Source organism: Brenneria roseae subsp. americana, from assembly GCF_003115815.1.
Classification (GTDB): Bacteria; Pseudomonadota; Gammaproteobacteria; order Enterobacterales; family Enterobacteriaceae; genus Brenneria; species Brenneria roseae.
Window position 1 is genome coordinate 1 of sequence record NZ_QDKJ01000002.1, and the last position, 57,671, is coordinate 57,671.

A 57,671-nucleotide genomic window follows, 5' to 3' on the forward strand; every position below is an offset into this window, starting at 1 on the left:
TGCCACCTGCTATGCAGGTGGTTTTTTACGCATTGAATTTGTGCGATTAATCAGCGCCAGACCATAAAATGATCGGCAGGGCACTGCCTGTCACAGCGCAGCCGCAATGGCTTTCCCTGCTGTTTCCGTATTGCCTTTACCGCCCAAATCCCGGGTAAGGGGCGCCTGTTCCGGTCCCTGCGACAGTACCGTTTCAATCGCCTGCAACACCGCCGCTCCCGCTGCGGGATATCCCAGATGTTCCAACATCATGCCGCCACACCAGATCTGCCCGATGGGGTTCGCCAGCCCTTTACCGGCAATATCGGGAGCGGAACCATGAACCGGCTCAAACAGGCTGGGGAAATTTCGTTCCGGATTAATATTGGCTGAAGGGGCGATACCGATGGTTCCCGTGCAGGCAGGACCTAAATCAGACAGAATGTCCCCGAACAAATTGCTGGCGACCACGACGTCAAACCAATCGGGGTGCAGAACAAAATTGGCTGTCAGGATATCGATGTGAAATTTATCGACTTTGATTTCCGGATACTGTTTTGCCATCTCGGCTACCCGTCCGTCCCAGTAAGGCATAGTAATCGCAATACCGTTGGATTTTGTGGCGGAAGTCAGATGTTTTTTCGGGCGTTTCATTGCCAGTTCGTAGGCGAACTTAAGGATTCGATCGACCCCGACGCGCGTCATCACCGTTTCCTGAATGACAATTTCACGGTCGGTGCCAGCGAACATGGCGCCACCGACGCTGGAGTATTCCCCCTCGGTATTTTCCCGCACCACATAGAAGTCAATGTCGCCTGGGTTGCGTCCGGCCAGTGGCGCTTTGACGCCAGGCATTAATCGACAGGGACGCAGGTTGACGTACTGATCGAATTCCCGGCGAAATTGCAGTAGCGATCCCCATAAAGAGATATGGTCTGGCACGATATCCGGCCAGCCGACCGCGCCGAAGTAGATCGCATCGTAATGGCTCAGGGTCGCAAACCAGTCATCCGGCAGCATTTTTCCATGCTTCAGGTAATAGTCGGCACTGGCGAAATCAAACCAGTCCCATTGTATGGCGATACCGAATTTTTCTGCTGCGCGCTGTATGACGCGAACGCCTTCAGGCATCACTTCTTTGCCAATGCCATCACCGGGGATCACGGCGATTCTGTGTTGTTTTCCGGACATCGGGGGATTCCTTTTTTCACTGTAGGGGGAGAATTGAGTGTATTTCCTTGGCAAATGGTGAACAATTGGCCTAAATGGCAAGGCATTGTTGAATTTAAGAGAAGAATCTATGTCGACGGTTAACGATTTATTCTTTTTCAGCCGGATTGCGGCGTCAGGTAGCCTGACCGCTGTCGCTCGTGAGCTGGGGCTCTCCCTGCCTGCGGTCAGCAAGCGGCTGACGCAATTGGAAAAACGGCTTGGCGTACAGTTGATACAGCGAACTACCCGACGTTTGGATCTCACGGCGGAAGGGATGCTTTACGCTGAAGGCGCGTTGCCGATACTGAAAGAGATTGCTGAACTGGAAAGCGCGGTGGCTAAAAATCAGCGCTCGCTCTGCGGCAAGCTCAGCGTGAATGCCTCTTTCGGGTTTGGTCGTCGGTATGTGGCGCCGCTGATTTCGTCTTTTTCACGGTTACATCCCGGCCTTGAGGTTCAGCTTCAGCTTTCCAGTCAGCCAATCAACCTGTTGGATGCCGCCATTGATATTGATATCCGCGTTGGCGAGCCGCCCGATTCGCGTCTGATTGCGCGCAAGCTGCTGGATAATCCCCGTATTTTGTGTGCGTCGCCAGCTTATATTGACCGTGTCGGTACACCGCAGACCGTCGCCGATTTGTCCGCCCATAACTGCATTGTGCTGAGGCAATATGAAAGTGACTATGCGTTATGGCGTTTTTATCGGTCGGGCAAAGAGTTTACCCATAAAGTTTATGGCAGCCTGTCGAGTAACGACGGTGAGGTAATCATGCATTACGCACTGGATGGACACGGGGTTATTCTACGCTCGTTCTGGGATGTGAGGGAGTACCTTGAACGGGGGGAACTGATTGCGCTGCTGACTGATTTTGAGATACCGGCGGCAGATATTCACGCGGTTTACCAGCAACGACGGCACGTGCCAGCCAGAATCACGGCGTTCATCGATTATTTAACTGAGCATTTGGTATGAAAAGATGAGCTTAGGACATTCACCCTGCGCCGCATCGTGTCTCCGCGACGATCCGCCATCAAGACGCTTTTGTGAAGGCTTATGATAGGATAATTTTCCCGATGACCCGTCAGGAAGCCAATGGATGATCTCAACGCAATACATCAGTCGAGTCGCACTTGCTCACGACAAGGTCGCGTCATTCGACGTTTATCCGTTTTCCATACCGGCGATCCGGTCGCTTGATACGCTGGAGTTGCACCGAAAATTACCTTTTTCATCGGCGAGAACGGTTCCGGAAAATCCACGCTGCTGGAATCGATTGCGGTGTCGATGGGGTTTAATCCTGAAGGCGGCACAAAAAACTTCAATTTTGGCACGCGCGCTTCGCATTCTAATCTGTCGCATTTTTTGCGAGTGGCGAAAGGGATAAAACCAGCCAGAAACGGCTTTTTTATGCGGGCGGAAAGTTTTTTCAATGTTGCGACAGAGATCGAACGCCTCGACAGCGAGCCCGGATCCGGCCCGCCGATTATTAACTCCTACGGCCACCGCTCGCTGCATGAACAGTCGCACGGCGAATCTTTCATGGCGCTGTTGTTAAACCGTTTTGGCGGACAGGGCATTTATTTGCTTGATGAACCGGAGGCGGCGCTTTCTCCCAGTAAACAACTGGCTGCTATCGCCCGTATCCACGATTTGGTTCGTGATGATTCACAATTCATTATCGCCACACACTCCCCAATCCTGATGGCCTACCCGGATGCCACGATCTTCCAGTTCAGCGAAGAGGGGATTCAGCAGGTGGCCTATGAGGAGACGGAGCATTATCAGATCACCCGTTTGTTCCTGAATAACCCTGAGCGAATGCTCCGGGAACTGATGGCGAAATAAAGGATGAATATAAACCGATGGATACGCCGCATTCCATCACATTGACACAACGCCTGTTTTCTTCTTTATTGTTTTGATTTTATTGCTTTGATAGGGATAAAAAATGAAATGTTTGAACTGCGATAACGATGCGCTAAAAGAATCCGGCCTGTGCCCGGAATGCGAGAAAATGGAGATGCGGAAGATAAACGGTATTTTATATCTTCCCGCATTGGGACTGATTCTGTCTTTGATCCTGGCGCCGTTTTCTCTATTTGCTATTGTCAGAGCGATGGTTATTCATTTTCAACAAACCGGGTTTATTGGCTATTTCGGTTTATTTGTCGTGTTTTGCCAGTTTGTTTCCCTTTTGATGGCGGTATTCGCCGCGCTGACTTTTTTTAGCAGGAAAAAGGGTACGCGTAATATCATGATTGCCTACTATAGCATTAATTTTGTCGTTATCTGTTGTATGACGCTACTTCCGGCACACCTGTTTAATATGGCGCTGGACAGAAATGATATTGCTGCGCTTATATCCGCGATCATCGGCGTGGTGGGTTGGATACCGTACTTTATTTTTTCGAAAAGAGTACCGGTTGTTTTCAGTAAATAAAGGATTTAACGCTTGCTCATTTATTAAATGAAATATCAGCCGATCATTGCCCGCCGGAGACGATCCGGCGGGTATGAAGTCAACGGCTTCGGGAAGGCTTTATATAAGAATATGTGCAATTACTGTGTTGTTAACGTATTTCTGACTCAATTTCAGCCAGTGAGACAATCCGGCGTTCCGATGCCGCCCGGGTTGCCGCTTCCGCCATCATTTGCGCGCGTAATCCGTCATAAACGCCGGGAACCGGTGCGGCATCAGGCTGACCATAATCACGTACAAACAGAGTAAACGCCTGAATGGCTGCCGCATAGCTTGGCGCCATACGAATCATCGGATCTTTGGGCAGCCCTTCGCTCAGGATTTTGTCGTCAAAGATTCGCATGACGCTGCCTTCGGTAATGCGCGACGATTCTGCCAATCCACCCGTACCGAATATTTCAATGCGATCGTCAAAACCATAAACGGCACGACGCGCGTTATCGATCTGACAAAGCGCGCCGCTGGCGGTGCGCAACGTCACCATTGCCGTATCCACGTCGTGGGCTTCAAGAAAAAGCGGGTCGGCAATAACGGAACCGAAAGCGGAGATATCCGTGGCCTCCTCGCCGGTTAGCCAACGGACCAGATCGAAAAAGTGGATCATTTTGTCATAAAAGAGGCCGCCGGAAACCCGCAGATATTCCAGCGACGGGATGGCATTGGGGCCGCGCGACGTGATTTGTACGGTCTGCAACCGGCCTAAACGTCCCTGCGCAATATCTGCCTGAATGGCGGCATGGTTACGATCGAAACGGCGGTTAAAGCCCACCATAACCTGCCTCTGCCGCTCTCCCAGTTCAAGTAACGTACGATGGGCTTCTGTCAGCGTCGATGCCAGCGGTTTTTCGCAATAGACCTTTTTTCCTGCCCGTACAGCGGCGAGCATCAATGGGCAATGGGTTTCCGTTGAGGAGGCGATGATGACGGCGTCAATATAATCGGCCGCAATCAGCGTTTCTGCGTCAGGCAGGACTTGCGCGTTATGTTCGGCGGCGATCTCTTCAGCACGTGCAGGCAGCGGATCGGTCACGGCAACGAGGCGGGCGAACGGGTGGTTTTTCAGATGCCGAGCATGTACCGACGCGATACGACCTGCACCAATAAGTCCGATAGAAATCAAAACGGTTCTCCAATTATTATCCGGCGATCATGCGGATTTTGGGGGTTCATCCAACGGCCATGGGCAGGTCGGCGCTGTCCGCCCATTCGGAAAGTGAGGCGTCATAAAGCGCTACGTCAGGATGGCCCAGTAGCGTCAGGGCAAAAACAATTGCGCTGGCCGCCACGCCGTGACCGCAATAGACAATGACCTTCTTTTTGTCCAGATTGAGCGGGGCGAATTTTTCACGTAGCTGATCCAGAGGGAGATAAGTGCCGCCGCCTGCGTCGAAAAGGCTGGCGGCGGGAAGATTCTGGCTGCCGGTAATACGTCCGGCGCGGCCATAGTTGTTGCCCTCTGTGCCAGCGAATTGTGCAGGCTGCCGCGCACTGAGAATGCAAATGTGTTCGTTGCCAATCGCGGCCAGAACGTCGTCACGCTGTGCGACCAGCTTCTGCCGCAGTGTGGCGTTGAACTGACCCACTGCGAACTGACGGCTTGCTCCGCTATCCAGAGGCCGGCCTTCGGCACGCCATTTTTGCAAGCCGCCATCCAGTACGGCGGCATCATCAAAGCCAAAAACGCGTAGCAACCACCAGACGCGGGTCGCCCACCAGGGATCGGCGCCGGAGTACAGTACGACGCGCGCGCCGGGACGCACGCCCAAACGCACCATCGCGGCAGCGAAAGCATCAGGCGTGGGTAGCATGTATTTATAGCGGTGGGTGTTGTCGGACAGATCGACCTGTACATCGATGAACTGCGCGCCGGAAATGTGTCCGTGTTGAAAGTCGGCGTATGCCGGTTCGGCACGATACCGCGTCTGCGCATCTGGAACCAGCCGGGTCGTACAGTCGAAAATCAATACGTTGGGATCGGTCAGACGCGCGGACAGCCATTCGGTGCTTACCAGCCATGGGGAGGGGGAAATCGTCATCTTTTTTTGTCCGCCACCATTATAATACTTTTTCCAGAAAGGTCTGCGTCCGCGGATCCTGCGGATTATCAAAGAACGCCTGAGGCGTATTGCTTTCGACAATTTTTCCCTTGTCCGTGAAATAAATCCGATCCGCGACTTCGCGGGCAAAGCGCATTTCATGAGTCACCAGAATGCAGGTCATGCCGTCACGGGCGACATCCTGAATGGTGGTTAACACCTCTTTGACCATTTCAGGGTCAAGCGCGGCGGTGACTTCATCAAACATCATGACTTCCGGGTTCATACATAGCGCGCGGGCAATCGCGACACGCTGTTGCTGTCCGCCGGAAAGTTCGCCCGGATAGGCGCTGGCTTTGTTGCTCAGATGGACTTTGGCCAGCAGTTCACGAGCGCGGGCTTCCACTTCCCGCACCGGCTGTTTCAATACCTGCGTTGGCGCCATCATGATATTTTCCAGCACGGTACGATGGGGGAACAGGTTGTAGCTTTGGAAAACCATGCCGACTTTGCGTCTGAGCGCCAGTGCATCCAGCTTCGGATCGTTGACTTCAATCCCGCCGACGTTAATCGATCCCGCGTTGACGGGCGCCAGCGCATTAATGCAGCGCAACAACGTCGATTTTCCCGAGCCCGACGGACCGATGATGCAAATAATTTCCGAACGGGCGACGGACAGCGAAATGCCGTTTAGCACCTCTACCTTGCCAAAGGATTTATGGACATCGGTCAGGATTACCTGAGCAGGCGAAGTATGCGTATCAGTCATCAGTGGATTCCAAATTGCCACGCCCGTTCCAGGCGGCGTGAAAATAGCGAGATAGGAAAAACAAAGGCAAAGAAAAGCACTAACGTAATGCCGTAGGCGGGCAGGATCAGCCCCGGACGGGTTTCCGTCGTCAGAATGGTTTGCGTCACCGTCATGACTTCCTGCACGCCGACCACATTGGCTAAGGATGTCGCCATTACAACCGAACAGTAAAGGTTCATGGTTGGGGGCACCATCTGGCGTATTGCCTGCGGCAAAATAATCTTGAGCGTGGTTCGCACGGTGCCGAATGCGAGGGCGGCGGCGGCCTCCCACTGAGTCGTCGGGATGGATTTCAGACCGCCCCGCACGATCTCCGAAGTATAGCCGCTAACCGGGATCGCCAGCGCCACTACGGCTTTCATCCAGTCGGGAAAGCTGAACCAGTTGCCGGCGATCTTGATCTCGAACGGCAGCAGGAACATCACGTAAAACATGATCACCAGCCAAGGGCTGTTACGGAAAAACAGGGTCAGAAAGCGGGCCGGCAGGCGGATCACGGTCAGGTTCGCCATTTGCGCCGCGCCCAGCAGCGTACCTGCCAGCATGCCGATAATCATGCTCAGAATGGAAATCAGCAGATTCAGACCGAACCCCTTCAGGATCAGCGGTAGCCAAGGCAGCAATATGGCCAGTGCGCTTCCCGGTGGGAAAATTGACTCTACGATATTCATCGTCCAAGCCCCGGCACTTTTAACCAATGCTCAAGCAGTTTCACCAGCAGGGTGAAAACGCCCATTAATCCCAGATAGCTCAGTAGCACCACATTCATCATTTCGACCACGTTAAAATGTTCTGTCCAGATTTCATGTGCGACATACAAAGCTTCAGGCACGGCGATCGCATAGGCGAGCGCAGTGCTTTTGACTATCTGCGCCATATTGTTGCCCAGTGCGGGCAGACTGGTGCGAAACGCCAGGGGCAAAACAATATGAATCATGGCCTTGGTGCGATCGTAGCCGAGCGATTCTGCCGCTTCGAGGGTGCTGCGCGGTACGGCTTCAATGCCGGCGCGCAGGATTTCGGTGACGAAAGCGCCATATTGCAAGGACAGCGCGATCACGACGAACTGAAACGGTGAGACCAACGGCAATTCTCCGTTCGGTCCGTAGGTAGAGAGATGAAAATAGGAACCAATGCCAAAAAACAGAAAATAGAGCTGCGCCAGCCCCGGCGTATTACGAAAGAACTCGACATACGCCGTAACCAGCCAGCGCAAGGGGCGCAGGCTGGACTGCTTGAGAAAAATGCAGATGAACCCAATGAGCATCGATCCGATTAGCGACCAGACCGCCAGTTCGGCGGCAATGGTCAGCCCGGTAAAATATTTTCTGGCTTCCCAGGCGTTGTAAAATACCGAGAAGTTCCAGCTGGTTTGCTCATGAAGGGCCTTAAACCAGTCTGCAATCAATGCCATCATCAGCGTTATGACTTGTTGGCTTCAGCATTGGCCTTTATTGCAAACGGCGCAGGCGTTAACCCCCACTTTTTCGCCAGCTCGATGATGGTGCCTTTCTTGTTCCAGTCTTTGATCACATCAGAAATGAAGTGCGTAAACTGGGGCTCATTGAAGCGAACCGCCAGACCCCAGGGCCCTTCGGTGAAGGGAGCCAGATCCTGAATAATGTAATCTTTCCAGACGCCGTCTTTATCATTCAGGAAGCGAGCCTGTAAGTAGCTGTCATCGGAAACCAGCGCGGTACAGCGGCCATCACGCAGTGATTGATCGACTTCCTGCTGAGTCTGAAACGCGACGATATTGGCCCCAAACTTCTGCTCCAACGGGACGTTCCAGCTCGATCCCTGATTGCTACAGATGGCTTTTCCTTTTACGTCTTCCCAATTGGAGAAGGTCACGCCTTTTTTGGTCAGCAGCGCCGGGCCTGCTGCGTAGTAGTAAGGTTCAACAAATTGCACCAGCTTTTTACGCTCTTCGCTGACGGTCAGTGAGGTAAACAGAATGTCGCATTTACCCTGTTGCAGGAATTGCACCCGGTTAGCCGGTAGTACGGGGATCAAATCAACTTTAATGTCTTTACCCAGTTGGGTGGACAAACGTTGGGTAAAATCGTTGAGCAGATCAATGTGCAGACCTTTTGCGGTTCCTGACGATTCAAGGAAGGCCAGCGGTGGGTTATTTACGTTGGTACAGACCGAAATAACGCCGCGATCGGCGATTTTTTCCAGTACATCAGCGTGAGCCATGTTGGGAAGAAATGACGTAGCGAGCGCAACACTACCCAAGGTCATCAGAGAATTCAGTATTGTTTTTGACATATGATCAATTTACCTTATTTAAGATAAGAGCCTCTGATATATTTCCCTGGTGAGGCAGTCCGTGAATAATGAGGAATTTAGAGGGGATTGCCGTTTCGTGTCAATAAAATCAACATTCAATTAAGTTGTATATATATCAACTTTATGCATAAGCCCATCAAATCGAGAGGATAAAAACTTGAAAACCCGTAGCGCTCAGCCGGTATCAGATGCGGTTGAGGGGAAAGCTCGTACTGAAAGCGTGAAGGGGGAACTCAAGACGCTGACTAAAGGTTTGGCGGTTCTTGATCTACTGATGAAAAACCAGATGGTGCGCACCAGCGATGTGGCGGATGTCCTCGCCATTGATAAGAGCAGTGCGTCACGGATTCTGCAAACGCTGACTCAGGCTGGTTATGCGCAGGCCGGGGAACGGCGCAGTTTTGTGCTGGGACCGAAACTGGCTGACCGCCCTAATATGGTCCGCTCGCGTAAAAGCCTGAGAGTCTGCGCCAGACCCGTACTGGAGCGTTTATTTGATCGTACCGGCGAAGCGGTGCACCTGTCGATTCTGGCGGATGAAAATGTCTTGTATCTGGATACGATCGAGTCCCGATACTCTCTGAGGGTTGATAGCCGACCCGGTACGTTGGCCCCTCTTGCTTATACTGCAATTGGCCGTGTCTTTTTGGCGCTGGCTGGGGCGCCGTTGCCCGATGAACTGCATGCGCAAACTGAACGTACCATTACCGATCCCGTACTTTTTCAGGCTGAGTTGCAGAATATCGTACAACAAGGATATGCATTGCATGATGAAGAGTTTCATCTTGGCATTCGCGGGGCGGCGGCGCCACTGCGTGACAGAAATGGTTATGTGATTGGGGCGGTTGGCGTTTCCGGACCGACAGTGCGTATTCACAGTGAGGATCTGAACGCGCTGGGTATACTGGTGCGTGACGAAGCCGCCAGGTTTGTGATGGCGTGATACGCGGGGCGAGGCGTCCCGGTGGGAACCTCATCCCCGTGCTTCCTCTAAATTTTGACTGTGTTAATAGCTTGAATATTGCTGTATATGAAAAATTAAATATAGTTGTTGATTTAGGGATGAGTTGCGGCAGACTGATACGTGGATTTGGATCAGCGGCCAGCCCGTCAACGAGAACACGACCTATCATGAAAACTGAAACGAAGGTTATCCATGCCGGACGTCATCCGGAAGATTTTCTCGGCACGGTAAATACGCCGGTTTATCGCACCTCAACGGTAATTTGCGATTCAATGGCCGAGTGGGAGAGTAAACAGCGACAGCAAACCACGTTCGACGAGCCCGAATTGTTTTATGGCCGTCATGGCACCCCGACCAGCAAGACGTTGCAGGACGCGATTGCAATACTGGAAGGCGGCTATAAATCGTTTGTGTATCCTTCTGGTGTTTCCGCCTGCGCCACCGCTATTCTGGCCTTTGCCTCCGCGGACGATCATGTGTTGGTGCCTGATAATGTCTACGGTCCGGTTCGGCAAATAGCCGGTTCTATTCTGAAAAGATTTCGTATCAACGTTGAATTTTACGATCCCGCGTTAGGTGCGGATATTGAGAAATTATTTCGGCCTGAAACCCGTGTGGTTTATACGGAGTCGCCGGGATCGATGACCTTTGAAATGCAGGATATTCCCGCCATCGCGGCCGTGGCGCATCGCCATGACGCAGTGGTGATTATGGATAATACCTGGGCCAGCCCGCTCTATTTTCAACCCTTTACGAAAGGCGTGGATATTTCTGTTCAGGCGGCGACGAAATATATTGTCGGCCATTCCGATGTCATGATGGGGATGATTACCGCAACGCAAGCCACCTATCAGCGCCTGAAAGAAACCACGCATGAGCTGGGGTTGCTCGCCAGCCCTGATGATTGTTATCTGGCCCAGCGCGGCCTGCGCACGCTGCATGTTCGGCTGGAGCGACATTGGAAAACCGGCATTCGTCTGGCTGAATTTCTCGCCCGTCAGCCGGAAGTGGCACGCGTGAGGCATCCTGCATTACCTGGCGATCCAGGACATGCGCTGTGGAAGCGTGATTTCACTGGCGCTTCGGGTCTGTTCGCTTTTGAATTTCGACCGGAGCTGAGTGCGAAGCGCACCGCGTTTGTCGAAGCGCTCACCCTGTTCTGTATTGGCGGTTCATGGGGCGGCTATGAAAGCCTGATCCTGCCGTTGAATCCGGTCCGCTCGGTTCACTCTGACGTACATTCTGGAACGCTGGTGCGTATTCACGCCGGTCTTGAAAGCGTGGACGATCTGCTGGCCGATTTGGAGCAGGCTTTTGCCCTGATCCGACAGTCTTAGTTATGTCAACCTGCGTCATCACGTCTGCCGATGAGCCTTCTTAAGAGAGATGAATACTATGCGAATTATTGCCTGCGGCGATTTACTTTTTTCCAGTCGTAATCTGGCCAAACGGTTGGACAAAAGAATCGTTGACCAACTTTCTGCTGCGGATGCGGTTTTCGCCAATGCGGAGTTTTGCTGCCCGAAGCCGACGACGCCCCCTGCCGCCGGCCGCGGCTATATCACATCGGTAAAGCCTGCGACGCTGGATGAATTTGTCGATCTCAATATCAAACTGGTTTCGTTTGCCAATAATCATACGGGTGATTTTGGCTGGGAAGGGGTGATCGATACGATCGAAGCCGCGGAAGAAAGAGGGCTGATTCATTGCGGCGTGGGGCGTAATCTTGATGATGCCAGAGCGGCCCGGTTCTTCGACACCCCTAAGGGGCGCGTCGGCGTGGTTGCTGTCAGCAGTACCCGTTCTGAAGTCTTTGCCGCCAGCGTGGCGGGGGGCAGCGCGGTCGCGCGGCCGGGGCTGAATCCGCTGCGCTGGGGGCGTTCCTATGTATTGCCTGACCAGGAATTCGCACAGTTGCAGAATATTACCGAGTTGCTTGGGGTGGCCGCCAGCAACCGTGAAGGGGCGCGCATTGAAGTCATGGCGGATCAAGGCCCTGACAGCTTCAAATTTGGTTCACTCTTTGAAAGTTCGGTGCAAATAGAACGCGGCGAACGCGCGTATGTTCGTACCTATATGAATGAAGGAGACTGTGAAGCGATTTTGAAAAGCGTGCGCGATGCGGCTTATCGTTCCGATGTCGCTATCGTCAGCCTGCACACTCATGAGGGCGAAGGCGATGGCTGGTATGCGCCGTATCCGCCCGCGTTTATCGAAGAGTTTGCCCGACGGGCAATTGATGCGGGAGCATCAGCGGTTGTTGGTCACGGCGCACACTTCCTGCGCGGGGTGGAGATTTATAAAAAGCGTCCGATTTTCTACAACCTGGGCAGTTTGCTGATGGAGTTTGAAGCCGGCGAGTCGATTATCGCTCCGGAAATGTACGCGGCTTACGGCTATGATCTGGACTCGCGTCCTGCCGATTTGCACCGGGCGCGGGCAAAAGACCTCGAAGGCAACTTCGTCGGTTTTAATGCTGAACCCCGTTTCTCCAGGAACTGTATCGCCATTCTGGATTATGAATCAGGCGCGTTGCAGTTCAGGCTGTTGCCGATCGATCTTGGTATGAATCGCGAGCGTTCGCTTGACCGCGGGTTGCCAAGGGTGGTTTCAGCAGAGGTAGGTCATGAAATTGCAGCCGACCTGACACGGATGAGTGAGCGATACGGCACGGTATTACGCTACGATGAGGCGCTGGGTACGATGTCGATTGAAGGCCATCATAGATAACTTAATTTAAAATTCGCCGTTGCGACGTAATCGCCAGCCTGAATCAGGTCGTCCCGTATTTTTTCAATACGGGCTGAAAATGGAATAGCATTATCCCCGCTTTGCAGAGCGATCACGCCGGTGCTGTCGTTTATAGCCATCAATTTATTATCATGATAAATACCGATGGCAATGCCCCTGGCGTTGGAGAGGCTGTCCAGCGCCAATCGTTTGGGTAACAGTGATTCCTCCCTGCCTAAAAAACTGACGGTGACGCTTTGGTATGTATCGAGGTTGCAATCGGTTAGATTAATCGTAAAGTCGTGCCAGCTACCGTAACTGTTGGCTTTTATGTCCTGGGTCGAGACTTCGTTCATATTGACCACAATGTCCCTGGCCTCGGTACTGACATTACAGGGCGCATCAACGACCAAAACATGGAAGGTGACATCATGATCGATGAGCGGTGTTTTGGTCTGGCTGGCGGTTGCTGCTGAAATAAAAGCCATCATGCCGGCGGTGATGGACAAAAGGGTGTTGCAAACAATTCTTCTCATTACGGTATTGTCTCTCTATCGTTTGTTGATAGACGCGGTTCGTCCTGTTTCACTTTGCCGGCATGTGGGCTAAGGGGGAGACCGTTTTTCTATCATTCGGAATCCCAGGCGGCGTAGCTAATTAATAATAATTAAATCGCAGAATGATGTTTTTTTCGGTATCACCCACTATAGCTGGACCAGATGCATATAACTGGGCGACATAGCGTCGTTCGACGATGCCGCTTGAGGTTGTTAAACCATCAACAAAATCAATAAATTGATTAAATTTCACATTATTTCCGTTGCGCGTATCTGCTATTTTCAGCATTGAACCATTACTCATGTCCATTCCATCCGTCCCGACGAGCGTGTTCCCTCGTGAAGCGGCATCGAAATTGACGGATAGGTCAAAGCCTTTGCCACAGTCTTCGCCGCCATCGGTGGAGACATCGATACGGAATTCCTGTTGTGCCAGTACACCGGCCTCCGATCCTGCCCATGCTTTAATCGTACCGAAGTCAATGTAGCCGTCGGGCGACACCACAATATTGGCCGCACACTGCATGATCTCAATGCCGTGCAGCCCCGACAGGCTCAACCCATAGTTACTGTTCGGCTTATTATTGATACCGCCCTCACCATCGATCTGGAAAACTTTCAGGGCGTTGACGCCGGCGGTGGTATCGGTGATTTCTCCCGTTTTTTCGAGGTAGAGTTGTACCGTGACGTTTAACATCGTCGGATTTTTAGGGGGGCGCGTGCCGCTGGGACCCGGATTGATCCATTGTCCGGTGGAGACCCGGGATGCCGTGGTGCCGCCATTCGTAATGATCCCTAAATCCTCTCCGTTATAGATGATGCCGATTCCAATGCCCTGGCTGATGACTTTTCCTTCAGGATTTGGATAGAAATACGATAGTTCTCCCTGTGGTCTCACGGTGTAATAAGCCCAGCAGGCGAGATTTCGGGTATAGCTTTTTGACGTCCAGAGGCGGCTACCGACGGGCAAGGTTGCCGGAATTTTTAGCGTTCCGACATCCTCGTAATCCGATACCGGCCCGGTGACGGTTCCCAGTCGGCATTCCAGCGCGCTGGCGCTGAAGGAAGTCAGCGCCAGCAGGAAGAGTATGGCGCATGGCGTGACATGATATTTTCTACTGATTAATAACCAAGACATAGCTAATTCCTGATGTTGAATCGATCGCCCTGTTTTATCCTTGATTAACAGGCTGACAATGGTTTTGCGTACAGGTGAACGGTAATTCCAGATGCCCGCCGTAGTCATTCACGTAGTACAGATAGAAAGTATTGACCGTATTGTCTGTCACGCTGATACCGCTCGTTGAGCGTGGCGCCAGCATAAAGGCCTTTCCATTTAATAAACTGGCCGGATTCGGATGCGTATTTTTTGACTGCTTTAAAATATTGCTTACGGTGATGTAATACGGCGTCGGGTTTTCTACGGTAAACGTTTTCCCCGTTTTTCTGATGATTAATTTTTTCTGCCATATATCGTTTTTATCTGGCGTAATGCCACGGGGGCGGAAAAAGACTTTAATTTCTGATTGAATGGCAATCTGTAATACGTTGGCCTTTTCCGGTTTGGGCGGAATTTCCCGCACATTCAAATAAAAGAGTGATTCACGATCTTTTGGCAATTGGGTAATCTGTGCTGTTTTTACCAAACGGATCAGGCTGTAGCCTCTGGGTTCAATACGTTGCAACGGTGGCAACACCATCAGCGGCGTTGTCATTTTATTGTGATGTTCATCCGTCAGCCAGGCCTGTGCCAGAAAGGGATTCTCTGCGTTTTGGTTCATTAATGTCACCGTGGCCGATTGTTCGTCATCATTAAAAATGACGCGGGTACGATCAAGATTAATTGCGCTATACGCTGCGGGAAGAAAAAAAACACTGCTGATAAATAACCCTATCGTTCGCATATAAAAGGACGATTTCATAAATAACTCTCCGAAATTTTTGCTGTTTAATGAGTTTGTTTGCACGGTAAAAGAAGCGACTCAAGATGATTCAGGTTTGCCGGTAAAGTAATATGGCACTGTGTTTTCCCGTCCCATATCACGCTCAGGGTTTCATTGGGCGATACGCCTGCTATATAGGCTTGCCCGTTATCGGTAATCATGGCGATATCACGACCTTTCCTGTTTTTCACCAGTGCGGCAAAAGGCGGGAATTTGCCATTATTCAATATCACGTGCCCCAATATTTTTTCCCCGCTGACAACATCAAATTTGCGGTAGCCAATGGCTCCTTCCGTCAGCGTGCCCTGAACGACGGTGGTCGTCGCTTCAATATTTTCAGGTAGTTTCTGTACATCAATACGGGTCGAAACGTCATAGTAACTGCTGGTATTAGCAATAACGGCCAGACCGTTCCGGTTGGTTTTCACCTGGCTGCCGGAAAACGGTACGTCGGCCTGTCCATCCGTATCGACCATGATGCGCGTTCCGCCATTGTTCCCTTTGGGGTGTGCGGCTACGCCGTGTCTGGTCGCGGTAACGCCACCGCGAAGCGCACCGCTCAGATAGGTGTAACTATCTTGTTGCCAGGCAATTCCCACATTGGCATCGGCCATCGGCGCGAGGTGTGTGTAGTTACCGCTCAGATACATATTTTCCTGGCTGTCGTAACGCGTACTCAGGTTCCAGGCACTCTCCGGGTTAACATTGTTGGTATAGGTGAGCGTCTGATTACTTCCGCGGTTATAGTGTCCGGTGCTGTAACTCAGGCGTTCTTTTTCCCCGAGTGGAATGGAAAAGCTCAGATACAGGCTATCGTCCTGGCGTTTATTGAATTCGGTCCGGTAAGCGGAAAAATTGATCGCAATGCCTTTGAAGGCGCCGATATCGACGTATTTGTTCAGTGAAATACCGTAACGATCCTGCTGTGTGGCATTCCAGTATGTTTGATGCGTATACGACAAATACGTGGATAACCCGCTTAGCAGCGTTTGCTTCTCCCGTGTCGCAAAGTTTTTGGAGAGCGTCAGGGTGTAGCGTTCTTTCTCATTGTGATACCTGTCGTCATGATTCAGGGTGTAAAGGTATTGCGACATACTCATGTACGTCTTTTCCGAAAAACGGTAACCGGCGAAACTGATCTGACTGTCAATGGAGTCAAAATATTTTGACCAGTTCAGGGAAAAAGAGTGGCCAGTCAGGGATGAGGATGTTGTCGGGATCGTCGCATGTGATTGCGTAATGTCGGCGGACAGCGCGCCAAGCAGATACAGGTTTCTCCCAATCCCTGCTGACCAGGACTGATAATTGTCGGACAGGATGGCGCCGCCGTACACCGACCAGGCGTTGGATAATCCCCACGATGCTTCCGCCGCAGAAAATGCCGGACCCTGTATATGATGATCCGTATCCGACGGCCTGCCTGCGGAAAGCTTATATTGCACGTGTCCCGGGCGCGTTAGATAAGGCAGGCTGGCCGCCTCGGTTTGGAACGTCGTGACCGTGCCATCCTCTTCCGTCACCCTGACATCCATTGTCCCACTGATGCCATTTTTCAGATCCTGAATGGCGAACGGGCCGGCGGGAACGGTCGTCTCATAGACCATCCGGCCGTTTTGCATGACGGTGACCGTTGCGTTGGATTTGGCGACACCTCGAATTTCAGGCGCGTAGCCCCGTTGCGAGGGCGGCAACATATTTTCGTTGTTTTCTACTGAAATACCAGTGAAGCGATAGCTGTCGAACAGATCGCTATTGAAGTACATTTCGCCAAGTTTTAAATCTGCTGATAGCGTCGGCAGAGGGCGATAGGCATAAAACTGATCCCACGAAAACCGATCGCGGGTTGAGTGGCTGGACTTATAAAGGAAATAGCGATAGTCCGCGCGGTAACGCCACGCGCCCAGATTAAAGCCAGCGGTGCCGTAGCTGCTTAAATAGCGTGAAGCGTTCCCATTATGGGTATCGTGGCGTATGTTACCGACCAGGTTGTAGTCCAGCAGCGCGCCGCCAATGCCGTGATCCCATTGTTCCGGTGGAACCCAGTTGCTGTCTTTATACATCAGCCATGCCTGGGGGATAGTAATGTTGAGGCTTCCCATACCAATCTGGTTGGAGATTTTTACACCGGGGATGGGCGTCAGATCGACACACATTCCGTCGTTCCATAACACGATTTCTTTCCGTGCTTCTTTTTTCAGCGTCAGCTTGTCTACGATATCCGGCGGGAGGCAGGCCGTTGGCTTATTGATGTGATTGCCGTTTGGCAGATAGCTCACCATCTGCTGGCGTATTTCCCGGGAGTTGACTTTAATTGATAGCAGGTATTCCCCAGGTGTAACGTATTCAGGATCGGAAAAATGGCTAAGGTCAATTTCGTTACGTTCATCGACATCCAGTACGTTAATATTAAACTCTGTTGCACCGGGGGAGGTTGTACCCAACGATAAAATAAAAATACCATAGTGAAATAACGCGCGTTTAATTTTTTCTTTGAACATAATAATTGTCATATTCATGGTCTGCGCGTGCTTTTAAAATAAAAACCTGCGAAAATTGTGTATTCAAAAAAATAGTAAAGCACCCGTCGGGCAGCGCTCTCACGGTGGCACGGTTAACTCTCGGGCATCCATTCCATATCAAATGAATTAACTCGCAAGAATAACGCACTAACATTGAGAAAAATCATCTTCATTATTTCTCTGTTCAGGTAATGGTTCTGGCATCGGCGTCCTTGCCGTTAACTCCATTATTTATTGATAAGAGACGACGAAATTAGCGGTACTGGCAAAAGTACCTGTCGTGATTGCTGCCGCCTCACCTTCCTGTGGTACCGGAAGTTTTTCAACATAAGAGGTAAATGAGAATGTGTTATCGCCATTTGCCAGCGGTGTAGCGGGAACGGCAGGAGTGATGCCATCAAATTTAATTTTGCTACCGGAATATTCAACGGCAATACCTGCACCGGATGCGCTGCCATTTAATGCCAGTAACTCGTTATTCGTGCCGGAAGCGCTCCCGCCTGAAAAAACGATTTTAGCGCTGGTTGCCGTATCAAGGCTGCAATTCTTCAGCGTAATATCAAATACTTTAATATCAGATGTACCGCCGTTTTCTAAAACGGTCTTGCTGATTTCACCAAATTCTACCGTTTGTTGCAGATCTTCCTGAGAAACCGAACATGGCGTATCAATAATTTTTCCTTTAAATGTGACTGAACCATTATGTGAGTCAGCGGCATTGGCGCCAAAAGAACAGATCATGGTGACGATGGATGTCAGGGCGATTTTTGATAATTTCATAATATATACTCTCTTTGAATCTACAATATGTTGATAAAAAACTTCATAAAATGCATTAATGAAGACGTCTATGATTATAAAAACCGCGGCAAAAATTACCTTCCTTGAAAAAGAGAGCGGCGACCCGGAGTCATCATGTCGCAACTATTCCACGAATATACACTCTGGGTATCTCTCTCCCTTTATTTAACCGGAATGAATGTAACTTTCATCGCGATCTTAGTGACCGACTTGGTAACCGATCAATTTTTCCCTGATGCCATTTCAGCACGGTCAGGATGTGTTGGCATGTTATGTATGTTCACCTTGTTGGTCAAATATATTATTTATTTTGGTTTTATTTAGATTTTATACCTAAAATTTATGTTTTTTTAGAATAAAAATCTGATTTCTATTTTTTGAAATTATATTGTGTGAATCAATAAAATCTCCAGCATGATGGGGAAATTTATTTTAATTCAACGCGTTATTCTAATTTCATGGTTTTACCAAAAGCATAGGAGGCTATTTATTTTTTGATTTTATAAAAATAATAAGATGTGTTTTTATCTATATAAAACCTAAATATAAATAAAATATCCTTTGACAATAAATAGGTAAGTTTTTATCCTTCCCGACGCTATAATCTATGTGATTTATATAAATTTTATTTTTATATAGCTAAATAATGCGATCCGCAGGAAGGCAACCAGCGGCTGGCCTTCGGTGAGATTTGAACGCGGCTTGCAGTGGCCCCCTGCGGGGCGAGGCCCACGGAGGGGGAGAGTAATCTATCAGGACAGTTTATATAACGCTTAAGTAGCGTCATACCTTAGTCGTAATGGAAGAGTCTTTATGATTTATTTGATTAATCATTTAATCCTTTTTAATGAAAAGGATGGAACGCTTGCCTGGCGCGATCGTGAGAATGAGGCTATCTCTCTTGGTTTTCCAGTTTCTCGGTTATTTCTTCTACTAATGGAGAATGCGGGGGTGACGTTAAGCCGTGAGGTCTTACTAAAAGAAGCATTGGAGAAAAATGCGCTTTCTCCTTCTATCAATAATCTTAATAATTATCTCTCATTATTAAGAAAGTCATTGCGGGAGTTTGAACTTGCAGAGGCGATAGTTACGATCCCTAAATTGGGTGTTGTTTTTAATGTTACAAGTATCGAGCGTTATCAAAATGAAGATGAGATTGGGAGTAAGGAAGAGCCAGAGGTAACGGTTCGTCGCGAAGAGAAACCAGCATTATCGATACGTTATCACGTCGTATCTGAACCGATTAATAAACGCCAATATGCAAAGTTTTTTCTTGTTTTAGGTGGGGTTTTTATACTTATTTTGGGCTTGCTAATGAATTACAACCCTTTTCCTTATCGATATCTCTCGAGTGTGGATATGCAGGGAAAGTGCGATCTGTTCTATTTGTATGACAGCGTTGATTACCCTATTCCGACAGACTATGAAAGTCTGTGTGCGGATAATGTGTTGTTTTTCTTGTCAAAGAACATACATATTTCTGGAGACCTGAATAAAAAAACTGAGATTGTGATGTCCTGTAATAAAGATGGTAAAGGATGTGTGACATATGTTAATAATTAAAGTAAGAAGGCGTATTGTTTTCATCGCTATAGTATTACTTATTGCTTTTTTATTGAGTATGTCATTTTTTCTGAAAATTAGTTCATATAAAAAAACGCTGATGTGTCAGGCTGAGGCCAAGATCAAGCTAACAGGAAACAATAATAATGACATCAGAAAAGAATATAATGTCTATTTCTATCTGAATGATAAAAATAGAGCACTGGTATTGGTTAATGGAATTTACATCGGGGAAGACGGTGTGCCGCTAACCATCCGGCGAGTCTTCAGCTTTGATGCTATCTGGAGCTCGTATCATTTGGTTGTTCGCAATATCGCGATAGATAAGAATATCAATGACAATGCGCCGGACAATGCTATTCCCATACTTGGCGAGAATGATGTGATAAAAATAGAAATGCTGACAAAATATACCTATCTGATCAGCACCGTACAGTCAAAGATGGCATGCAATATTCGTAATTAGAGGACATTCTTGTTTTGTTGCCTTGTTTTCAGTTCCCCCGAACCTTGTGACAGAAGTGATACCGGAAACTATCTGGTAAAGCGGGCCATCCGCTTTTAGATAAGGTCCTGAGTGCCTGCACGGCGTGTCATGTTTTAGCGCATTTTACTGAGAAATCCGCTTGCGGGGGGCGACTCTCCGGATAGCCGTTTCTGATGTCAATCAACCACCGGTGTCACGGCGCCGCGTTTGTGTCTCTGATGCGATCGGACAGAGGCGTCTTCGGCCCTTTTGACTTACGCAGGCCCGGCGGAATCCTTCCGTGTGCGGTTTTTCTGAATATTGATAAAACGCTATTTGATAGCTTTCACAGTTAATGCGATGTGATTTCGCTATAGTGTTAACAATGAATTGAGGCCGTTTTTAAATGTGAAGAGAGTAATTGATGAAAATACAGCTTCTATACGAATTTATCCTGTTATCGGAATTACTTAATTTTAGCAAGGCTGCACAGAAAATGAATATAACTCAGCCTGTGTTAAGTCGCCATATGAAATACCTTGAGGAACAGTTCAGTGTAGAATTATTCAGACGTGATACGCACAGCGTTGAATTGACTTCGACCGGAAAACTGTTCTCTGTAGAAGCGCGAAAAATCATCTATCAGTATGAAACATCCATATCAATCATTAATGCGTTCACCGGTAAAAGTCGCCGCCGACTGACGATCACTTTTCTGGGAGAGGCTATTCAATATATTCTGATAAAGTTCTTAACACAATTCCGACAGGAGAATGCCGATATTGTTGTTGAGTGTCGTGATAGTGAACTGGATGAAGCATTACTTTTTCTGGAGGATCATAGCTGCGATTTGGGTTTTTTGATTCGGCCTAATTTTCTGGAGAATAAAAAATTCTGTGCTCTATCGTTTCAGACCGATCCGCTGTGTGTGGCGGTGAACAAGAATCATCCATTGGCTGGGCGAGAGCGAGTGTCGTTAAGGGAAGTCAGCGAGTGGCCCATTATTCGCGTGGACCCTCGTGAGTTTTTGTTATCTGAAGAATATAGCACTCGATTTTTCGATTGTTACCACATTCCTTTTACACTGGATAAAGAATACCCCAACCTTAAAACCTGTTGTTTTAATCTTGAATTCAGGGATCGGGTGGCATTGCTTATGCCGAAGCATCGGGGGTATTTATTGGGTAGCAATAGTGTATTACTGGAAGTGATTGAAGACGACTACTGGTTTAATCTGGAACTGGTATGGGATGATAAAAATACAAACCCTTGTATTGCTATGTTTTTAAACGAATTTAAAAGTTTCCTCAATACCAGGGAATTGCAGTCATGAATGTAAATCTGTCTCCTTCCACCTTACAGATACATTGGCCTTTCTCCACACCTTTCTCAAGAATAAATAATATTATTTAAGATTTTCATGTGTTTTTTCGAAATATAGTGGGTTGTTAATCAATTTTCCCTGAGAAAAAATTCCTGAAGCAGAATCTGGCGATTGCATAACCGGGAAACAACCCGGTTTATCGCATCAACCCCTTTTTTTGCTCAGGTTAACGCGGTTGTCATCGGTAACGATATCTAATTTAATTTTTAGGTGATATGGGAAGAGCAAAGAGGAAATAATTAAATGTGATATACATCCCATTAATATCTCATCAACTACCGTTTATTTTAGATTTTAATATTATTAACTCTCGAATCATGAATGATTATCTTGTTGTTTTTAAATGAAAATATAATAATTTTATCACGATTTTATAAACGGCTATGCTAAAAATGCATAGCCGTGTTAATAAAAAGAATTTCTCCCGTTCGGGGGGCGATGATACGTTTTTATTGCCCCGGAAGTGCCGGAATAAAAATGTGAATTACATCATATAAAACGACATCTCTTCCAATAAATGCCAACGAATTCAAATAAAGAAATATAAAGGAGTAACTCATGGTGATTAAAGCCAATTATGAGTCTGATCACGACAAGCGTAAAGAAATGTCACATAAGGAATTGGGAACGATTCCCCATATGCCTTTTGAAGAATATTCAGAAAAGCTCAAACACTGCTTCACCATGAAGCGGAAGAACGGAATTCTTGAAGCCCGACTCCATACCAACGGCGATAGTTTGCAATGGGGCGCACCGGCGCATCAGGCGCTTCACTACTTCTTTGATTGGGCCGGAAGAGATCCAGACAACGAGATCATTATTCTTGGCGGCACCGGTAAGGATTTTATGAAAGGCATCGGCCGGCTGGATGAAAACGGCAACTGGCTTCCGGCCACCGAGTTCTCTTCGGCGCCGGACGAAGCGTGGAAAATGTATGAATATCAGTATTATGACGGCACCAATGACATTGAAGGCCAGGTCTTCGATGTTGAGGTTCCCACCATTGGCGTCTGGAACGGCGCGGCTTTCCATACCGACCTGGTGCTGTTCAGCGACATCACCCTGTGTACCGAAGACGCATGGACCACGGAGATGCACTTTCGCACCAACATGGTGCCCGGCGACGGTATTCAAATCGCCTGGCGCGAGCTGATGGGGCGTAAACGCTATGCCTACGCTGAACTGACCGGCGAAATCATTACCGCGCGCAAGGCGCTTTCCCTCGGCATGGTCAACGAAATTTGCCCTGATACGGATGCGGCCTATGACCGCGCCTGGGAAATTGCCGAACTGATTATGCGCACCGGCACCCGCGTTACCCGCCGCATCACCACGCAGCAACTGCGTAAAGCCTGGAAGGAAGACATCGCCAACGAACTGCGCAACGCCTTCGCCACCGAAATGTTCGTGACCGCCACCGAGCACTCTCCGCACGAAGCCAACTACTGGATGTTGGCCCATGAAGAGGCCGAACTGGTTAAAGCCGCCGAGAAGAAAGGCAAGGTTATTCGTCCAAGGATCGGCGGCGGGCAGGAAGAAGACGAAATCAAGTAAGGGCCTGCTGCTGGCTTTGACGGACCCTATACACGTGAGCGTCATCGCCATTCGGTCAACGGCGGCCGTTCATACGGTCGCCGGACTTGACGACGGCATGGCGCATCGCCCGTCGTCGGGAACCGCGCCACAATAGCAAGCGTGAATAGGTAATATATTGATTTTTATAAAATAAAAACTGTGAGCGGGGAAGATCCATGAACACAGGCAACGACGTTATTATTTCCGCCGCCCTGACCGGAGCGGTAACACCAAAAGATATCAATGAAAATATTCCTCTGACGCCAGAAGAAATCGCGGCGGATGCCTACCGTTGCTGGCAGCAGGGCGCCGCCATTGTGCACCTTCATATGCGTGACGATGAGGGCATGGGCACGATGGACCGCGAGAAGTTTGCCCAAACTATCCGGCTGCTGCGCGACTACCGTGACTGCGATGTGATTATCAACTGCACCACGTCCGGCGATCACCGGGCCAGCGACGCGCAGCGTATGGCGCACGTTTCCACGCTTGACGGGATCGAAATGGCCTCCTGGGATGCCGGGTCGTTTAACTGGATGCCCGGCGGCGTGTTTATCAATTCCCCGCAGTTCCTGGGAAAACTGGGTGAAATTCTCACGGAACGGTCGATCAAGCCGGAAGTGGAAATTTTCGACAGCGGCATGTTGGGCGTTGCCAGCTATTTTGTCGAGCAGGGCAAACTGTTGTCTCCGCTTCATTATCAATTCTGTCTCGGCGTGCCGGGGGGAATGCCCGCCACGGTAGAGAACCTTAACTATCTGGTTTCACATATTCCTGCTGATGCCACCTGGTCGGCGTTTGGCGTCGGCAAGCACCATCTTCCGATTCTGTTTGCCACTCTGGCGCTGGGCGGACACGTGCGGGTAGGGCTGGAAGACAACGTCTATTTCAGCAAAGGCGTGAAAGCCACCAATCCACAGTTGGTGGAGCGCGCGGCACAGGCCATTCGCCTGGCGGGCAAGCAGGTGGCGACGCCCGCCAGCGCCAGAAAAATATTGGGGATTCGTCCTCTGTAATTATCCCTTTAAGCGGTTACATCGGGAAAAGATTATGAAAGAAGCAGTCATTGTTTCGGCGGTTCGCACGCCGATCGGCAGGTGCCGCGGCGTATTGGCGCCGGTTCCGGCGCATAGGCTGGGGGCGCTGGCGGTGAAAGAAGCGGTACGCCGGGCCGAAATCGCCCCTGAGAGTATTGATGACGTTATCTTCGCCAATTTAATGAACAACGAAATCAACAACATGGGGCGGATGGTGGCGCTGGAAGCGGGGCTGCCCATTTCGGTGCCGGGCATCACGCTCGATCGCCAGTGCGCCGCGTCGCTTAATGCGCTGGCCTATGGCGCGATTCAGATTATGGCGGGTTTCGCCAAAACCGTGGTCGTTGGCGGCGTGGAAAGCGATTCCAGGCGCACCTGGTCACTGGAAAAAACCGAAACGGCGTATTCGGTACAGCCGCCGCGTTTTGTTGATATTCATACTTCGCCGGATCGGCTGGGCAATCCCTCCATGGGGATCACAGCCGAAAATATTGCCCGCCGCTATGAGTTGAGCCGCGGAGAACTGGATGAGTTTTCGCTGCGCAGCCACCGGCTGGCCGCGGCGGCCTGGCTGCAAGGGCGGTTTGACGAGCAGGTGGTGCCGGTTTCGTTGCCGGATAGAAAAGGAAAGGAAATCGTGGTGCGGCAGGATGAATCGGTGCGCCCCGACTGCTCGCTGGCGGCGCTCTCTGCGCTACGCCCTGCTTTTTGCAACGACGGTATCGTCACCGCCGGCAATAGCTCGCCGATGAGCGACGGCGCGGGCGCGCTGGTGGTGATGGAACGTTCGCTGGCGCAGGCGCAGGGACGGGAAATTCTGGCGGTATTCCGCGGCTATGCCGCCGCTGGCGTTGACCCCAACTATATGGGGCTGGGGCCGGTGCCTGCCACGGGCAAATTACTGCAACAGACCGGTCTGACGGTTAAAGACGTTGACCTGTGGGAACTGAATGAAGCCTTTGCCGCCCAGTCGCTGGCCTGCATCCGGGATATCGGGATGGATCCGGATCGGGTTAACCCGAACGGCGGCGCGATTGCGCTGGGACATCCGCTGGCCGGGAGCGGCGCCATTCTGGCGACCAAAGCCGTTTACGACATGCAACGCCGTCATCTGAATAATGCCGTCATTACCTTTTGTGTCGGCGGCGGTCAGGGCGTTGCGGTCCTGCTGACGAGGGAATGATGATGCTGGGAAAATTCGCTTCAACAGATGACATCACCAGCCTGTTTAAAGACGGGCAAACCTTGATGTGCGGTGGTTTTGCCAACCACGGCGTGCCTAACCGCCTTATTCAATGCGTGATTGACAGCGGCGCGCGGCACTTCACTTTGATTTCCAACGACTCCGGCGACGCGGATCTCACGATAGGCCGACTTATCCATCACGGACTGGTGGACAAACTGATCGCGTCGCATATCGGGCGCAATACCGAAACGGTGGCGCTGGTCGCCGCCGGAAAAATCGAACTGGAGCTGGTGCCGCAGGGCAGCCTGGCCGAGCGCATGCGCTGCGGCGGCTCGGGGCTGGGCGGGGTGCTGACCAAAACCGGCATCGGCACGATGGTGGAAGAGGGTAAACAGTCGGTGATGGTCAACGGCGAGCGCTATCTGCTGGAAACGGCGCTACAGGCGGATATCGGTCTGGTTCGCGCCCGCACCGCCGATCCGCTGGGCAATCTGACCTATCGCGGCACCATGCGCAATTTCAACCCATTAGTCGCTAAAGCCGCCTGCCTGACGCTGGTGGATGCCGACATGCTGGTGGACGTGGATGAGCTCGGCGTCGACAGCATTATCACTCCCGGCGCCTATGTGGACAAGATCCTGACGTTGCAAGGAGAACGGCTATGAACGCACGCGACAGAATTGCCAAACGCGCCGCGCAATATTTTTCGGACGGCGACGTCATCAATCTCGGCATCGGTATCCCCAGCCTGTGCAGCGACTATGCGCCGCCCGGCGTGATGTTCCATACCGAAAACGGTCTGGTCGGCATGGGGCCGCTGGTCGATGGGCTGCTGGCGGTGGAAGGCTTCTCTAACGCCACCGCCCTGCGTTTTGTGCCGGTGCCCGGCGCCTGCGCGTTCGACAGCGCCGAATCTTTCGCCCTGGTGCGCGCCGGCAAACTGGCGGCGACGGTGCTGGGCGGGTTGCAGGTGGCGGAGAACGGCGATCTGGCCAACTGGGCGCAGCCCGGCCGGGTATTCGGCATGGGCGGCGCGATGGATCTGGTCAACGGCGCGCGGAAAGTGATTATCACCATGGAGCTTTGCACCAAGAAAGGCGAGCCAAAGATAGTCAAATCATGCAGTTATCCGCTGACGGGCGAGGGATGCGTGGACCATATCGTGACCGAACAGTGTGTGATTGACGTCACGCGCGACGGATTGGTATTGGTCGAGCTGCTGGAAGGATTGACCCCCGAAGATATTCAACGTCAGGTCGAACCCCAACTGATCGTCGCCGATCGGTTGACGATTATGCAGGCTTAACAGGTGGGAGGCGTCACTTATCAATGGCGCCACATCATCGCATCGGCACCATGGGAGCAATACCTTATGACTGGGCAAGAAAATAATATGGCGTTAAATAAGACCACAAATTGTTCTACCCGGGGTGATGCGACTCTCGCCACCGCCGACAGCAACGGTTTCGGCATGCGCGGCTGGATGATTATCGTCTTTCAGGCGGTTATGTTCTGGCTTGCCGCAGGTGCCGTGACCCACGGTCTGAATGTGATGCTGCCCGCGCTGTCGCAGACTTACGGTCTGGACTACAGCACCCTGCTGGCGCTGGCGACGCCAGCATCCTGGGCCTCGATTCCCGCGGGGCCGATATGTGCCTGGCTGTGTGAAAAGAAAGGGGCCAAATTCAACGTCGTTTTCTGTCTGATTGCCTGTGGGCTGTGTTTTGGGCTGCTGGGATCGTGCGGCTCGCTGGTGGGCTTCACCCTGCTGTTCGCGGGCGTCTGTTTCTTTGGCACCGGGTTTGCCTATGTCGGCGGCACCGCCATTATGACCAGTTGGTTCGTGCGCAAAGCGGGGCTGGCGTTGGGATGGTGTACGGTGGGGCAGACGTTTTCCAGCGCCTTTTTCGTTCCCACGCTGGCGGGGCTGTTCGTTTGGCTGGGGGTCAGGCATGGCTTCTGGGGTATCTCGATCATGATGTTTATCATGGCGGTGCTGATGGCGCTGTTCGTCGCCAATAAGCCCGAGGATATCGGCATGGCCCCGGATAATCAACGTCTTACCGAGGCCGAGTTAGGCGAACGGGTTCGCCAGCACGACAACTATGTTTGCCCGCTTAGCGTCAGGCAACTGCTGGGCATGCGCGATGTCTGGTTCATGGGGATAGCCACCGGCGCGATCTACATCATGCTGGTGGGCGTCGTGAGTCAGATCGTGCCACGGCTGATGGAGATGGGCTATGAATTGAATACCGCCATCTTCTATATGTCGGTATCGGCGCTGTTCGGCACGCTGGGCGCGTACGGCTGGGGCTGGCTCAATCACCGCATCGGAGTGAAGCGCGCGCTGCTGGTTTACACCCTCTGGTGGATGGTGTCCGTGGTGATCAACCTGTTCGCCCACAATGCCGTGATGCTGTGGGTCTCCATGTTGATGATCGGTTTCAGCCTGCCGGGCGCCACCAACTTAAGCACTGCGCTGATCGCCAGCAAGTTTCCCCGCCGTCTCTATATCCGCGCCATTGGCATTGTTCACCCTATTCAATCCGTCGTGCGCTGTTTCGCGTTTTCCATTCTGGCATTCGGCCTGGCGTATCTGGGCGGCTATACCGGCGCTTATCTGTTGCTGGTGGGCGTCGGCGTGGTCGCGCTGGCGCTGATTTGGCTGACGGACGTCACGCCGGTGGATGTCGGCGTTCCGCATTGATGAGGATTTTTCCGGTGGTGAGGAATAAACACGGTTTTATTTTCGTTTACAAGAGGCATTTATGACATCACTTGTTATCGCCAGCGCCGCACGGACGGCCATTGGCAAATTTGGCGGCAGCCTGAGCACCTTCAGCGCGCCACAGTTGGGCGCCTTGGTGATGGATGCGGCGGTTCGTCGGGCGGGACTTGAGTCATCGGCGATCGACGAAGTGATTTTCGGTAACGTGCTTCAGGCCGGGCTGGGGCAGAACCCTGCTCGTCAGGCGCTGCTGCAAGCCGGTCTGCCGGATACCACGCCAGCGACCAGCGTCAATATGGTCTGTGGCTCCGGACTGCAAAGCGTGATTCTCGCCGCGCAAAGCGTTGCCGCCGGTAACGCGGACGTGGTACTGGCGGGCGGCATGGAAAACATGTCGGCGGCGCCCTACCTGCTTAATCAGGCCCGCTGGGGATACCGGATGGGGGACCAGACGGTAACCGACAGCATGGTCAATGACGGTTTGTTTTGCGCTATCAATCGTTATCACATGGGGGTCACGGCGGAAAATGTCGCGAAACGCTGTCAGGTCAGCCGTCAGGAGCAGGATGAAGTGGCGCTGCTTTCCCAGCGCCGGGCGGCGGCGGCGATTGAGCGTGGCGCATTTCAGCAGGAAATCATTCCGGTAACGCTGAAAAGCAAGAAAGGCGACACGGTGTTTGCGGTTGATGAGCACCTGCGGGCGAATACCTCGGCGGAAAGTCTGGCAAAACTGTCGCCGGCCTTTGATCCCGAAGGTTCCGTAACGGCGGGCAATGCATCGGGGATTAACGATGGCGCGGCCGCGCTGGTCGTGATGAGCGAATCGTGGGCAAAACAGCATGGTATTAAACCGTTGGCGCGGATCCGCAGCTATGCCGTCAGCGGCGTCGATCCCGCCGTGATGGGGCTGGGTCCGGTGCCGGCAACCCGGATGGCGTTGCATCGGGCGGGGTTAACGGTCGGCGATCTTGATCTGGTGGAGGCCAACGAGGCCTTTGCCGCCCAGTTTGTGGCCGTCGGCCATGAGCTGAAGCTGGATATGGATAAAACTAATATTAACGGCGGCGCCATTGCGCTGGGCCACCCGATCGGCGCGTCCGGCGCCCGGATTCTGGTGACGCTGTTACATGCATTGGCTGAACAGGATAAAACGCTGGGGCTGGCGACGCTTTGTGTCGGCGGCGGGCAAGGGGTGGCGATGATAGTGGAGCGCCTTTGAACGTAATGTATGGAAATCGTAAATCATTCGAAAAAATAAAGTCAGGAATAGCGCCGGGTAAATATAAATAGGCGCGAGGTGAAGAGTTTCGTTGTTTATGTCACTGATATTAAAAACCAAATGTGGCTATTTGGATGGGTAAAGATAAAGGGTTGAGAAATCAAATGCGGTATTAGCATGGTGAAAATATCTCTATAAAGGTGAAATTATGATAACGAAAAATAGGGGACGCACCTATAAATGGCGACTTGCCATGATGTTGTTGGTGTGCGGCATGATGGGCTCGGCCCAGGCCGCGATTACCGCCGGCCAGTACAGCGCGGCGGAAAAAGGCAATGAAGGGATGGTCAATGTGACGGTCACCGTCGATGCGGAAGGCGTCATCAAAGATATCGCGGTGGATGCCAGTCAGGAAACGCCGGAGCTGGGCGGCGAGGCCGGTCCGGCGGTAGGCAAGGCGATTGTCGAGCATCAGAGTCTGAATGTGGACGGCGTGACCGGCGCGACGAATACCAGTAATGCAGTGAAGAAGGCGGTTTCAGCGGCGCTGAGCCAGGCTGGAGCGGACGTAGCGCGCTACCAGGGAAAGGTCGTTAAACAAGGGCAGGATGAGGAAACCAGCGTTGACGTGGTGGTGGTAGGCGGGGGCGTATCCGGCACTGCCGCTGCGCTGGCGGCGGCGGAAAAAGGCGCCAAGGTGCTGGTGATAGAGAAGATGCCGGTGCTGGGCGGCGCGGGCCGGATGGCCAGCGGTTTTACCGCGGTAGAGTCGTCGCTGCAAAAAGCGAAAGGCATGAAATATACCGCCGCCGAGCTGACGCAGCGGTTACTGGAATATAACCAGTATCTGTCCAACGGACCGCTGACCAAAAGGATCGTCGATAAATCGGCATCAACGGTCGATTGGATGATCAAGCATGGCGTAGAGCTGGAAATCGTGGAAACGACGCGCGATGCCAAGCAGAGCTCCGTACAGCAGGCGCACCTTGAAGATCCGATTAAATCGGATGTGTATCACCGTATCAAAAACGGGGGAGAGGCCGCTTACCAGACGCTGTACGCGGAGTTCGCCAAGCTGGGCGGAAAAGTGATGACCAAAACGATTGGTAAATCACTGATTCAGGATGATAAAGGAAAAGTGATCGGGCTGATCGCGGAAAAAGAGGACGGCGGTACGTTAACCGTACACGCCAAGGCCGTCATTCTGGCAAGCGGCGGCTTCGGCGCGAACAAGAAGATGCTGGATGAAGCGATGCTGACGTCGAACATTTTCCCGCTGGCATGGCCCAATATGGGTGAAGGTCTGCAAATGGCCTGGGCGGCCGGCGGCGCGAAATGGGATATGCAGTCCGCCTTGATTCACGCCGCGCAGTTGGTTGACATCGAGCCTTCGGAAGGCGCGCATCACGGCGGCGGCGACGCGGCGGCGTTGGACAGCCCGCTGATTTGGCTGCTGAAATCGCCGCTGCTGTGGGTGGATGTGGTCGGGGAACGTTTTGCAGACGAGGGCCATATCTACGATACCGCCTTCTGGGCCAACGTCGCCTATTCGGTCGGCGGCAATTATTACATCATTGTCGATACGCCCACGCTGCAATCCTTCAGCAAAAACGCCATGCCGTTCCCGCTGTCAGGGGCCGGGCCGGCTAACCCGCCTAAACCCGGCGACTTTGTCGCGCTGGCGGATGCGGGCACCAGAGGCGGAACGAGCAAATCGATCCTCAAGGGCAAGGATATTGCCGAACTGGCGTCGCGTATGGGGATCGCGCCTGAGAGTCTGAAAGCCACCGTTGACCGCTATAACGGCAATGTGAAAGCCAAACAGGATAAGGATTTCGGCAAGAAACCTGAATATCTGGCATATGGCATCGAAAAAGGACCGTTCTATGCGTTTAAGGCGGTGGTGGTCAGCCTGAGTTCTCTGGGCGGCGTGCGGGTGAACTCTGACTTGCAGGTCACAAATACGGACCTTAAGCCCATCGACGGCCTGTATGCGGTTGGCAACAATGCGGCCGGCTTCTACAGCGTACCGGGTTATCCGCCTTATCAGGGCCTGGCGAACGGTTTTGCACTGAACTCCGGCCGTATCGCCGGTGAACATGCGGCTCAATATACTCTGAAAAAATAATAAACCGTTGCAATTTGAAGTCTGACGGGTATAGACCATGCGGCACAGAATGTGCCGCATTAATAAAAACCCGAGACGGAAACAACGCGGTAAAAATAATAAAGCTGGCTATCAGCGGAATAAAATTACCGCCGTGCCGTCATATAAAATATATATCTTAAATAATTCGGGTTGCAGGGCAAAACGTTGCCGTTTTAAACGCCGCTTGCGGCGACCTCATAGGGGGAGGCCCACGGAGGGACCGGCCAACGCACCTGCAACCTGACGTATGACGGGTATATTTATGACTGAAAAGAGTGTGAGTAAAACTTTATTCAACGTCCGTTGATAGTAATTTCACTCGCCCATGGGGGGTATCGGCATTCGCCGGCGTTTCCAGGTAACGGTTATCTGCATATAAGCGGGGATCCGGAAGTGGAAATAAATAACGGACAATGAAATAAGGTCTATAGATCGCTCTGTTGTTTTTTGTCATTCAATGACCGCTGTTACCGTCTCATTGATCTCAATGGGATAGAACAATGAAAATCACACATCACAATATGTGGACGAGAATGCTGTCCGTCGGCGTTGTCGTGTCCGGCATGATGCTGACGAACGGCGCGGCGGTTGCCGCCGACGGGAAACAGCCGGAACGTCCGCTGTCCGATGCGGGAGAATGGCTGGCGGAGCATGGCGTCACCCCGCATCTGATCGCCTCTCAGCTCTATTTGGGTAACCCCAGTGCGGGGACGCTCACCGACCAGCACGAAACGCTGACGATGTTTATGGCCGGCGCAGATTTCGATCTGGATCGCATGGGGCTGATTCCCGGCGGGAACATCCATTTTATGCAGTTGTGGGTGCCTTTTACTCATAATCTGGAGCTTGGCAACCAGTCTGGCGGGGTGCTGGCTGGCAATCCGCCGCCCTATATTCCTAAAACGGCGCATCTGATGCGCTTTACCTACGAACAGAAGCTGTTCGACGATCGGCTATCGATCGAGGTCGGTAAGAGCAATCCCGGCCAGTTCTTCGGTTTTACCAATTGCAATATTCCATCGGCCTGCGTCAATACCGTGCTGAATGAAACCGCGGTATTCGCGCCGCCGCCTTATGCCGGCTGGGGCGCGCGCATCGGCTATCGCTTTACGCCGGCGCTGGAGTCCGGCATCGGCGCCTGGCGCACCTATCAGGCGTTTCCGTTCACCAACGGCTGGGAAAGATGGGACGACGATTTCGGCAGCGGCAACACCCTGCTGGTCGCCAACGTGGCTAAGCGCGTCAACTGGCAGCAGGAACCGTATCCCTTCAACTGGGAAGCCATGGCGTTTCATAACTTCAAGGAGTATGACGACGTTTACTACACCGTGAACGGCACCTCCAAGGTATACGACAGCAGCTCGCCGGTGCGCACTCACAAGGGCGTCTCCGGTGTCTATCTCACCGCCAAGAAGGCGCTGTGGCGGCGCGACGGCGGGGCCGATCCACAGAACCCGGCGCCCAGCGCCATCAGTCTGCACGGCAGCGTAACGCAGACGCTGCAATCGCACGCTCACCGGGGCATTTCCACGCTGGCGGATACCGGGCTGATCTGGTCCGGTCCGTGGCAGAGCCGTCCCCATGACAGCTACGGCCTGACTTTCCGCTGGGCCAAGCTGACCAGTAGCGAACAGAACTACCTACAGGATATGTTCGGCGTTTCGGGCGGAACGGGGTGGCAGGTGCCGAATAACGAGTATCAACTGAGCATCGACGCCTCCATCATGCTGACGCCGGAAGTCAACTTACAGATGATCGGCGCCCGTACCTGGAATAACAGCAACTGGCAGTACCCCTATACCAACGTCAAATCTGAGAACGGCTATACGTTCTGGCTGCAATTAAACGTTATGCTGGATAAAGTGCTCGGGCTGTAACGGCGATGTGCAAATGAGCGGGGGAGGTACTGCCCCGCTCATTATACTCAGGCGAATCAGGAGTATGGCGTTCGTTCCCCTGTTTTACTCGCATTCTTGTGGCTGGCAGGTTGTCCGGAATGATAAAGCCGCGATCGCCCGGTGGAAGCGAGGGCGCCGCGGCGCTGTGGGCGCTAGGCGGTACCCGAGCCGTCAAGCGTAGTCAGATGAATTTCCGGAAGCAGAGCGGCATCATTAGACACGTCAATCACCGTTTGCTGCTGGCCGCGACCGAGCCGGATCCGCAGGTCGTCGTTTTCCTGATTGATATGCACATCGGTAATCGGGGTGGTTTCACCCAGATCCCACACGCAAACGAACGTCGCCCGCGTCCGATCGCTGCGCAGCACCAGATAGCTGATATCCCGCACGGCTGGATTATCCGGTGCGAGCCCCTGCCACAGCATGGCCTCACCGTAAAGCCACAGCGCCTGCTTCTGACGGGATAACGCAAAATGGCGCGGCTGGCTTCCGATAAGTGGGGTGACGGTGGCATCGTGCATCCTCGTCAGCGGGCCGTGATTAGCGAACGTGTCGGGAGCCCCCGTTGCGTCCAGCGCCTTACCCGCCAGATGCAACGTCCAATCCAACTGCTGCCCGTGCGGGTTATCCACCGTACTGATGTCAATAATGGCGTCATCCAGCCACAACAGGCGGCGGCGAAAGCGAATATCGCGCCAGGCGTTGCTATCCCATTCAATACGGGTATAGCTATCAAGCGGCGGTGGCGCTTTTCGCCAATCGACTTCAGTGTCCAGCCAGCAAGCATGATCGTCCTGATGATAGCGTAAAACAACCGGTAGCGCCGGAGGCTGGTTGGTCTGGTTGACCGATAGCGTGTTATGGGTGGCGCTGTTTTTGTAGTACGCGTAATGCATTTTTGCGCCGTAACCGGTGGTTCCTAAATCGGGCAAAATGGCTTTCCCGAGGTTGAAGAAAGTCAGGTTCAACCGATCGTAGTGATCGTGCTCTCCGCCATACGGCGTATGTTTTATCAGTAGCGCTCGCCGCTTTTCGGCGTTGCGCCAGATGGTCAGGCCGCAATCCGGCGCATGCAGATGCTGGCTGGGGATCAGTTCAACGTGTGTTTCAGGCAGCGTATCTTCACCGTAAAGCAGAGCATCGATATTACAACGTGGTTTATGGCAATAGATATGCCGTAGCGCGGCGGCATAATATTCGTCTTTGTAGCAGGCCCAGGCAAATTCGTAGATATAACTGTGATCGAGCTCCTCCTGCCCGGCAATGCAGTCGTTGAGGAGCGGAAAAGTCGCATTCGGCATGAGGATCTGCAACGGAAACGTGAGCATTTTCCGGTAAAAGGGCAGGGCAAGCAGGCTCCAGCGGGTGCCGCGCGCCAGCTTTTCAAATGCGAAGAATCCCTGCAAGGCATAAAAATGATAGTGCACCGATCCTTCAAACCATAGCCCTTCGGCAAATAACCCCTTTTCCAACTGCCAGCGTAAGCCGTATTTATCGTTGACGGCAAATTCCAGCATCGCTTCATCCTCAAGGATAAAACCAATCACCCCCACGGTACTGTTGATTTTCACTTCGTGATTATGTAACTGCGGGGTGCGGTGCGACATCAGGAATGCCGCACCGCAGCGCAGCAGACGGGTGACGATGTACTCACTCTGTTCCGATGTTATCGCGTCGGAAATCAGATCGTAACCGAGCGCGAGGTCGAGCAGACAGTTGGCTTCGCACAGCGTCTGGGCATTCATCTTTCCGGGGCCATTGTAAGGAATACCGCCGTGTTCCTGATAATCAGGGTAGTGTGTGGCATAACGGCTAAGTAACGTACTGACGATTTCCAGATAGCGTTGTTCACCCGTTAGCTGCCACAGCAGACCAATCTGGTAACAGGCCTTGGCATTCAACCCGTTCATTTCGCGCCACCATGCGCCATCATAGGGTTCGCCGGTAAACAGATGTCCATCGACAGGGCAACGATGTGCTTTGGCGGACTGACGATCCCACTCCAGACGGACGCCGTGCTCCGGGCAGTAATAGTACAAATTCCAGGTGGCAATCCCGCTCGCCGGTACCAGCATTGGCGAAGTGAGCACCACTTCATTTTCCTTTTTCAGGTGCTCAATCAGCTCGGGCTGGTTAGCCGCGCGCTGGCGAAGATGAGTAAGTTGTTGCGTGGTGAACTGCTTCATTGCTTGTTGTCCTTAACGTCCGTCGTGGTTTTTCAACGGATAGATCAGCGTGCTGATGTCATCCGGGTATTTGGCGCTCAGCCATACCGCCTTTTCCTGGAACAGCGCGTCGTCCGGCCAGGCGCGGGCGGCGTTGATGATATTGACCAGCGCTTTTTTGTCGTTCATCTTATCGAGATCCTGCCAGGGCCATTGCGCGTTGCTGTTGATAAAACCGGCAATGTAGCGGTATCCGTTACGCAGGCTGTGGTCATCCAGCGTGAAATTCCAGACGTCAACGCCTGCAATGTCCCCCAGTCGGCCCAGCTTGTTGTAGGCCTCGAGATGGAAGTTGCTGTAGTGCCAGGGGCGGGTACGCTCCAGCTCCGCCATCTGACGCCCTTCTTTATCAAAGTGTGAGGCGATACGGCGTAGCTGGGTTATCTGCAAACGTTTTTTCGCTTCTTCGGGCTGCCCGCTGAATAGCGCAAAAGACGCCGCCTGCACGTCAAACCAGGTACCGTGGTTGTTGTGCCAGTTATCCTCTTCGAAACCGTTCTGACTGGTCATCATCCAGTGATAAAAATCACCGTACCACTTGCGAATGGCCTGGTAGTCCTCTTCGCTCAGCACATCCGCTGGTCGCAGCAGTTCGACGGCGTCAATCACTTCCACCAGTGGACGGCTGTCGATCAGTCCGATGCCCCGGCCTTCGTTGATGCCAGGGATTGCCTGCGCATATTGCAAACTCGGGTTCATGCGTGTATCCGGGTTAATAAACCAGGCCACCAACTGGTTGCGGGCTTTTTCGGCATAAGCGTGGTTCTGACTGAATTGCCAGGCCAACGCCAGCGTCCAGACATCGTTACTCATGCTGACCAGACGATTTTTGTCCGTTGCGTCGCTGTTGGAATCGGGGTTGGTTTGACCATCCTTACGGATATACGGCAGGCCATCTTTTTTAGCCGGGTCCGGCCACCAATAAGGTGGAAAACTGTAGTAGTCGTGCTTGTCACCGCTGGCGGCGGTGAGGGTTTTATCCATTACGCTGTAAACCGGATGGGTGAGCGCCTTATCGGCGCGAGCGATCAGCGTTTGATACGCGGCGCTGAATGAAGGGGTATTGGCTGCAACCTGCTGTTGGCTATAATTTAAATCTTCCAGAGCCACGATGAGGGGGTGTGCCGGGGCGGCAAAGAGTGAATCTGCCGCGGTAAGGGACAACAGCGATAAACAGGACAATAAAGCTGTTTTTATCAGTCGCATATTTTTCTATCCTTTCAATAATATGTTTTTTTATTAATGAGCTAAGAGAAAAGTATTTACCAAGAAATGGCGAAAAAAGACTTTCCGCGATTTAATGCGAATATTTTCCTGTGATTGAAATATTGTTTCAAAACTATTTTTGTGCAGTGTAAAAGAGCGAATTATTTTTTTTGTGATGTGGTTCAAATTTGTCTTATGAATGGAGAAATGAGCTTGGTATTGCGTGGTAAATCACAAAATATTGACTTTTTAAAAATAATTTTATTTATTAAAAACATTTGTACAATATTTATCTTGTTGATAATTATGAAATTAATAATAAATTGAAATTTTACTGATTTTTTTGTGTGATATTAATCACGGTTTTAAGCTCTGAAACACAGTTTTTATTTTTTTCTCGTTGTTTTTATAAATCCCTTCCTATTAAATAAATTTGTATTTTTTTTAAATGAAATAGTCATTATTTCAATCCGTTTTCGTGACTACCAAATATCTTAAAAAGGATGGGAAAAATAATGTCTGCAAAAAAATTAAAATCCTTATTGTTAATGAGTGCTCTTGGCCTGGGTATATCACAGTCATATGCCGCAGATACTATCAATGTCTGGATCCGCGCCAGTAATGATTCAAAGAATATCTATAATCAGGAGGCTGAGGCTTTCGAGAAGAAAACCGGCATCAAAATCGAGTATTTCAATGCGAACACCGACTTTGAGCAGCGGTTGGCGCGGGCCGCTGCCGGCAATGCGCTACCGGATCTGATTTTTAACGATGCGGTGGCTATCGGTCAGTTTATTCAACTAGGCATCGCCGACGAAATTGATCCGAAGACGATCGCCGGCAACGAGAACATCTATCCGACCGCCTGGGCAAGTACCCGCTATACCGACGGAAAATATTACGGCGTGCCCACCTCGGCACAGACATTCGCCCTGTTCGTGCGCAAGGACTGGCGTGAAAAGCTTGGTCTGCCGCAGCCCAAAACCTGGGATGAGGTGATGAACCTGGCAAAAGCATTTACCACCCAGGACCCTGATGGTAACGGTAAAAATGATACCTATGGTTTCATCATCCCTGCATCAACCACCCGTGGCTACGCCAGCTGGTTCGCCAGCGCGTTCCTCTGGCAGGCCGGAGGCGACTTTATCCGCGAGGCGGGCGGTGGGACCTTTAAAGGCGCGTTGGATGAGCCTGCCGCGGCAGATGCGCTGAAATTTATGCGCACGATGATATGTGAAAAAGTGGCGCAACCGGGGGCAATCAACGCGACCACCGCGGATGTTATTCCGTCGTTCCGCGCGGGCCAGACCGGCATGTTTTTCACCGGCCCGTACCATATCGCCTTGTTCGATAAAGATCCCGGCAAGGATAAATATGAAGTCGTCACCATCACGGGGCCAAAGAGCGCCGCCACGCTGGCCGAGGGCACCACGGTCTTTCTGATGAAGAACAGTAAGAAGAAAGAGTCCGCCCGTAAATTCATCGAATTCATGATTTCCCAGGAAGGGCAGGAGATTGGCATGGGTAAAGGCAGCCAGCACATTCCCGTCGTTCGTTTGCCGGTTAACCAGCAGGTGGATACTCAGGCGGTGTATAACGACGCCCGCTGGGCGACATTCGCCACTCTCTACGGCGAACATGCCCGCTATGTGCCACAGGTGCCGAACTGGACGCCGATCCGTCAAGTGACGGCCGATGGTTTCAACCGCATTCTGGCGAATTGTAATAGCGATGCTTCCGCCGAACTGAAAAGTCTTAACGAAAAGGTCAACGCCGAGCTGGAAAAACAGCAGGTACTGGCTAAATGATATGGTCTTCGCGCCGCGTTAGGCGGCGCACTGTTAAACCCCCGGCTCCTGTCTCCGGAGCTGCTGCAAGAGCGACAATGACGATGTTAACTTCCCGTCAGAAAAAGAATATGGTGCCCTGGCTGTTTCTTGCCCCGGCGCTGATTATCTTTACCTGGTTTAAGTTTATTCCCATGCTGCAAGGCCTGGTAATGAGCTTTTACAAGGTAAACTTTAACCAGGCTGATGAATGGGTGGGCGTGGCCAACTTTACCCGCGCGTTCGCTGATAGTGAACTTCACTCGGCTGTTTTCAATACCTTCCTTTATGTTGTGGTGACCATGGTCGCTGCGGCCGTTCTTGCCTTTTTTCTGGCAATGCTGCTGGAAGGGCCGGCGCGCCATCTGCGTTTTATCCGTACCGCGATTTTTCTGCCGGCGGTGACCAGCGCGGCCATCGTTGCGGAAATGTGGCGTATCCTGTTTAACCCGACGCCCAATGGCGTTATGAACCATATTCTTAGCTGGTTTGGTATCGCGGATCAGGGGTTCCTGGCCAGTACGGATCAGGCGCTGTGGGTCATCATGTTGCTGCATATCTGGAAAGCGGTGCCTTACAACATGGTGATTTTTATTGCCGGTCTGGCGGGGATCAGCCGCGATCTCTATGACGCGGCCAACGTTGACGGGGCTAACTGGTGGAACCGTCTGCGTTACGTCACGCTGCCGGGAATGATCCCGGCCATCTCGGTGGTATTGATGCTTTCGTTCATTCGTGGATTCCGCGTTTTCGCCGAGGTCTATGCCACGACCGGCGGCGGCCCGTCAAACGCGACCGAAATGATCATGACGCATATCTACAAGCTGGGTTTTGAGCAGTTCGACTATGGTTATGCGTCAGCTGTTTCTTTCCTGCTATTTGCCTTTACCGTGGTGTTGACCATTTGTCACCTCACGCTGAAAAAACGTATCGCGCGTTATTAGGGAGCTGAATATGACGAGTCAACGCTGGGATAGGGTTGGTCGCTGGTTAATTTATGCGTTGTTGCTGGTGGTGTTTGTCGGCCCTTTCTGGGGGATTGTCGCCACTGCTTTCAGCGGTGCGCCGGTGAAACCGGGTGAACTGCTGGCCTGGCCGCATGAATTTTCGCTGGAAAACTTCATTTTCGCCTGGAAGGACATCGGTGTCTGGCGGTATCTGCTCAACTCCATGGTCGTGGTATTTTTTGGCACCATTTTACAGGTGTCGGTTAGCGCCCTGGCCGCTTATGCACTGGCACGCAAAAAATTTATGGGCGTCTCGCTGGTGAGCCTGGTGATCCTTTCCACCATGATGCTGCCGGAAGAGGTGATCGCCATACCGCTTTACATGATCATTAACTGGCGACTGCCGCTGATCGACAGCTCGCTCTATAACACCTACCTCGGGATGATCATGCCGGTAGTCGGTTGGGCGTTCTCTATCTTCGTCCTGAGCGAATTTATGTCGGCGATCCCCAAAGAGCTGGAGGAGGCGGCACGTATCGACGGTGCCAATGAATGGCAGATTTTTTTCCACGTCATTTTGCCGCTGGTCAAGCCGGCGCTCGGAACGGTGGTGACATTTGGTTTCATCATGATTTGGGATCAGTATCTGTTGCCATTGATCGTCATTAATCAGGAAAACATGAACACCATTCCGGTGATCCTGGGTACGTTGCGTACCGACGAAAGTATCACACCGAACATTTTTATTGCCATCACGCTATTGGCGATGCTGCCCAGCATCATTGTTTACCTCGGCCTGCAAAAACATTTTAACCGCGGGATCATGTCCGGCGCGGTCAAAGGATAAGGAGTCAAAAATGGGATCTGTTGTATTGAAGAACGTTTGTAAATCTTACGGTGATGCGCATGTGATTAAGGATGTATCGTTGACGATCCCCGATGGTGAGTTCTGTGTGCTGGTAGGGCCGAGTGGCTGTGGTAAATCCACGTTACTGCGCATGATTGCCGGACTGGAAGAAATTACCGGCGGGCAGGTAGAAATCAACCAGAAAGATGTGACCGATGTCGAACCGAAATTACGTGACATCGCCATGGTTTTTCAAAGCTATGCGCTTTATCCTCAGATGACGGTTCGCGAAAATATGGGCTTTGCGCTGAAGATGGCGAAACTGCCAAAAGCGGAGATCGGCCGTAAAGTTGAGGCGGCGGCGGAACTGTTAGGGCTTGGTGTGCTGCTCGATCGTCTGCCCAAAGATCTTTCCGGTGGTCAGCGTCAGCGGGTGGCGATGGGGCGCGCGATTGTGCGTAATCCACAGGTATTTCTGTTTGACGAACCGCTCTCCAACCTGGATGCCAAACTGCGTACTCAAGTACGCGGGGAAATCCGCGAACTGCATCGCCGTCTGAAAACCACCTCGGTTTATGTCACCCACGATCAAATCGAGGCGATGACCATGGGACAGATGATTGTGGTGCTGCGCGACGGACGCATCGAACAGGTGGGAACACCGCTGGAGCTGTATGACCGGCCGGCCAATCTGTTTGTCGCCGGGTTTATTGGCTCGCCGGAAATTAACCAGCTTAAAGGGGACATTACCCTGCAAGATGGCAATGCATTGTTGCGGCTGGCAGATGGCTCGTCGCTGCAATTACCACAGGGGCTGTCGGTGCGGGACGGGCAACAGGTGGTCTATGCCATCCGGCCGGAACAGGTGAACGTGCTGGCTGAGGAAACCGTGGGGGCGCTGAAGGCTACGATTGCCGCCATTGAAAATACGGGCTCGGATATGCAGCTCTTTTGCCAGACCGGCGGCGGCGCTTTTACCTCCGTCTTTAAGCAACGTCTCGATCTGCGGGAGGGGGAAACCGTCTGGTTACAGCCGAAGCTGGCCGGGATCCATATTTTTGATGCAGCCTCCGGACAGCGTGTTGATAACACCAAAGAATAACAGGAGTGATTGCGGATGAAGTTGTATACCCTGGATATCCACTGTCTGGAGAATGCCAGGCGGAAGTTGCAGCAACCTTTTTCTCCTTTGCAAAAAGCGCTCGCCCGCTTGGTCAATGAGGCTGATAAGTTGCGCAATCAGCCAATGGAAAGCGTGGTATATAAAAAGCTCCGTCCGGTTAGCGGTGATCCCCATGATTATTACAGTCTGGGGACTTACTGGTGGCCGAATCCGCGTCGTCCAAAAGGGTTGCCTTACATCCGGCGAGACGGGCATACCAATCCGCAGTGCCAAAATAATGACACCGATGCTACACGCATTATCCGTATGTGCGAACGCTGCCTGACCCTGGGACTGGCGTGGCATTTTACCGAACACATCAAGTATGCGCAGGCGGCGGCGGAGCAGATCCGCTGCTGGTTCCTGAATACGGAAACCTTGATGAACCCGCATCTTAACTATGGCCAGGCGATACCCGGTATTGTTTCTGGCCGCGGCACCGGGCTGATCGACACGCGGTTGATGTGGATGGTCATCGACACCATCGGGCTGATTGAATCGGCAAAAGTGCTGGATACCGACGATATCATCGCCCTGCACCAGTGGTTTCGCGATTTTAACCACTGGATGTACTACAGCGACGTGGGTCATGCCGAGTATGTCTGGCATAACAATCACGGCACCTGGTATGACGTTCAGCGGGCGGTAAACGCGCTGTTTTACGGTGATAAGGGACTGGTGGCCCGCATCATTCAGCAAGGCATCACGCAACGGATGGCGGCGCAGATCGATCAGGATGGCAAACAGACCATGGAGATGGAGCGGGCAACGCCGTTCCATTCCTCGCTATTCAACCTTGAAGCGCACCTGCTGCTGAACCGCTATGCGGAACATGTGGAATTTGACCGCTGGAATGCGATGCGAGACGGCCGCTGCGTAAAGCTGGGGATTGAGTATCTGATTCCGTTTATCGCCGAGCCCGATCTCTGGCCCTATCGCGATTTACAGGGCATTGTTTGGGACAGCGCGTTGCGCGTGTTGCTACAGTCGATACGGGGCTATCCCAAGGATGCCGCCCGCTATCGTCCAATTCTGGATTCTTTCCCTGACGACACGCTGACCTTAAAAGAACATTTGATATGGTGCTATTAGGCGGGGGAAGGGTGTAATCCCGCCAGGCCGCCTGTAATTTAAATGGCCTAATCCAATCGGCCCCGGTTAGCCCCTCTGATTATGTCAAAAGGTTACACGGTATGTTCCCTATACCGTGCTGTCTTCTTTTCCAACCATGACGGTTATTCCCCGGACTGCAATACGGGCAGAATCAAAACCCATATCTTCATTACCTCGCTTGGCGCTTATTTTACAGATTAATTGGTAATGCATATAGTTATCATTCTTATTAAAAGCCGCTGACTTGTCTGCCCTTATATTCCCCGTACTGCGGGGATTGGCCTGCGGGTGAACGAACGACGCAGCTATTTCATCATTCATTAGTGGGGTAATCATGTCTTATTCGATCACAACGGGGGACGTCACTGGCAGACCCGTACCTGCTCTACTGGCGGTTTGCATCGCCTGCGCGTTATTCGGCGCATCCCGCCATGCACAAGCCGAGACGCCACAGGACACCGTGATTGTTGATGCCACTTCCAGTGACGAGAGCAACGCTGAAAAGCAGGATTACAGCGTTAAAACCACTACCACCGGCACGAAATTACTGTTAGTACCACGTGATATTCCGCAGTCGGTGAGCGTGATCAGCCAGCAGCGGATGAAAGACCAGAACCTGCAATCTATCGGCGAGGTGCTGACCAACACCACCGGCGTATCAGCCCAGATTCAGGATAGCGATCGCGTGGTGTATTACTCGCGTGGGTTCTTCATCAGTAACTATTCCTACGACGACTTACCCACCTCGATAAGCGAAGTGTGGGACTTTGGCGACACCGCCACCGATACCGCCATTTACGATCGTATTGAAGTGGTTCGCGGCGCGAGCGGGCTGATGTCCGGTACCGGCAACCCCTCTGCCTACGTTAACATGGTGCGTAAACACGCCGACAGCCGGGAATTTACCGGTTCGGCCTCCGCCAGCTACGGTAGTTGGGACAAGCAGCGCTATGTTCTCGATCTCTCCGCCCCGCTGACCGAATCCGGCAATGTGCGTGGCCGCATGATTACCGGTTATCAGGATAACGACAGCTGGCTGGATAATTATCATTACCGCAAGAAATTCCTTTACGGCGTGGTTGATGTGGATTTGACCGATTCAACGGCCCTTTCTGTCGGCTATGAATATCAGGAAACGCACAGCGACAGCCCGACATGGGGTGGTTTGCCAACCTGGTACAGCGACGGCAGCAAAACGCACTTCGATCGCAGCTTTAATACTGCGCCGGACTGGGCATATTCCGATAAAGATGCCAGAAAGGTTTTCGCGAGTCTGGTGCAGCGTTTCGGCGACGGCTGGGAAGCGCATATCAACGGTATGCATACGGAAACAAATTTCGATACCAAACTGATGTACAGTGATGGCTACCCGGATAAAGAGACCGGCGCGGGCGTCACCGGTTACGGCGGCTGGAACAGGGGCGAGCGGAAACAGGACGCTATAGACGCCTATGTTCGTGGCTTTGTCGACCTCTTTGGTCGCCAGCATGAAATGATGTTTGGCGGCAGCTACAGCCGTCAGCGCAACCATTATGATAACTCCATGCCTGACAGTCTGTATGGCGCAATCCCGATCGATAACTTCCTGACGTGGGATGGATCGCTGGCCGATCCGCAGTGGACGCCGTGGACGCTTTACAGCAAGGATACTCTGCGTCAGAAATCGGTTTATGGCTCCGCGCGTTTCTCGCTTGCCGATCCTTTGCACCTGATCGTCGGTGCCCGCTATACCGACTGGAACGCGAAATACAATCCGCCCAGCGCTCCGCAAAGCACCTTTACCAGCGATAAGAGTGATGTTACCCCGTATGCCGGTCTGGTATATGACATTAACGATACCTGGTCCGCCTACATGAGCTACACCTCTATTTTCCAGCCGCAGGATAAGCGCGACATCCAGGGACGCTATATCGATCCCACCACCGGCAAAAGCTACGAGGCAGGCATTAAAGCGGATTGGTTTAATACCCGTCTGACCACGTCTCTGGCCATATTCAGAATCGAACAGGATAACGTTGCCCAGTCCACCGGCAATTACATTCCGGGCAGCAGTGAACTTGCCTACGACTCGGTGGATGGCACGGTCAGTAAAGGGGTGGAGTTTGAGCTGAATGGCGCGCTGACGGATAACTGGCAGCTCACCTTCGGCGCGACCCGCTATCTTGTGAAAGATCAAGACGGTACGGCAGTCAACCCCGATCAGCCTCGTACCCAATTGAAATTGTTCACCCGTTATCAGTTGCCTACGCTACCCGAACTGACCGTGGGCGGCGGCGTGAACTGGCAGAACAAAATCTGGAATGCGGTTTCCGGCCCTCAGGGCGATACTCGTGCGGAGCAAGGCAGCTACGGCATCGTCAACCTGTTCAGCCGTTATCAGGTGACGAAAAACTTTGCCGTGCAGGCCAATCTCAACAACCTGTTCGACAAAGAGTATTACGACTACGTATCCCAATACGCCGTCTACGGCGCGCCGCGTAATTTCTCGGTAACCGCCAGCTACAACTTCTGATTTTCTCTGTGTGAGATAAAACCCCGCCTTCATAGAAGGCGGGGTTTTATGGTTGAAGGAAAATGACATGCCGGATGCAAAACCGCGGATAGCCGGGTAATTTTCTGGCCGTGCGTCATGATCATGTTGAATGAGTGCTATCATAAATCCTCCCTCTGTCGGGTATTGCCTGGACGGGATAATGAGAGGGATTTTCTACAGCCAACGTCCGGGCAGCATTAATTTGAGGTCAGGCAATGAGCAAAGGAACAACAGGTAGTGACGCCCCGTTTGGAACATTGTTGGGGTACGCGCCGGGCGGTGTAGCGATTTATTCATCAAATTACAGAAGCTTGGATCCGCAAAACATGCCGGATGACGCCTCGTTTCGTAGCTATATCGATAACGAATATATGGGGCATAAATGGCAGTGCGTCGAGTTTGCCCGTCGTTTTCTGTTTTTGACCTATGGCTTCGTCTTTACCGACGTCAGCATGGCGTATGAAATCTTCTCTCTGCGCTTTTTGCGCCAGGTCGTTAATGACAATATTCTGCCTTTACAGGCCTTTGCCAACGGTTCTCGTCGCGCACCGGCGGCGGGTTCGCTGCTTATCTGGCAAAAAGGCGGCGAGTTTAAGGATACCGGTCACGTGGCGGTGATTACCCAGCTATTGGGCAATAAAGTTCGCGTCGCCGAGCAGAACGTGATTCACACACTCTTACCGCAAGGGCAGCAGTGGACGCGCGAGCTGACGCTGGAAGTGACCGACGGCCATTACACTATTCTCGACACTTTCGATGACACTACTATCCTCGGCTGGATGATTCAGACCGACGAGACGGAGCACAGTCTGCCGCAGCCGATCATTCCCGGAGAGGCGCTGGCCATTCACGGCGCGCGGCTGGACAATCAAGGCCAGTTCGCCGGCAAGTGGCTCAACGAGCAGGACCCCTTGCAGATGGCCTATGTGGAGGCGAATGGCGGCCATTTTATCAACCAGGATCCCTATCAATATTTCACCATTACCGAATGCGCCGAGCAGGAACTGATCAAGGCGACCAATGAGCTGCATCTGATGTACCTGCACGCTACCGATAAAGTGATGAAAGATGACGATTTACTGGCGCTTTTTGATATCCCCAAAATTCTCTGGCCGCGTTTACGGCTTTCCTGGCAGCGGCGTCGACACGATATGATCACTGGCCGCATGGATTTCTGCATGGATGAGCGTGGCCTGAAAGTCTATGAATACAATGCGGATTCCGCTTCCTGCCACACCGAAGGCGGACTGATCCTCGAACAGTGGGCCCGCAAAGGGGGCTTTGGCAAAGGGAATAATCCGGCGGAAGAGTTATTAGGCGAGCTGACCGGCGCGTGGAAGCACAGCCTGGCGCGACCCTTTGTCCACATCATGCAGGACAAGGATCTGGAGGAGAATTACCACGCCCAGTTTATGCAACGTGCCCTGACGCAGGCCGGTTTTGACAGCAAAATTATTTATGGGCTTGATGAGCTGCGCTGGGATGCCGCCGGGCAACTCATCGATAGCGATGGCCGGCTGGTTAACTGCGTCTGGAAAACATGGGCCTGGGAGACCGCGATAGAACAGGTGCGTGAGGTCAGCGCAACCGAATATGCGGCGCTACCGATCCGTACCGGGCCCCCGGATAACGAGATCCGTCTGATCGATGTGCTTCTGCGTCCCGAAGTGATGGTCTTTGAGCCGCTGTGGACGGTGATCCCCGGCAATAAAGCGATTCTGCCGGTGCTTTGGTCGTTGTTCCCGCATCATCCCTATCTGCTGGATACCGATTTTGAGGTGACCGACGCACTGGCGAAAACCGGTTACGCTATCAAACCGATTTCCGGACGCTGCGGCAGCAACATTGACCTGGTCAGCCACCATGATGAAGTGCTCGATAAAACTTCCGGCAAGTTCGTCGATCGGAAAAATATCTACCAGCAGCTGTGGTGTCTGCCCAATGTCGCCGGAAAGTACATTCAGGTCTGTACCTTTACCGTTGGCGGCAATTATGGCGGCGCCTGCCTGCGCGGCGATGATTCGCTGGTCATCAAAAAAGAGAGTGATATTGAGCCGCTGATTGTGCTGAAAGATAACCAGAGGTAGCGCCGGGGCGGCGTGCGTTGCCGCTGAAAAGGACGAGCCTCATGGATGAGGCTGCCACGATAATTTCGTCATGGGGTTTTAGTTCTCTATGCGATTCCTCTGTACCATCGAGAGAATCACATGGAACAGTTCATCCTTTGCCTGCTGTTCCGTAATAACCCCTTGAACCGTTGCATAAGATAACCCTTCGGCGGAACCGAGCATTGCCCGAAGCGCTGCGTCATGAAGCGGCTGATCACCGCAGAACGGTGCAAATAGTTTGCGACATTTCTCCGTAAACGTAGTGGCGTAATCCTGTCTGATTTGTTCAAGTTCGGGAGTTCCGGTGAGCGCCGCCATTACGTTGGGCATTTCACGCCCCTGGAGCAGCACGCACTCAACGTATGATGTGGCAATGACCGACGCCAGTTGCTCAAGCACTGGCTCTGTATTTCGGATAATTTCATCCATCTGCGCCGTCTGGCGATGATCAAATTCTTTATAGAGTGCGGCGAGCAGCCCCGAACGGCTGGTAAAATGATCGTAAACCACGGGTTTCGTCACGCCTGCTCGCTCCGCCAGGCGCCCTAGCGTGAGCGCTTCTGTACCTTCTTCCCGGATAATCCGCCATGCGGCTTCTATCAGCTGTACATGGCGCTCTTCTCTTGATAAACGCTGTCGTGCGCGCGGTATGGGCATTGCCGATATTTCCTGTTGACATGATTATATACCAAAGGTAACTTACTATTGGTAGGTTACTGTTAGTATATAAGACTAACTCTGGCGCCGTTTCATCGCAATAGGGAGTCCTCGAATGCATGCATTAATTGTGGTTTCTCATCCTCTTAATACCTCACTGACCCATAGTGTCGCTACCGTAGTAGCGAAAGGGATCGCTGAATCAAATCCGGAAAATACGTTTGAAATAGCGGATCTTATGCAGGAAGGGTTTAATCCGAGTTTTTCTGCGCCAGATGTGGCTGCTTTTCAGCAAACAGGCAAAACGCCGCCCGATGTCGTTGCGCAGCAGTCGCGTATCGACAACGCGGATGCGCTTGTTCTGGTATTTCCGATCTATTGGTGGTCAATGCCGGGGTTACTCAAAGGGTGGATCGATCGCGTTTTTTCAAACGGCTGGGCCTATGAAGACACTGCGGATGGAAACGTGGTAAAGAAACTGGGACATTTGCCGGTACATATTATTGCACTGGGCGCCGCCGACCAAGGGACATTCGAAAAGCACGGTTATTTCGATGCCTTTAATGCACAGATAGCACACGGGATTTTTGACTATTGCGGTGCGCCGGTGGTGACCTCTGAAATGCTGCTGATGCCGGAGTTGAAAACACCCGAGGCTTGTCTCGAAGCCGGACGCAATATTGGAAGGCGTATTTTCCAGGATGCCAACATATCGTGATGTAATGACATTGGCGTTACATGTGTTGTATGATTAATATCCAGAGAGCATGCCAGAGGGTAACATTATGCCAGCGACCAACAGCGTTTCAGTTAAACGCGAGACATTGAATTTACGCGTCAAGCCCGCCGAGCGCGATCTTATCGATCGTGCGGCGAAAGCCAGAGGGAAAAACCGTACTGATTTTGTGCTGGAAGCCGCGCGTGCCGCCGCAGAAGAAGCGTTGATCGAACAACGCCTCATTATGGCAGATCCTGAAGCCTATCAGGAATTCCTTGCCCGCTTGGATCAGGCCCCCTCTCCGAATACCGCTCTGCGTAAAACCATGCAAACGCCCGCGCCGTGGGAACAGAAAAAATGATCTCCGCCCCTGAGCCTCTCCACGCCGAACATGTACTTTCCTCATTCTGTTGCGGTGTGGACTCTATGGATAACTGGCTGAAACAGCGGGCGATGAAAAATCAGCTAACGGGCGCATCCCGTACATTCGTTTGCTGCGACGGCTCAAAGGTGCTGGCGTATTACTCACTGGCCTCCAGTGCCGTGGCAACGCTTGCCTCCCCCGGACGCTTTCGCCGTAATATGCCCGATCCGATTCCAGTTGTGGTGCTGGGCCGTCTGGCGGTGGATAAATCATTACGTGGTCAGGGGGTTGGGCGGGCGTTGGTGCGTGATGCCGGGCTACGGGTTATTCAGGTGGCAGAGACTATCGGTATTCGCGGGATGTTGGTTCATGCGTTGTCTGATGAATCGAAAGAGTTTTACCTGCGGGTGGGGTTTGAGTCTTCGCCGATGGATCCAATGATGTTGATGGTGACGTTGGGGGATTTGGTGGATAGCCTTTAATTTTAAAGTGTCACTGTGCTCGGAAAACTTAAAAAGTGCGTGTGTAAGTATCTCGGTAAACCGCACCATTTCACTTTTTGAGGTATATTTTGAAAGTTTATTTGATGAGATCGCTATACCTAGAGTAATGCTATTGATGCCTTTCAAATCCCCCAAAACATAAGGTTAATCGCATTTTTAATCTCATCCGCGCAGTTGCCAAGATCCGCGATAGCTTCGCCAATGACTTCAACGGGAACGCTTGATAGTTCAGTTGTCATCAGTCGATAATGCTCGCCGTTGATGAGGATCTGAGGGAACAATGTTTTATTCACTTTCTCAGACAGGTGATGCGATTCTATAAACGGAATGACCATACGTCGCTTTGGTGTCTCAACAATATCACTTTGCACATCGACAAATATTTTGTAGTGGCTGGCCCGTTTGTATTGATAAACAATGAATTGCATGATCACCAGTTCCTGTTTTCATCAGCGAAGGAGCCATTCTGTGTGATAAATCTGGCGACTTCTTCCATCCCTTCACGGTTCTCTTTCTTCCACTGCTCCGCCTTGATACGGCGTGCTTCCTTACCGATGACATCATTCACCAGGCCAGAAATATTGATTCCAGCAGCACTCAGAACCTGATAATTGTCTTTGTCCACGGTAACGCTAACGCGGTGTTTCATCGTTTCGCTCCTCTTTAATACATACTGAAAGTGTATACTTCAAGTGTGTGATCGGCAATGAATCAAATCGAACTGAATGGCCCTCAATCTGACCCCAAATTTTCCGAATACGAAGGGATAAAGCAAAACGTATCGGGAAAGATTTTATGATAACCTATTGAATTACATGAATATATTTATTGATAAGGAGGCATAAAAAGAAAAGGTGGCGACTCGGAACTATATCCACCATTAACGTGCTGTTTGTTATTGGTTTAGTTGCTAAATTCTTGAAACAGCGCTCCCACTAGGGTCCCCATAAAAAATCGCTTTGTTTTTGTGAGAGTCATCACGAAAAATCGTTGTTTAAGGGTTGGGGGCTTTGTTATGTGTCCAAGTCTGCATATAACGCCAGAATGGGTTGGTTTAGATTATGACTCAAAAGTCGCCTCTTAATGGACAAATATCAAGATTTTCAAACCAGTATATCCTTCACTCAGAAATCACAAACCGCTCCTCACCGTACCAGCATTGCGAATGCTCCAAATCCACGAATTTACTCTCATCGTTAATAAGCTCCTGAAGGGCACTTAATCCTTCTTCTGTTTTTCGGGCCGCAAGATGTGATTCCAGATCGTCCCACCATAGCTCGGCGCAACCATCAAAATCGACGGGAGATGAATTCCTTGTCTGTTGAAGTGCTGATTGCGCTGCATTGTTCGCAAGGGGAACGGTCTGGATATACTTGCGAATACCAAGACGTTCAGCGTGTTTAATCACCAATGAAGCGTGGTGATCGTGCCAGTAATGATCAAATTCTTCTCGCGTTAAATGGGCACGCCTTTTGACATACATAACTAATTTTAACATGTCGCTATTCCTGTTATTTAGAGAGTTGAAAGCTTACACTCTGACAGTGGTGTCAGAGTCAAGGGGATGTTGTGCAAATTGGAAAACTGGCGGCACTGACGGGCGTTAGCATTCTTTATTTTTTATAGGATACAAAGGACGATTTTTCCGATATTTCAGGATTAACTGATACGATTAATTAGTCATTCGAACTCAATTGTGGTGATGCGCCCCTTCCAGAATGGCAAGATCTTACCTTTTGCTATGCGGGATATTTCAAAAGCGTATGGAATCATCATTCCCGCAACCAGACGATAGTCGCTGCGTGATACATGTTCTCCTGAGCCATGATACGGCGTTGTCAAATCGCCATCCTGCCCGGCGTTAAAACTCACAAGCCTGCCATCGGCCTGGAAAGTTGCAATTAGTGATTCTTCAAGCCCAAAACCGGAAACGATCGCCTTAGCGTGGTCATCATCAATTGCCTCCCAGCGTACCGGGCCTCCGGGAAGCAGCGCTACTGGATAAAGCGGGCTTTCCAGCAACCAACGTCGCAGTGAAGTACGATTTAACGCTTGTGTGGAATTTTCATTCATGACAGTAAGCGTTGACACGATTTTAGCTCGCATTTCCATGTGCCCGTCAGCAAAAAAATCGTAAGCCCTTGCCCACAAGCAGCAACCTACAGGTGTGGTGGCGGCAAACATCATCGCCGGTGTTTGTGTCGCAATTATCTGCGTTGCGGTCGTGGGCTCAAATTCTGAGGTTAGCGGGCGTCGAAATTCGCCCTCAGCTGCTATCTTCACAACCCGATAACGAATATTCTTTTCTGGTATCGCAAACGCGAAATATCGCTGAACGGGTTCTGGTAAGGTTTTCATTGCATCCGAATTGATATTATTTGGCTCATTTCGATTGGCGACCTGGCGAACCGATTCGAAATGAGCGGTGATTTCGCGTTCCGTCAACAGGGTGGAAATTCCAATCCAGGTGGCAAGAGCAATGATGGGCACGAAGAGAAACCGGAGATAGCGGCGCATAGAATATTCCTGTTAGTATGATTTATATATCATCGGTCTTTTCAGCCCGGGTTAGTTGAATAAAAGACATGATGGAATTAACGACGCTGGCGGCAGCCTTAGTATCCGGCTTAGTCTGGGCAGGTGCTCTTCCCTGAAGAAGCAATGACGCTGCGCCATGAACAGCCGACCACAAAACAAATGCGATGTGTGCGGCATCCATCCCCGATAAATACCCTTTCTTCTGACAGGCAGTGACGGCCGAGCGTAAAATTGTAAGGCATTCCGCACCAGGATCGGTAGCAAAGGGATCGCTGGATAACCCTTTAACGAGCGGGGGGGAAAACATAAGTCGATAAAGCCCGGGGCGTTCAAAAGCAAAACGTAAGTAGGTGAGTCCACCTTCACATAATTGATTAAGAGGGTCGCTGGCGTTTTTATTGGCGACGGCTAATTTTTCCTGCAACAAGATACGAAAACCTTCGTTATGTACCGCAATTAAAAGCGCATCCTTGCCAGCAAAATAGGCATAAAGAGCGGGAGCCCTACACCCTACCGCAGCAGCGACATCAGCAAGAGTAATGACCTGTGCATCCCGCTCATCAAGCAGGCGAATAGTTTCCCTGATTGCCTGACCCGGAATATCGAGCTGCTGGTCTTTTCGTGGTCGTGACATGGAGGACCTTATATCGGATTTAAATTAATTCAATTAAATTAATGTTGTTAATTTAATTTGTCAAACAAATCCTCATGGCACTATTGGTAAGGGGTGGCCCATGCATTTTGTTGTTGAATGTAACATGCTGATCTTACCCAGCAACGGTGGACACAGCCTTAAGCGAGATTTCTTTCCTCAAATTGCACCGGGCTTAGCCCAGCAGTGGCGCTATGCCGCCGATGTCGGTTGTAATCTATCTCGATATACTCGAATACCGCCGATTTTATCTCCTCCCGCGTAGCGACGTCCGCTTCCGTTTGCACAATGTCAAACTCGGCCCGAAACCAATCACCTGATTGCGCATTCTGGCGCGCTCATCGATTGTGGCCTGGGATATATCACGTCCATTCAGCAGAAGATGTCCGGCCGTGGGTTGGTCAAGCGGGCCAATGATATTCAGCAAAGTGCTTTTACCAGAACCGGACGCGCCGATCGATAATGGCGCAACTCTCTCCGGGGAACACAGAGAAAGAAATATTCTGGAGCACCGGCAAAGCCCCCCGCTCTGAATAATAGCTATGGGAAATATGCTCCAGCTTAATCATTAGACATCCACCACGATTATCTTATTAACCTTCCAGGTTATATGCAAAATGACGTGCATCACATTTGCTTAAAGAGATGCGACCTGTATTAATGAGCCGCATCTCGATTTAATAAAAATCAACTCCAGTTAATCGCATCTAGGTAAGACTGAGGCTGTGTGTTCATGTAACTGACAATTTTGTCAAAAATATCTGCGGGATCGGTTCCTTTAGCTGTTTCCTCGTTGTAAATCGCTGTTCTTCCGGCTAATACAGATACACTGAGTTCGTTAAAAGCGGCGGATGAAGCGGAAGTTACTGGCTGTCCCGTCGAAGAGTAAGTTACTCCATGAATGCCATCCGGGCTGTTAGCGATGGAGCACAGTTCATAATCCGAAGTAGTGGCCAATGTTTTAACAACATTGGCCACCTCATCTTTATCGCTCTTATTATGCAAGAACTCTGACATGCTGGCGCTATAAGATGAAGATTTTATGCTGGATGATTTAGTAAAAGAAGACGAGATGACGGTACTTTCATCGGCACTATCATTATCTGAAGAGATCTCATTTAATACTGCTGAAAAAGAAACTCCGTCATCTGTTTTTTTCGTGCCGACAGTCGATATCTGATCGGCGATACTGGAACTCGAAGAGGTTACGCCACTAATACTCATTTTCAGTTTCCTTATGTTGAAGTGATATCTGCACAACTTATTGTCAATATGACATATTGACAATAAGTTGTGCAGAGCCAGTCGCAACAGTAGAGAAAGATGATGAACTATTGATACGATATTTCAGATAGAAAGGTGTAGAAAGGGCTTTTCCATCAGTATTGAACGCAGTAGTGGTTCCACTCTTTGCGTTCGTTACATTAAGACAAGTGTTGTCATCACCATGACATAACCAAGCAATAAACGTTCCTTTTGATGGAATTTTTCCGTTTATCGTATATTTCCAGATCACATTATAAAGTTTGGCATTTGAAGGGAATGTGGCATAGGAAGGGATCGTGAAATCGGTTTTAACCCAAAAGTTAGGGGTGGAAATATTTCTGGCTACAACTTCCGAACTGTATCCACCGTCTGCATGGGCTTGCAAGCTGCCGAGCATTAAGGCACACGCCATTGTTTTTACCAAAACGGAAGCATATTTCATACCTTTCATATACAGCTCCTTTACATTTTTCATTGAGTGTGTAAGAAATAAAGGGAGCGTTCAGAATTCTGTGTCACGGTAAAATATTACAGCGTAATCACGTTATTCAGTCGCCCATCAAAATAAATGGCTAACTGCGACAATGTCAAATTCCAGTTCTGGAGCGGCTGATCTTGCCAATCAGCGGGAAAACATGCAGCTCCAGCGAACGCAGGATCTTTGCCGCGTGATGCTCCGTCCAGCGGATATTCCCCGCCAGCCACTTGCGGGCAACCTCTTCAAAGGTATTACCGCTTTTCTTCGCCTGCTTCTCCTGTTGCTTCTTTACCCCCGGATCGTCACCCGCGCTGAGTATGGCTCTGGCTTCCTCGCGCAGCTTACGCGCATTCGCCAGCGTCACGGTCGGGTAAGCGCCAAACGCCAGCTTCTTCTCCTTGCCGCCGAAGCGGTACTTGAGTTGCCAGAGTTTAGAGCCGTTAGGTTTAATCAGCAGGTATAAGCCCTGCGCGTCGCTGAGTTTATAAGGTTTGTCGATGGGCTTGGCGTTACGGATGGCGGTATCGGTGAGTGGCATATGGCATAGCGGGGGCTCCAGAATTTATCGAACCAACAGGCCCCCAATTAAGCCCCCAAAAACTCTGGATGTCAAAAAACCTGACGGAACTTTTCAGTACCATCAGGTTTCTTTAACTTACTGATTTTTTAACGTTTCAGGACGTATAGAGACGCCATGAAACTAAATTTTGGTGCCCGGACTCGGAATCGAACCAAGGACACGAGGATTTTCAATCCTCTGCTCTACCGACTGAGCTATCCGGGCAACGGGGCGCATTAAACCGTATTGGCTGCATGTCGTCAATGTGTTTCTGTCACAAACCCGCGTGCTTGCTCTATTTTCAGGCAAAAACGGTGTTCTTTCACCGTTTCGTTTCTCCTTTTCGTGCATCAGTATGGCTACGGTTTGATTCGCGCCGCGGTTTTTGGGCAACGTCATATTTTGCGGTAAAAAGGTGGTTTGCCGTTTCTTGAATTTGATGAAAAATAATGCCAATATTGCGCGGTTTTCAACTTTCTATTCATCTGAACTCCCTGTTCACCTGTGGCTAAAGAGGGCTGCTGATATGTCGGATTCATTGTGCATGGCGCAAAATCAGCGCGCCGGATCTTTGATGATGTCATGGCGTTTTTCCCGTTTTAGCCGCGTTGTTCGTTTTCCCTGTCGATTATCCTTTGCCACCATGCGGTGAGGCGTTCGTACGCTCGCTGTTAGGCATGAGTAAAAATAGAGTTTCCCTCTGATTTTACTGATGTCTATCGGATGGTGCTGGCTCCAGTTTTTCCATTCTTAACCTACAGTCATGATTGTGGGCGTCATACGCCTGTCGTGACTGATTGACATTGTGATTGGTCGGGATTGCTATCCCTGCGCCGTGTCTTCCGGGCACGTACACTCATCCTTAACCGTTTGGGTTTGGTTAAATGAAACAGTTAAAAATTGCGGCTAATGTGGCGGTTGCCCGTCGTTTAATCACTACACGTGAAATTGTCGCGCTGAGTCAGACTGACTTTACTGATGTGGCGGCAGTGGTTGTTTCCGTTGAGGAAGCCCGTAGCGGGATTCTGTCAATATTGCATCACACCGGCTTTACCATTCCTGCCTTTGTCGTCAGGGAGAATGACGCGGATTCACTGGCTGAAATGTTGCCGACGGGCAGCGAGTGGTTACTGTTGGATGCTGCTGGCGAGCATGCGGATGTGCTGGAACATGCTGCGCAAGGCTATCAGGATGCGTTGCTGCCGCCATTTTTCGATACGCTGACCAAGTATGTCGAGATGGAGAATACGACCTTCGCTTGTCCGGGCCATCAGGGAGGGCAGTTTTTCCGCAAACATCCTGCCGGGCGGCAGTTTTTTGATTTTTATGGCGAAAATATTTTCCGTTCAGATATTTGTAATGCCGACGTCAAGTTGGGCGATTTGCTGATTCATGAAGGGGCCGCGAAAAAGGCGCAGAAGTTTGCCGCACGCGTGTTTAACGCCGATAAAACCTATTTTGTTCTGAATGGGACTTCGTCGGCGAATAAGGTGGTGACCAACGCATTGCTGACCCGCGGCGATTTAGTGCTATTCGATCGCAACAACCATAAGTCGAATCATCACGGCGCACTGATTCAGGCTGGGGCCACGCCCGTTTACCTGGAAACGGTGCGTAATCCTTTCGGCTTTATCGGTGGGATTGATGCGCACTGTTTTGATGAAGCCTATCTGCGTAATCTGGTGCGTGACGTCGCGCCGGAACGTGCCGATGAACCGCGTCCGTTCCGTTTGGCGGTGATTCAGCTTGGCACTTATGACGGCACGATTTATAACGCGCGTCAGGTGGTCGACAGCATCGGACATCTGTGTGATTACATTCTGTTTGATTCCGCGTGGGTGGGATACGAGCAGTTTATTCCGATGATGGAACAGTGTTCGCCACTGCTGCTTGATTTGAATGAAAACGATCCGGGGATCTTTGTTACCCAGTCGGTGCATAAACAGCAGGCCGGCTTCTCCCAGACTTCGCAGGTGCATAAGAAAGATACGCACATCAAAGGGCAAAAGCGCTTTTGCAACCATAAGCGATTCAATAATGCGTTCATGTTGCATGCTTCCACCAGTCCGTTCTATCCGCTGTTCGCGGCGCTGGATGTGAATGCCAAAATGCATGAGGGTAACAGCGGACGCCGCCTGTGGCTGGACTGTGTGAAGCTCGGCATCGATGCGCGCAAGCAGCTGCTGTCGCGTTGTTCTTTGATCAGGCCGTTTGTCCCTACCACGGTGGCGGGGCTTCCCTGGCAGGATCATGATACGGACGTGATTGCACATGACGTGCGCTTTTTCAACTTCGAACCGGGCGAGAAATGGCACTCGTTTGAGGGATACGCGCAGGATCAGTATTTTATCGATCCTTGTAAATTGCTGTTAACGACGCCGGGAATTGATGCGATCAGCGGCGAATATACCGATTTTGGTATTCCCGCCACGATCCT

At 51.4% G+C, this 57,671-nt stretch carries 53 protein-coding genes, 1 tRNA gene and 2 pseudogenes (1 of these 56 running past the window's edge); 29 read left to right on the top strand and 27 right to left on the bottom strand.

The genetic code is table 11. The features are described from left to right. Nucleotides 1-90: 90 nt before the first annotated feature. Nucleotides 91-1,170: a tartrate dehydrogenase gene (locus B4923_RS01930; protein ID WP_109052686.1), complete on the bottom strand. Its 1,080-nt coding sequence runs from the start codon at nucleotides 1,168-1,170 to the stop codon at nucleotides 91-93. A 109-nt stretch (nucleotides 1,171-1,279) separates the two neighbouring features. Here B4923_RS01930 and B4923_RS01935 point away from each other — a divergent pair, with 109 nt between their 5' ends. From B4923_RS01935 to B4923_RS01945, 3 genes are all read left to right on the top strand, one after another. Beyond that, a complete protein-coding gene (locus B4923_RS01935; protein WP_109052687.1) occupies nucleotides 1,280-2,164 on the top strand; it encodes a LysR family transcriptional regulator in 885 nt (294 codons plus the stop codon). A gap of 312 nt (nucleotides 2,165-2,476) precedes the next feature. Then, entirely contained in the window at nucleotides 2,477-3,037 is a 561-nt protein-coding gene (locus B4923_RS01940; RefSeq protein ID WP_245929484.1) for an AAA family ATPase, read from the top strand. 103 nt (nucleotides 3,038-3,140) lie between these two features. Next, nucleotides 3,141-3,632, top strand: coding sequence for a DUF2569 domain-containing protein (locus tag B4923_RS01945; protein ID WP_109052688.1), 492 nt, complete (start codon nucleotides 3,141-3,143; stop codon nucleotides 3,630-3,632). Nucleotides 3,633-3,762: 130 nt separating this feature from the next. Here the strand turns inward: B4923_RS01945 and B4923_RS01950 are convergent, their stop codons facing one another. The 6 genes from B4923_RS01950 to B4923_RS01975 are packed head-to-tail and all read right to left on the bottom strand — an operon-like array spanning nucleotide 3,763 to nucleotide 8,792. After that, nucleotides 3,763-4,791 carry a Gfo/Idh/MocA family oxidoreductase gene (locus tag B4923_RS01950; RefSeq protein WP_109052689.1) on the bottom strand — a complete coding sequence of 343 codons (1,029 nt, stop codon included), beginning with the start codon at nucleotides 4,789-4,791 and terminating at the stop codon, nucleotides 3,763-3,765. Between the two features lie 46 nt (nucleotides 4,792-4,837). After that, nucleotides 4,838-5,707, bottom strand: a complete 870-nt coding sequence (locus B4923_RS01955) for a sulfurtransferase (protein ID WP_109052690.1) — start codon at nucleotides 5,705-5,707, stop codon at nucleotides 4,838-4,840. Between the two features lie 19 nt (nucleotides 5,708-5,726). Beyond that, complete coding sequence (locus tag B4923_RS01960; protein WP_109052691.1) at nucleotides 5,727-6,476, bottom strand: amino acid ABC transporter ATP-binding protein; 750 nt, start codon at nucleotides 6,474-6,476, stop codon at nucleotides 5,727-5,729. Next, nucleotides 6,476-7,189 (bottom strand): amino acid ABC transporter permease, encoded by a 714-nt coding sequence (locus B4923_RS01965; RefSeq protein WP_109052692.1) that lies wholly within the window; start codon nucleotides 7,187-7,189, stop codon nucleotides 6,476-6,478. Before B4923_RS01965 ends, B4923_RS01960 begins: the two co-directional genes overlap by 1 nt. Then, on the bottom strand, nucleotides 7,186-7,935 hold the full coding sequence (locus B4923_RS01970) for an amino acid ABC transporter permease (RefSeq protein WP_109052693.1): 750 nt from the start codon (nucleotides 7,933-7,935) through the stop codon (nucleotides 7,186-7,188). Before B4923_RS01970 ends, B4923_RS01965 begins: the two co-directional genes overlap by 4 nt. A gap of 5 nt (nucleotides 7,936-7,940) precedes the next feature. Beyond that, on the bottom strand, nucleotides 7,941-8,792 hold the full coding sequence (locus B4923_RS01975) for a transporter substrate-binding domain-containing protein (protein WP_245929474.1): 852 nt from the start codon (nucleotides 8,790-8,792) through the stop codon (nucleotides 7,941-7,943). Nucleotides 8,793-8,970: 178 nt separating this feature from the next. On the opposite strand from B4923_RS01975, the gene B4923_RS01980 reads away from it, so the two are divergent. The 3 genes from B4923_RS01980 to B4923_RS01990 all read left to right on the top strand — a co-directional run bounded on the left by B4923_RS01980 (nucleotide 8,971) and on the right by B4923_RS01990 (nucleotide 12,507). Next, nucleotides 8,971-9,756 (top strand): IclR family transcriptional regulator, encoded by a 786-nt coding sequence (locus B4923_RS01980; RefSeq protein ID WP_109052694.1) that lies wholly within the window; start codon nucleotides 8,971-8,973, stop codon nucleotides 9,754-9,756. 188 nt (nucleotides 9,757-9,944) lie between these two features. Further along, nucleotides 9,945-11,114, top strand: coding sequence for a cystathionine beta-lyase (gene metC, locus B4923_RS01985; protein ID WP_109052695.1), 1,170 nt, complete (start codon nucleotides 9,945-9,947; stop codon nucleotides 11,112-11,114). Nucleotides 11,115-11,172: 58 nt separating this feature from the next. Continuing rightward, nucleotides 11,173-12,507: a CapA family protein gene (locus B4923_RS01990; protein ID WP_109052696.1), complete on the top strand. Its 1,335-nt coding sequence runs from the start codon at nucleotides 11,173-11,175 to the stop codon at nucleotides 12,505-12,507. Here B4923_RS01990 and B4923_RS01995 read toward each other — a convergent pair. The 5 genes from B4923_RS01995 to B4923_RS02015 form a co-directional block, all read right to left on the bottom strand. Continuing rightward, entirely contained in the window at nucleotides 12,498-13,043 is a 546-nt protein-coding gene (locus B4923_RS01995) for a fimbrial protein (protein WP_109052697.1), read from the bottom strand. The two genes, B4923_RS01990 and B4923_RS01995, sit on opposite strands and share 10 nt — an antisense overlap. 121 nt (nucleotides 13,044-13,164) lie before the next feature. Further along, nucleotides 13,165-14,202, bottom strand: a complete 1,038-nt coding sequence (locus B4923_RS02000) for a hypothetical protein (RefSeq protein WP_109052698.1) — start codon at nucleotides 14,200-14,202, stop codon at nucleotides 13,165-13,167. Between the two features lie 34 nt (nucleotides 14,203-14,236). Next, nucleotides 14,237-14,986, bottom strand: a complete 750-nt coding sequence (locus B4923_RS02005; RefSeq protein ID WP_109052699.1) for a fimbrial biogenesis chaperone — start codon at nucleotides 14,984-14,986, stop codon at nucleotides 14,237-14,239. A gap of 26 nt (nucleotides 14,987-15,012) precedes the next feature. Then, on the bottom strand, nucleotides 15,013-17,523 hold the full coding sequence (locus B4923_RS02010) for a fimbria/pilus outer membrane usher protein (protein ID WP_109052700.1): 2,511 nt from the start codon (nucleotides 17,521-17,523) through the stop codon (nucleotides 15,013-15,015). Between the two features lie 234 nt (nucleotides 17,524-17,757). Continuing rightward, the gene (locus B4923_RS02015) at nucleotides 17,758-18,450 is read right to left on the bottom strand and encodes a fimbrial protein (protein ID WP_245929475.1); all 693 of its coding nucleotides are present in this window, start codon (nucleotides 18,448-18,450) and stop codon (nucleotides 17,758-17,760) included. A gap of 690 nt (nucleotides 18,451-19,140) precedes the next feature. Between B4923_RS02015 and B4923_RS02025 the strand changes: the two genes are divergently transcribed. The 12 genes from B4923_RS02025 (at nucleotide 19,141) to B4923_RS02080 (ending at nucleotide 33,511) form a co-directional block, all read left to right on the top strand. Then, nucleotides 19,141-19,890: a winged helix-turn-helix domain-containing protein gene (locus B4923_RS02025; protein ID WP_109052703.1), complete on the top strand. Its 750-nt coding sequence runs from the start codon at nucleotides 19,141-19,143 to the stop codon at nucleotides 19,888-19,890. Continuing rightward, nucleotides 19,877-20,356 carry a FidL gene (locus B4923_RS02030; protein ID WP_109052704.1) on the top strand — a complete coding sequence of 160 codons (480 nt, stop codon included), beginning with the start codon at nucleotides 19,877-19,879 and terminating at the stop codon, nucleotides 20,354-20,356. Before B4923_RS02025 ends, B4923_RS02030 begins: the two co-directional genes overlap by 14 nt. Nucleotides 20,357-20,780: 424 nt before the next feature. After that, nucleotides 20,781-21,689 carry a LysR family transcriptional regulator gene (locus B4923_RS02035; protein WP_109052705.1) on the top strand — a complete coding sequence of 303 codons (909 nt, stop codon included), beginning with the start codon at nucleotides 20,781-20,783 and terminating at the stop codon, nucleotides 21,687-21,689. Between the two features lie 609 nt (nucleotides 21,690-22,298). Next, complete coding sequence (locus B4923_RS02040) at nucleotides 22,299-23,294, top strand: enoyl-CoA hydratase/isomerase family protein (protein WP_109052706.1); 996 nt, start codon at nucleotides 22,299-22,301, stop codon at nucleotides 23,292-23,294. Between the two features lie 197 nt (nucleotides 23,295-23,491). Further along, nucleotides 23,492-24,331 (top strand): beta-keto acid cleavage family enzyme, encoded by an 840-nt coding sequence (locus B4923_RS02045; protein WP_109052707.1) that lies wholly within the window; start codon nucleotides 23,492-23,494, stop codon nucleotides 24,329-24,331. A gap of 34 nt (nucleotides 24,332-24,365) precedes the next feature. After that, nucleotides 24,366-25,535 carry a thiolase family protein gene (locus tag B4923_RS02050; RefSeq protein WP_109052708.1) on the top strand — a complete coding sequence of 390 codons (1,170 nt, stop codon included), beginning with the start codon at nucleotides 24,366-24,368 and terminating at the stop codon, nucleotides 25,533-25,535. 2 nt (nucleotides 25,536-25,537) lie between these two features. Beyond that, on the top strand, nucleotides 25,538-26,203 hold the full coding sequence (locus B4923_RS02055; RefSeq protein WP_170116003.1) for a 3-oxoacid CoA-transferase subunit A: 666 nt from the start codon (nucleotides 25,538-25,540) through the stop codon (nucleotides 26,201-26,203). Continuing rightward, nucleotides 26,200-26,844, top strand: a complete 645-nt coding sequence (locus B4923_RS02060; protein WP_109052710.1) for a 3-oxoacid CoA-transferase subunit B — start codon at nucleotides 26,200-26,202, stop codon at nucleotides 26,842-26,844. The genes B4923_RS02055 and B4923_RS02060 overlap by 4 nt, the downstream gene beginning before the upstream one ends. Nucleotides 26,845-26,931: 87 nt before the next feature. Beyond that, entirely contained in the window at nucleotides 26,932-28,245 is a 1,314-nt protein-coding gene (locus B4923_RS02065; RefSeq protein WP_245929476.1) for an MFS transporter, read from the top strand. A gap of 61 nt (nucleotides 28,246-28,306) precedes the next feature. Continuing rightward, a complete protein-coding gene (locus tag B4923_RS02070) occupies nucleotides 28,307-29,485 on the top strand; it encodes an acetyl-CoA C-acetyltransferase (protein ID WP_109052712.1) in 1,179 nt (392 codons plus the stop codon). Between the two features lie 208 nt (nucleotides 29,486-29,693). Beyond that, nucleotides 29,694-31,613 carry an FAD-dependent oxidoreductase gene (locus B4923_RS02075; RefSeq protein ID WP_109052713.1) on the top strand — a complete coding sequence of 640 codons (1,920 nt, stop codon included), beginning with the start codon at nucleotides 29,694-29,696 and terminating at the stop codon, nucleotides 31,611-31,613. 521 nt (nucleotides 31,614-32,134) lie between these two features. Next, on the top strand, nucleotides 32,135-33,511 hold the full coding sequence (locus B4923_RS02080; protein ID WP_245929477.1) for a carbohydrate porin: 1,377 nt from the start codon (nucleotides 32,135-32,137) through the stop codon (nucleotides 33,509-33,511). A gap of 173 nt (nucleotides 33,512-33,684) precedes the next feature. On the opposite strand, the gene B4923_RS02085 is transcribed toward B4923_RS02080, so the two are convergent. Both B4923_RS02085 and B4923_RS02090 read right to left on the bottom strand, forming a co-directional pair. Further along, on the bottom strand, nucleotides 33,685-35,718 hold the full coding sequence (locus B4923_RS02085; protein ID WP_109052715.1) for a heparinase II/III domain-containing protein: 2,034 nt from the start codon (nucleotides 35,716-35,718) through the stop codon (nucleotides 33,685-33,687). Nucleotides 35,719-35,730: 12 nt separating this feature from the next. Continuing rightward, complete coding sequence (locus B4923_RS02090) at nucleotides 35,731-36,963, bottom strand: alginate lyase family protein (protein WP_109052716.1); 1,233 nt, start codon at nucleotides 36,961-36,963, stop codon at nucleotides 35,731-35,733. A gap of 515 nt (nucleotides 36,964-37,478) precedes the next feature. Between B4923_RS02090 and B4923_RS02095 the strand changes: the two genes are divergently transcribed. The 5 genes from B4923_RS02095 (at nucleotide 37,479) to B4923_RS02115 (ending at nucleotide 42,837) form a co-directional block, all read left to right on the top strand. Then, a complete protein-coding gene (locus tag B4923_RS02095; RefSeq protein WP_109052717.1) occupies nucleotides 37,479-38,771 on the top strand; it encodes an ABC transporter substrate-binding protein in 1,293 nt (430 codons plus the stop codon). A 77-nt stretch (nucleotides 38,772-38,848) separates the two neighbouring features. Further along, a complete protein-coding gene (locus B4923_RS02100; protein ID WP_109052718.1) occupies nucleotides 38,849-39,733 on the top strand; it encodes a carbohydrate ABC transporter permease in 885 nt (294 codons plus the stop codon). Between the two features lie 10 nt (nucleotides 39,734-39,743). Beyond that, complete coding sequence (locus B4923_RS02105) at nucleotides 39,744-40,583, top strand: carbohydrate ABC transporter permease (protein WP_109052719.1); 840 nt, start codon at nucleotides 39,744-39,746, stop codon at nucleotides 40,581-40,583. A gap of 10 nt (nucleotides 40,584-40,593) precedes the next feature. Next, a complete protein-coding gene (locus tag B4923_RS02110; RefSeq protein ID WP_109052720.1) occupies nucleotides 40,594-41,685 on the top strand; it encodes an ABC transporter ATP-binding protein in 1,092 nt (363 codons plus the stop codon). A gap of 15 nt (nucleotides 41,686-41,700) precedes the next feature. Next, on the top strand, nucleotides 41,701-42,837 hold the full coding sequence (locus B4923_RS02115) for an alginate lyase family protein (protein WP_109052721.1): 1,137 nt from the start codon (nucleotides 41,701-41,703) through the stop codon (nucleotides 42,835-42,837). Between the two features lie 108 nt (nucleotides 42,838-42,945). Here the strand turns inward: B4923_RS02115 and B4923_RS02120 are convergent, their stop codons facing one another. Beyond that, nucleotides 42,946-43,179, bottom strand: coding sequence for a hypothetical protein (locus tag B4923_RS02120; RefSeq protein WP_109052722.1), 234 nt, complete (start codon nucleotides 43,177-43,179; stop codon nucleotides 42,946-42,948). A gap of 13 nt (nucleotides 43,180-43,192) precedes the next feature. Here B4923_RS02120 and fhuE point away from each other — a divergent pair, with 13 nt between their 5' ends. After that, nucleotides 43,193-45,370 (top strand): ferric-rhodotorulic acid/ferric-coprogen receptor FhuE, encoded by a 2,178-nt coding sequence (fhuE, locus tag B4923_RS02125; RefSeq protein WP_109052723.1) that lies wholly within the window; start codon nucleotides 43,193-43,195, stop codon nucleotides 45,368-45,370. A gap of 236 nt (nucleotides 45,371-45,606) precedes the next feature. After that, nucleotides 45,607-47,478 carry a bifunctional glutathionylspermidine amidase/synthase gene (gene gss, locus B4923_RS02130; RefSeq protein ID WP_109052724.1) on the top strand — a complete coding sequence of 624 codons (1,872 nt, stop codon included), beginning with the start codon at nucleotides 45,607-45,609 and terminating at the stop codon, nucleotides 47,476-47,478. Between the two features lie 78 nt (nucleotides 47,479-47,556). Here gss and B4923_RS02135 read toward each other — a convergent pair whose 3' ends face one another. Next, a complete protein-coding gene (locus B4923_RS02135; RefSeq protein ID WP_109052725.1) occupies nucleotides 47,557-48,156 on the bottom strand; it encodes a TetR/AcrR family transcriptional regulator in 600 nt (199 codons plus the stop codon). A gap of 115 nt (nucleotides 48,157-48,271) precedes the next feature. Here B4923_RS02135 and B4923_RS02140 point away from each other — a divergent pair, with 115 nt between their 5' ends. The 3 genes from B4923_RS02140 (at nucleotide 48,272) to B4923_RS02150 (ending at nucleotide 49,720) form a co-directional block, all read left to right on the top strand. After that, entirely contained in the window at nucleotides 48,272-48,874 is a 603-nt protein-coding gene (locus tag B4923_RS02140; protein WP_109052726.1) for an NAD(P)H-dependent oxidoreductase, read from the top strand. A gap of 67 nt (nucleotides 48,875-48,941) precedes the next feature. Then, the gene (locus tag B4923_RS02145) at nucleotides 48,942-49,235 is read left to right on the top strand and encodes a type II toxin-antitoxin system TacA family antitoxin (protein WP_109052727.1); all 294 of its coding nucleotides are present in this window, start codon (nucleotides 48,942-48,944) and stop codon (nucleotides 49,233-49,235) included. Then, the gene (locus B4923_RS02150) at nucleotides 49,232-49,720 is read left to right on the top strand and encodes a GNAT family N-acetyltransferase (protein ID WP_109052728.1); all 489 of its coding nucleotides are present in this window, start codon (nucleotides 49,232-49,234) and stop codon (nucleotides 49,718-49,720) included. Before B4923_RS02145 ends, B4923_RS02150 begins: the two co-directional genes overlap by 4 nt. A 143-nt stretch (nucleotides 49,721-49,863) precedes the next feature. Here B4923_RS02150 and ccdB read toward each other — a convergent pair whose 3' ends face one another. From ccdB to B4923_RS02205, 11 genes and pseudogenes are all read right to left on the bottom strand, one after another. After that, a complete protein-coding gene (ccdB, locus tag B4923_RS02155; protein ID WP_109052729.1) occupies nucleotides 49,864-50,169 on the bottom strand; it encodes a type II toxin-antitoxin system toxin CcdB in 306 nt (101 codons plus the stop codon). A gap of 2 nt (nucleotides 50,170-50,171) precedes the next feature. Further along, nucleotides 50,172-50,390, bottom strand: coding sequence for a type II toxin-antitoxin system antitoxin CcdA (ccdA, locus tag B4923_RS02160; RefSeq protein ID WP_109052730.1), 219 nt, complete (start codon nucleotides 50,388-50,390; stop codon nucleotides 50,172-50,174). Between the two features lie 471 nt (nucleotides 50,391-50,861). Further along, on the bottom strand, nucleotides 50,862-51,239 hold the full coding sequence (locus B4923_RS02165) for an EthD domain-containing protein (protein WP_109052731.1): 378 nt from the start codon (nucleotides 51,237-51,239) through the stop codon (nucleotides 50,862-50,864). Between the two features lie 182 nt (nucleotides 51,240-51,421). Next, nucleotides 51,422-52,258 (bottom strand): DUF6920 family protein, encoded by an 837-nt coding sequence (locus tag B4923_RS02170; RefSeq protein ID WP_109052732.1) that lies wholly within the window; start codon nucleotides 52,256-52,258, stop codon nucleotides 51,422-51,424. A gap of 22 nt (nucleotides 52,259-52,280) precedes the next feature. After that, complete coding sequence (locus tag B4923_RS02175; protein ID WP_109052733.1) at nucleotides 52,281-52,913, bottom strand: TetR/AcrR family transcriptional regulator; 633 nt, start codon at nucleotides 52,911-52,913, stop codon at nucleotides 52,281-52,283. A gap of 158 nt (nucleotides 52,914-53,071) precedes the next feature. After that, nucleotides 53,072-53,194, bottom strand: a pseudogene (locus B4923_RS02180) (IS3 family transposase); the annotation flags it as partial. After that, nucleotides 53,179-53,358 (bottom strand): hypothetical protein, encoded by a 180-nt coding sequence (locus tag B4923_RS21030; protein ID WP_245929478.1) that lies wholly within the window; start codon nucleotides 53,356-53,358, stop codon nucleotides 53,179-53,181. The pseudogene B4923_RS02180 and the gene B4923_RS21030, both read right to left, overlap by 16 nt. A 260-nt stretch (nucleotides 53,359-53,618) precedes the next feature. Further along, nucleotides 53,619-54,155, bottom strand: a complete 537-nt coding sequence (locus tag B4923_RS02190) for a hypothetical protein (protein WP_109052735.1) — start codon at nucleotides 54,153-54,155, stop codon at nucleotides 53,619-53,621. Between the two features lie 43 nt (nucleotides 54,156-54,198). After that, the gene (locus tag B4923_RS02195; protein ID WP_170115997.1) at nucleotides 54,199-54,648 is read right to left on the bottom strand and encodes a flagellar protein FlhE; all 450 of its coding nucleotides are present in this window, start codon (nucleotides 54,646-54,648) and stop codon (nucleotides 54,199-54,201) included. A gap of 160 nt (nucleotides 54,649-54,808) precedes the next feature. Next, nucleotides 54,809-55,213, bottom strand: a pseudogene (locus tag B4923_RS02200) (integrase arm-type DNA-binding domain-containing protein); the annotation flags it as partial. A 170-nt stretch (nucleotides 55,214-55,383) separates the two neighbouring features. Next, nucleotides 55,384-55,459 (bottom strand) — tRNA-Phe (locus B4923_RS02205). 659 nt (nucleotides 55,460-56,118) lie between these two features. Here B4923_RS02205 and B4923_RS02210 point away from each other — a divergent pair. Next, nucleotides 56,119-57,671, top strand: the 5' portion of a protein-coding gene (locus B4923_RS02210; RefSeq protein ID WP_109052738.1) for an ornithine decarboxylase. Its footprint extends 604 nt past the window's final position; 1,553 of the gene's 2,157 nt are visible here — the first part of the coding sequence; the start codon lies at nucleotides 56,119-56,121; the stop codon falls past the right edge of the window.

Coding starts and splice junctions, on each gene's coding strand:
- B4923_RS02195 (WP_170115997.1), bottom strand. CDS start 54,648: ATGAAAGGTATGAAATATGCTTCCGTTTTGGTAAAAACAATGGCGTGT.
- ccdB (WP_109052729.1), bottom strand. CDS start 50,169: ATGCAATTCATTGTTTATCAATACAAACGGGCCAGCCACTACAAAATA.
- B4923_RS02050 (WP_109052708.1), top strand. CDS start 24,366: ATGAAAGAAGCAGTCATTGTTTCGGCGGTTCGCACGCCGATCGGCAGG.
- B4923_RS02035 (WP_109052705.1), top strand. CDS start 20,781: ATGAAAATACAGCTTCTATACGAATTTATCCTGTTATCGGAATTACTT.
- B4923_RS01970 (WP_109052693.1), bottom strand. CDS start 7,935: ATGATGGCATTGATTGCAGACTGGTTTAAGGCCCTTCATGAGCAAACC.
- B4923_RS02175 (WP_109052733.1), bottom strand. CDS start 52,913: ATGTCACGACCACGAAAAGACCAGCAGCTCGATATTCCGGGTCAGGCA.
- B4923_RS02090 (WP_109052716.1), bottom strand. CDS start 36,963: ATGCGACTGATAAAAACAGCTTTATTGTCCTGTTTATCGCTGTTGTCC.
- B4923_RS01965 (WP_109052692.1), bottom strand. CDS start 7,189: ATGAATATCGTAGAGTCAATTTTCCCACCGGGAAGCGCACTGGCCATA.
- B4923_RS02030 (WP_109052704.1), top strand. CDS start 19,877: ATGTTAATAATTAAAGTAAGAAGGCGTATTGTTTTCATCGCTATAGTA.
- B4923_RS02140 (WP_109052726.1), top strand. CDS start 48,272: ATGCATGCATTAATTGTGGTTTCTCATCCTCTTAATACCTCACTGACC.
- B4923_RS02010 (WP_109052700.1), bottom strand. CDS start 17,523: ATGAATATGACAATTATTATGTTCAAAGAAAAAATTAAACGCGCGTTA.
- B4923_RS01940 (WP_245929484.1), top strand. CDS start 2,477: ATGGGGTTTAATCCTGAAGGCGGCACAAAAAACTTCAATTTTGGCACG.
- B4923_RS02165 (WP_109052731.1), bottom strand. CDS start 51,239: ATGTTAAAATTAGTTATGTATGTCAAAAGGCGTGCCCATTTAACGCGA.
- B4923_RS02045 (WP_109052707.1), top strand. CDS start 23,492: ATGAACACAGGCAACGACGTTATTATTTCCGCCGCCCTGACCGGAGCG.
- B4923_RS02105 (WP_109052719.1), top strand. CDS start 39,744: ATGACGAGTCAACGCTGGGATAGGGTTGGTCGCTGGTTAATTTATGCG.
- B4923_RS02055 (WP_170116003.1), top strand. CDS start 25,538: ATGCTGGGAAAATTCGCTTCAACAGATGACATCACCAGCCTGTTTAAA.
- B4923_RS01995 (WP_109052697.1), bottom strand. CDS start 13,043: ATGAGAAGAATTGTTTGCAACACCCTTTTGTCCATCACCGCCGGCATG.
- B4923_RS01960 (WP_109052691.1), bottom strand. CDS start 6,476: ATGACTGATACGCATACTTCGCCTGCTCAGGTAATCCTGACCGATGTC.
- B4923_RS02060 (WP_109052710.1), top strand. CDS start 26,200: ATGAACGCACGCGACAGAATTGCCAAACGCGCCGCGCAATATTTTTCG.
- B4923_RS02115 (WP_109052721.1), top strand. CDS start 41,701: ATGAAGTTGTATACCCTGGATATCCACTGTCTGGAGAATGCCAGGCGG.
- B4923_RS02190 (WP_109052735.1), bottom strand. CDS start 54,155: ATGAGTATTAGTGGCGTAACCTCTTCGAGTTCCAGTATCGCCGATCAG.
- B4923_RS02070 (WP_109052712.1), top strand. CDS start 28,307: ATGACATCACTTGTTATCGCCAGCGCCGCACGGACGGCCATTGGCAAA.
- B4923_RS01930 (WP_109052686.1), bottom strand. CDS start 1,170: ATGTCCGGAAAACAACACAGAATCGCCGTGATCCCCGGTGATGGCATT.
- B4923_RS02040 (WP_109052706.1), top strand. CDS start 22,299: ATGGTGATTAAAGCCAATTATGAGTCTGATCACGACAAGCGTAAAGAA.
- B4923_RS02110 (WP_109052720.1), top strand. CDS start 40,594: ATGGGATCTGTTGTATTGAAGAACGTTTGTAAATCTTACGGTGATGCG.
- B4923_RS02145 (WP_109052727.1), top strand. CDS start 48,942: ATGCCAGCGACCAACAGCGTTTCAGTTAAACGCGAGACATTGAATTTA.
- gss (WP_109052724.1), top strand. CDS start 45,607: ATGAGCAAAGGAACAACAGGTAGTGACGCCCCGTTTGGAACATTGTTG.
- B4923_RS01955 (WP_109052690.1), bottom strand. CDS start 5,707: ATGACGATTTCCCCCTCCCCATGGCTGGTAAGCACCGAATGGCTGTCC.
- B4923_RS02120 (WP_109052722.1), bottom strand. CDS start 43,179: ATGAATGATGAAATAGCTGCGTCGTTCGTTCACCCGCAGGCCAATCCC.
- B4923_RS02075 (WP_109052713.1), top strand. CDS start 29,694: ATGATAACGAAAAATAGGGGACGCACCTATAAATGGCGACTTGCCATG.
- B4923_RS02085 (WP_109052715.1), bottom strand. CDS start 35,718: ATGAAGCAGTTCACCACGCAACAACTTACTCATCTTCGCCAGCGCGCG.
- B4923_RS02000 (WP_109052698.1), bottom strand. CDS start 14,202: ATGTCTTGGTTATTAATCAGTAGAAAATATCATGTCACGCCATGCGCC.
- B4923_RS02135 (WP_109052725.1), bottom strand. CDS start 48,156: ATGCCCATACCGCGCGCACGACAGCGTTTATCAAGAGAAGAGCGCCAT.
- fhuE (WP_109052723.1), top strand. CDS start 43,193: ATGTCTTATTCGATCACAACGGGGGACGTCACTGGCAGACCCGTACCT.
- B4923_RS02095 (WP_109052717.1), top strand. CDS start 37,479: ATGTCTGCAAAAAAATTAAAATCCTTATTGTTAATGAGTGCTCTTGGC.
- B4923_RS02100 (WP_109052718.1), top strand. CDS start 38,849: ATGACGATGTTAACTTCCCGTCAGAAAAAGAATATGGTGCCCTGGCTG.
- B4923_RS01945 (WP_109052688.1), top strand. CDS start 3,141: ATGAAATGTTTGAACTGCGATAACGATGCGCTAAAAGAATCCGGCCTG.
- metC (WP_109052695.1), top strand. CDS start 9,945: ATGAAAACTGAAACGAAGGTTATCCATGCCGGACGTCATCCGGAAGAT.
- B4923_RS02080 (WP_245929477.1), top strand. CDS start 32,135: ATGAAAATCACACATCACAATATGTGGACGAGAATGCTGTCCGTCGGC.
- B4923_RS02005 (WP_109052699.1), bottom strand. CDS start 14,986: ATGAAATCGTCCTTTTATATGCGAACGATAGGGTTATTTATCAGCAGT.
- B4923_RS01975 (WP_245929474.1), bottom strand. CDS start 8,792: ATGTCAAAAACAATACTGAATTCTCTGATGACCTTGGGTAGTGTTGCG.
- B4923_RS02170 (WP_109052732.1), bottom strand. CDS start 52,258: ATGCGCCGCTATCTCCGGTTTCTCTTCGTGCCCATCATTGCTCTTGCC.
- B4923_RS02065 (WP_245929476.1), top strand. CDS start 26,932: ATGGCGTTAAATAAGACCACAAATTGTTCTACCCGGGGTGATGCGACT.
- ccdA (WP_109052730.1), bottom strand. CDS start 50,390: ATGAAACACCGCGTTAGCGTTACCGTGGACAAAGACAATTATCAGGTT.
- B4923_RS01990 (WP_109052696.1), top strand. CDS start 11,173: ATGCGAATTATTGCCTGCGGCGATTTACTTTTTTCCAGTCGTAATCTG.
- B4923_RS01935 (WP_109052687.1), top strand. CDS start 1,280: ATGTCGACGGTTAACGATTTATTCTTTTTCAGCCGGATTGCGGCGTCA.
- B4923_RS02025 (WP_109052703.1), top strand. CDS start 19,141: ATGATTTATTTGATTAATCATTTAATCCTTTTTAATGAAAAGGATGGA.
- B4923_RS02150 (WP_109052728.1), top strand. CDS start 49,232: ATGATCTCCGCCCCTGAGCCTCTCCACGCCGAACATGTACTTTCCTCA.